Raw genomic sequence first — 55,411 nt, 5'->3', positions numbered from 1 at the left:
TCGGTTTCCGCCAGGCATTCGATACTTTGTTCGAGAAGGAGGGGTTGAGCCTCGATCCCGTCTTCGTCACCAGCTCGCTCGAAATGCTGAAGGAACTCGTGCTCAGCGGGGCTGCGGCGACGCTGCTGCCGGCGCTCACCGTCCGTCGCGAGATCGAAGCGGGTCAGCTTCTCGCCATTCCGCTTGCCGGCAAAACCGGCATCCGCACCCATGTCGATCTCTGTGTCGCGCCGGACCGGCAGCTGTCCTTTGCCGCGACGAAACTGCTCGACTTCATCGAAAGGTTCATGCGGGAGCGCACGAACCGCCGAGGCGAGACGAAAGACTGACGCTCCAAGCTTGCATTGCCCGCGAATTTCAGGTGTAGCTTTTTCGGCTACACTGAGCACACAAAATCGTCATTGTGTGTGCACTGGCATAGTGCCACTTTATCGCAAAAGGCCTTCGCCACCGAGCATGGCCAGACAGGGGACATGATGATCAAGCTTTCGTTTGCGCCTTCGCGTTTCATCAGGCGGCTTTCCCTCGGTGCTGCGCTTTCGGCCGGCCTCGTGATGACGGCGATGACGCCGGCGGAAGCGGCGAAGACCACCCTCAATCTCGGCATGAGCGTCGAGCCGACCGGCCTCGATCCGACGATCGCGGCACCCGTCGCAATCGGTCAGGTAACCTGGCAGAACGTATTCGAGGGGCTGGTGACGATCGACCAAGCCGGCAAGGTCCAGCCGCAGCTGGCGAAAAGCTGGGATATTTCTGCCGATGGCCTGACCTATACGTTCAAGCTGCAGACCGGCGTCAAATTCCATGACGGCGAGGCCTTCGATGCCGCGAGCGCCAAGTTTTCGCTCGACCGCGCCCGCGGCGCGGATTCGGTCAATCCGCAAAAGCGCTTCTTCGCTTCGATCGCCTCGATCGATACGCCCGATGCCGAAACGCTGGTGCTGCATCTCTCGGCGCCGACCGGCAGCCTGATCTACTGGCTCGGCTGGCCGGCCTCGGTAATGGTCGCCCCGAAGACGGCGGCCGACGACAAGACGACGCCGATCGGCACCGGTCCCTTCAAATTCGCAAGCTGGGCGAAGGGCGACAAGGTCGAACTCGCCAGGAATACCGATTACTGGAACAAGGATGCGGCCGCCAAGCTCGACAAGGTGACCTTCCGCTTCATCGCCGATCCGCAGGCGCAGGCGGCTGCGCTGAAATCCGGCGATCTCGACGCCTTTCCGGAATTTGCCGCGCCCGAGCTGATGAGCTCCTTCGACGGCGATGCGAGGCTCGTTACCAGGATCGGCAACACGGAACTCAAGGTCGTTGCCGGCATGAACAATGCCAAGAAGCCGTTCGACGACAAACGCGTGCGCCAGGCGCTGATGATGGCGATCGACCGCAAGACGGTGATCGACGGCGCATGGTCCGGCCTCGGCACGCCGATCGGCAGCCACTACACGCCGAACGATCCGGGCTATCAGGACATGACCAATGTGCTGCCCTATGACGTCGAGAAAGCGAAGGCGCTGCTCGCCGAAGCCGGCTATCCCAACGGTTTCACCTTCACGATCAAATCGCCGCAGATGGCCTATGCGCCGCGCAGCGCCCAGGTGATGCAGGCGATGTTTGCCGAGATCGGAGTGACGATGAATATCGAACCGACGGAATTTCCGGCGAAATGGGTCCAGGACATCATGAAGGACCGCAACTTCGACATGACGATCGTCGCCCATGCCGAACCGCTCGACATCGACATCTATGCCCGCGATCCCTATTATTTCAATTATAAGAACCCTGCCTTCAACGCGCTGATGAAGAAGGTGCAGGAGACGACCGATCCCGCCGCGCAGAATGCGATCTACGGCGAGGCGCAGAAGATCCTCGCCGAGGACGTGCCGGCGCTCTATCTCTTCGTCATGCCGAAACTCGGCGTCTGGGACAAAAAGCTGAAAGGGCTGTGGGAGAACGAGCCGATCCCCTCCAACGTACTCTCGGGCGTGTCCTGGGACGAGTGAGAGCGGTAGGTTAGGGGCGGGATGTGATGAGGTGAAGGCCTTGGAGAGATCCGACATACATTTGGTCGATATGGCGCGCAGCTCTCTCCCTCCCTCGCCAAGTGAGGTCAATCTGGGCCGGGATTGTCTGGTTTCGCTGGTGGATGGCATTTCTGACACGGGGATCTGCGCCCTGATTGGCTCCTCCCGCCAACTCCAAACTCCGTCTTGCTCGGGCTTGACCCGAGCATCCACACCACATCCATCAACAGCAGTGGCATGGATCCCAGGCTCAAGGCCTGGGATGACGAGTGGAGTTGGCGTTCTCGCCAAACTCGCCGCCGGCGCGTCGGGGGCTCCGCGTGAGGGCGGAGGGGGCGTGCCGCGTTCGATTGCCGCGGTGCTCGATCCGATATGATCACCCTCCTCGCCCGCCGCTTCGCCGGTCTCCTCGTCACGCTCGTCGTCGTCTCGCTGCTGATCTTCGCCGTCATGGACCTTCTGCCCGGCGATCCCGCCTCGATTATGCTTGGCACCTCGGCAACGCCTGAAACGCTTGCGGCACTGCGCCACGATCTCGGGCTCGACCAACCGCTGCTGCTGCGTTACGGGCAGTGGCTGACCGGCGTGATCTCCGGCAATCTCGGCAATTCCCTAACCTATGGCGTGCCGGTCGCGGGTTTGATTCTCGAGCGGCTAACGGTCACGCTGCCGCTGGCGCTGATGGCGATCGCGCTTTCGGTGGCGATTGCCTTGCCGCTCGGCGTGCTGGCCGCTTCGCGCCGCGGCGGTCTCTTCGATATCATCGCAACATTGTTTTCGCAGATCAGCATCGCCGTGCCCGCCTTCTGGGTGGCGCTGCTCCTGATCATCCTGTTTTCGACGATGCTCGGGCTGATGCCGGCCGGCGGCTTCCCCGGCTGGAGCGCCGGTATCCTACAGGCATTGCAGGCGCTCGTTATGCCCGCCGTCGCGCTGGCGATGCCACAGGCGGGCGTGCTGACGCGGGTGGCGCGCTCAGCTGTGCTCGACACCATGCATGAGGATTTTGCCCGCACCGCCGTGGCGAAAGGGCTCTCTCGTCGTGCGGTGCTGTGGCGTCATATCGTGCCGAACGCGCTGATCCCGATCCTCACCATGATCGGGCTGCAATTCACCTTTCTCGTTGCCGGCGCGGTGCTGGTGGAAAACGTCTTCAACCTGCCCGGCCTCGGTCGGCTCGCCCTGCAGGCGCTTTCCCAGCGCGACATCATCGTCATGCAGGATGTCGTGCTGTTCTTCGCAGGCCTCGTCATCGTGATGAACTTCGTCGTCGATCTCTCCTATCTGGCGATTGATCCCAGGATGAGAAAGGCGGCCTGACGATGGCACCGATCGTATCCACCGCCATCACCAGCCGCGGCCGGACCTTTAGACTTAGCCGGCGAATGAACCTGATTTCAGGGGCTGTCATCATCGGCCTGCTGGTTGCCGTGGCGCTGTTGTCGCTTGTGTGGACGCCGCTGCCGCCGGCGAAAATGCAGATCATCCACAAACTGCAGCCGCCGCTTGCCTTCGGCCTGCTCGGCACCGACCAGTTCGGCCGCGACGTGCTGTCGATGCTGATGGCAGGCTGCTGGAATTCACTGTCGATCGCCATTACCGCGGTTATGATCGGCGGGACGCTGGGTTCGATCGCCGGCGTTTCGGCGGCGGCGATCCGCGGTCCGTTCGAAGCGCTGCTGATGCGGATCTGCGACGTCATCTTTGCCCTGCCGCCGATCCTGTCGGCCATGGTGCTCGGCGCCTTTCTCGGGCCGGGACGGTTCACCGCAATCACCGCGATCGCCGTCTTCATGATCCCGGTCTTTGCCCGGGTGACGCTTGCGACCTCGCTACAGGCCTGGAGCCGCGACTATGTGACGGCGGCGCGCGCGATCGGCAATACGCGCCTGACCATTTCGCTGCGCCATGTGCTGCCGAATATCATGAGCCAGATCATCGTCCATGGCGCCATCCAGCTGGGGCTGGCGATCCTGACCGAAGCGGGTCTCAGCTTCCTCGGTCTCGGCATGGCGCCGCCGGCGCCGACCTGGGGCCGTATGCTTGCCGATGCACAAACCTATCTGGCGCTCGCCCCCTGGCTGGCGATCCTGCCCGGTCTTGCCATCGCGCTCACCGTCTTCGGCTTCAACATGCTCGGCGACGGTTTGCGTGATTTGCTCGACCCGCGCGAGGCGAGCCGCTGATGTCCTCCCAAGACGAAAAGCCCGAAAGACCATGCCATGACCGAAACCGACCTTACCATCCGCGAACTCAGGCAGCGCTTCGCCGATAAGAGCCTCTCTCCCCTCGATTATTGGCTCGCCCTGGAAGACCATATCGCCGCTTGGGAGCCTTCGATTTCGGCACTCTACCTCTACGATCCGGAATCGGCGCGCGCGCAGGCGAAAGCTTCGACCGAGCGCTGGTCGAAGGGCGAAATGCTTGGCGCCCTCGACGGCATCCCGGTGACGCTGAAAGAGTTGATCGCCACCAAGGGCCAACCGGTGCCGCTCGGCACGAAGGCGATGGAACTGATACCGGCTGACGCCGATGCGCCGGCCGCCGCCCGGCTGCGGGAAGATGGCGCAGTGATCTTCGCCAAGACCACCTGCCCGGATTACGGCATGCTGTCCTCCGGGCTTTCGAGCTTTCATCCTCTCAGCCGCAATCCCTGGGACACTACACAGAATCCCGGCGGATCGAGCGCCGGGGCCGCAGCGGCCGCAGCGGCCGGCTACGGGCCGCTGCATATCGGCACCGATATCGGCGGCTCAGTGCGCCTTCCCGCCGGCTGGACCGGCATCTTCGGCTTCAAGCCGAGCCATGGGCGCATTCCGGCCGATCCCTATTATGTCGGGCGCTGCGTCGGGCCGATGGCGCGCACGGTCGAGGATGCGGCCTTTTCGATGGCAACGCTGTCGCGGCCGGACTGGCGCGACGGCACCAGCCTGCCGCCGAACGATTTCAACTGGATGGATCTCGACATCGACATGTCGGGCATGACGATCGGGTTGATGCTCGATGCCGGCTGCGGGCTTGCGGTGGAGGACGAGATCAGGGTCTCGGTCGAAGCGGCGGCGAGATGCTTCGAGAAGGCCGGCGCGACCATTGTATCAGTCCAGCCGGTGCTGACACGCACGATGCTGGATGGGCTCGACAATTTCTGGCGGTCCCGGCTTTGGGGCGATATCGCCGATCTCGACGAAGAACGCCGCGACAGCATCCTGCCCTATATCAGGGATTGGGCGAAGGGCGGCGCCGACATCCGCGGCGTCGATGCGGTCAAGGGTTTCAACCAGACGATCGAAATGCGCAAGAGCTGCGGACGGCTGTTCACCGAGATTGACGCCCTGCTTTCGCCGACCAATCCGATCATCTCCTATCCGGCCGAATGGGCATCGCCGACCAATGATCCGGCCCTGCCCTTCGAGCATATCGCTTTCACGGTGCCGTGGAACATGTCGGAGCAGCCGGCCGCCTCGATCAATTGCGGTTTCTCTCGCTCGGGCATGCCGATCGGCCTGCAGATCGTCGGGCCGCGCTTCGACGACATGCTGGTGCTGAGACTATCGAAAGCCTTCGAGGACTGGACGGGCGGCGTGAGATCCTGGCCGCAGCCGCCGGATATCTGATCAGCTGATCGGCCGGCGATAACCGCTCGGCTGTTCGTAGAGCCAGCCGATGCGTTCGACGGCAGCCTCGAAATTCTCGCGCGCCACCGTCATGCTATGGCCGTTGGCGTGGAGGATGGTTTCCGGATCCTCGAAGAGGGCGACATGGCCCTTCCAGAATACCAGGTCGCCGCGGCGGATGTCGGAGCGGTCGATCGGCTCGCCGAGGCCCGCCGCCTGCATGTCGGTATCGCGCGGTGCGGCTCTGCCTGTCATCAGCATCGCCAGCTGGACGAGACCGGAGCAATCGATGCCGAGGCCGGACCGTCCGCCCCAGAGATAGGGCGTTTCCAGGAAACGGGCTGCGATGCCGACATAATCGGCGCCGTCGAGCGCGCCGATCGGCTGGACATGCTTGGCGAAGATCGCCGTCCCGTCCTCGAGCACGACATAGCGATTGCCGCGCGCTTCCGCCTCGCCGGCGACGTGAACGCGGCTTCCCATCGACAGGATGGCCTGGTGGGGCTTGCGCAGTTCCGGTTCCGGATAGAGGAAGCTGCGCTGCACGGTGACGATATGGGTCGGCGCCGGCCTGCCTTCCACGAGCGCGTCTGCCTCGATATAACCGACATAGCCGTCCGAGGCGGCTTTCACCCAGCACCAGCCGTCGGCGCGATCGAAAACCGTCACCTCTTCGCCGAGGAGCAGCTCGGTATCGATGCCGCGCGCAAGATCCGGTGCGGGCCGCAATGCCGCCACCGGAATGGCGACGCGCGCCGCCGCACCTTCCACGAAGCGCAAAGCCTCCACCTTGCCTTCGAGCCCCGCTTCCGCGAGATCCGGCCGGTAGGCATGCAGGCGGCGGTCGAGCATCGTCATTGGCATTCCTTTCAGAGCGGCAGCCGGCGGCCCTGATCCCGCACGAGATCGCCGAGCTTTTCCAGATAAAGCGCGCCGCCGACGGTGCGCTTGATGATCACGTTGCGCCGGTCGGCATCGTCGCGCACGCGATCGACCAGACCCATCTCGCCCATCGTATCCAAGGCGCGGGTGATGACCGGCTTGGTGACCTCAAGCGTGGCGGCAAGCCCGCGCACCGTGTGCGGCGGCGGCACCAGATAAATATGCAGCAGGATCGCCATTTGGCGCAACGTCAAATCGCGGTCGTCGTGGCGGACCTGATCGAGCGCCACGCCATGCCAGAGCCCCAGCGCCTGCGAGGCGGTCAGTTCGATCGGCACGGCCCCTCCGGAAGATCGTTACGCTAACGTTCCATTTTCCGGCAGTTGCCATACACATGCAAGGGCGGCCGGGAACTGCTGTCCGGCAAGGTGAATAAAATTTTAACGATCGGCGGCGAGGCGCAGCGCGTGAACACGCGACGCCTCGCTGCTTTTTGCGCATGGTCTCAGCGCAGGCTCTGACGAATATGGTGAAAGAGTGCGCGGATCGCCTGTGCCTCGCCACCGCCCGGCGAATGCGGCCGTTCGGACTGGGCCCAGCCGTAAATGTCGAAATGCGCCCAGCTCTTCGTCTTGCTGACGAAACGCTTGAGGAAAAGGGCCGCGGTAATTGCCCCCGCCATGCCACCGGCCGGGGCATTGGTGAGGTCGGCGAACTTGGCGCGGATATCCTTTTCGTAGCCGGAATAGAGCGGCAGTCGCCAGATCGGATCATCGGTTTCCAGGCTCGCTTCGGTCAGGTCATGCGCCAGATTGGCGTCATCGGTGAAGAAGGGCGGGAGATCCGGACCCAACGCAACGCGGGCTGCACCTGTCAGCGTCGCCATGTCGATCAGCAGCTCGGGCTCTTCCTCATCGGCATAGGCCAGCGCATCGGCAAGGATCAGACGGCCTTCGGCGTCGGTATTGTCGATCTGGACGGTCAGACCCTTGCGGCTCCGGTAGATGTCGCCGGGGCGGAAGGCATTGGACGAGATGGCATTTTCGACCACGGGCACGATGACGCGCAGGTCGACCTTCAGCTTGGCGTCCATGATCATCAGGGCAAGCCCCATCACATTCGCCGCGCCGCCCATATCCTTCTTCATCAAGAGCATGGAGGCCGCAGGCTTGATGTCGAGACCGCCGGTATCGAAGCAGACGCCTTTGCCGACCAGCGTCACCTTGCGATGACCCTTCTTGCCCCAGCGCAGCTCGAGAAGGCGCGGCGCGTCGGCACTGGCGCGGCCGACGGTATGGACCAGCGGAAAGTTCTGCGTGAGCAGGTCGTCGCCCGATATGACCGATACCTCCGCCTTGTAATGTGCGGCCAGGCCACGGAAAACGGCCTCGAGCTGGTTCGGCCCCATGTCGTTCGTCGGCGTATTGATGAGGTCGCGGGCGAGAAAGACGCCGGCAAGCTGGCGCTTGATGTCGGCGCCATCGGCATCGCGGGGGATCATCAGCGTCGCCGCTGGTGATTTTTCGGATTTGTAACGATCGAAACGGTAGCTGCCGAGCCCGAAGCCGAGAGCGAGGCGATTGGCCGTCAGCGGCGCGGTTTCGATGTGCCAGTCGCCGGCCGGCAGCGTGCGGGCGAGCCTGCCGGTGATGTAAGGCTGCTCGGAGGGATTGGTGCCGAGACCGTAAAGCGCGCCGCCGAGATGGCCTTCGGCCGTCGGGATCAACAGCAGCGACCCGCTTTCGGCCTTATAGCCCGCCCTGCGCGCCCAATCGAGCGCGATCGGATCGATCGTGCCGGTTTCGATATGGGCAGGCGTGACGGCAAAGATCGGCAGCGTCGAACCGCCCTTCGTGTTGAATGGGGTCGGTCTTTCGATGAACTGATAGGGGGCCATGATTGTCCTTCGGCGGTCGTAAGGAATCGTTCCTTAACGGTCTGTTAGGGTTAACAGACTATTGCTGGAGCGAAGATTGCGTCAAACCTTTCCCTGTTCCGCTTCGAGGTCAGGCGCCGATTTCGGAATCAGGAACGCGTCATGCCTGCCTCACTCGCCACCACATTCACGAATCGTATCCTGCAGGGTGCGGCGGCATCGCTGCTCGTCCTGGCCCTTGCCGGCTGCTCGACGACCAAGGACCGGATGACCACAGGCTCGGTGCCGAAGCTCACCAAGCCGGTTGAAGAGATGGACGCGACAGAACTGCGCTCGGCGACGGACCGGCTCGGCCAGGCCTATGAAAAAAATCCGCGCGATCCCATCACCGGCGTCAGCTATGCCAATCTGCTGCGGATGAACGGCCGCGACACGCAGGCGCTCGCCGTCATGCAGCAGGTGGCGATCGCCAACCCGGGCGACCGTACCGTGCTGGCCGCCTATGGCAAGGCACAGGCAGCGGCCGGTCAGTTCCAGCAGGCACTCGACACGATCGGCCGCGCCCAGACGCCGGACCGTCCGGACTGGAGACTGATCTCGGCCGAAGGCGCGATCCTCGATCAGATGGGCCGGGCAAGCGATGCCCGGCAGCGCTACCGCGACGCGCTCGACATCCAGCCGAACGAGCCTTCCATTCTGTCTAACCTCGGCATGTCTTACGTGCTGACCGGCGATCTGCGCACGGCCGAAACCTACCTGCGCTCCGCCGCCGGCCAACCCACGGCCGACAGCCGCGTCCGGCAGAACCTTGCCCTCGTCGTCGGCCTGCAGGGACGCTTCCCGGAAGCCGAGCAGATCGCGCGGCGCGAACTTTCGCCGCAGCAGGCCGATGCCAACGTCGCCTATCTCAGAGGGATGCTGTCGCAGCAGAATTCCTGGCAGAAACTCGCCGCCAAGGATAAGACGCCGGGTGCAGCGGAGAGCAGCAACACCAACTGACCGGACCTCCTCCAAGCTTGAGAGTGTCCGAAATTACTCGCGCGACGCCTTACCGATCACTCACGCCCGCAAGAATGAGCCGAAGGCCGAGGCCGGCCATGACGGCACCTGCCGTGCGGTCGATCCAGTGCTTGGCGGCAAGATAGAGCCGCCGTGGGTGGCGTGCCGAAAAGACAAGGGCGACGATCGAATACCAGCCCGCCTCCACGGCGAAGACACCGAGTGGCAGCGCCACAATGAGACTGAACGGAACCGTCCTCGGCAGAAGTGCGGCAAAGATGCTGGCATAGACGATGATGGTCTTCGGGTTGCTGATCTGGGTCAGCAGCGCGGTCACGAAGCTGCGCATGGGCGCGCGATTGCCGTTGGCGGCATCGGAGATCTCGAGCGGCTGACCGGCGCTCCTCCAGATATTGACGGCGATATAGACGAGATAGGCGCCGCCAGCGACCTTCAGCAGGACATAGAGCCATTCGAATTGCGACAGCAGCGCCGTCAGGCCGGCAAGCGCCAGGACCGCAAAAACGACGCCGCCGGCGCCCATGCCGAGTGCCGCCGCGAGACCATCCAGCCGTGAGCGCGAGATGGCAATCCTGGAAACGACGACGAAGCTCGGGCCGGGGCTCATCGCACCGACCACCAAGGCTGCCATGATGCTGATGAAAATGCCTGCAGAAGACATCGGAGAACCTCCCTTTGGATTGAATGAGCGCCAGGGGGCCTGCGGTTGCATCCGCGCCTGCGATAGTCTCTCATCCCGTTTACCAGCTATGCCGGCGCCGGTCACGCGCGTTGGCTGACTGCGGATCAGACCAATAGTCCATGATGCACATCGCCTTCTGCCGAAAGCGGTAGCCTGTTTCCAGCTCAACCGTCAGAACTTGTCTGCCACCTGGATGCCAGCCGGACCGAGAATGACGGCGATCAGCACCGGCAGGAAGAACAGGATCATTGGCACCGTCAGTTTCGGCGGCAGGGCGGCCGCCTTCTTTTCCGCTTCGTTCATGCGCTCATCGCGTCCTTCCTGGGCGAGAACGCGCAGCGCCTGCGCGACCGGCGTGCCGTAGCGATCGGCCTGGATCAGCGCCTGAGTTACCGAGCGTACCAGCTCGATCTGGGTGCGGGTGGCAAGATTTTCGAGCGCCACGCGGCGATCCGGCAGGAAGGAGAGCTCGGCCGTGGTCAGCACCATCTCCTCGGCGAGCGCCGGCGACTGCTCGCCGAGTTCTTCCGACACGCGCCGCATCGCGGCCTCGATCGAGATGCCGGATTCGACGCAGATCAGCATCAGGTCCAGCGCATCCGGCCAAGCGCGCTTGATCGAGTGCTGGCGCTTGCCCATGCGGTTCGAGATATAGATGTTGGGCGCGTAGAAACCGAGATAACCGATGCCGATGACGGCAAAGAGGCGGATGGGCATGCCCCGTCCGGCGAGATTGCCGAGGCCGAAGACCCAGACGGCGGCAAGCGTCGAGAAGAGGAAGGGCAGCAGGAAACGCGCCACGAGGAAGGTATTCAGCGCATTCTCCGAACGGAGACCGGCGGCGCGCAGCTTGTTGACCGTATTCTCGTCGACGAGCGCCTTACGCAGATTGAAACGCTCGACGATCTGGCGGACCGAGCGGTTGTTCTGGCTCCTGAGTGAGGCTTTGCCAGCGCCGGTTTCCATGTTCATGCGGGCGCGTTCGCGGGCGCGGATCTGCTCGCGCTCGGTCGAAACGGCCTTCATGCGCTTGTTGAGATCGCCGCGCTCGAAAAATGGAATGGCGATCGTGTAAAAGGTGGCGAAGACGGCGATCGCGACGAAGAGCGCAATCAGCATGCTCGGATTGGTCAGCGTTGCGGCAAGATCCTGCGACATGGTGCTTCCTTCCGGCTAGATGTCAAAATTGACCATGTTACGCATGACGAAGATACCGATCGACATCCAGATCGCAGAGACGCCCATGATGAAATGGCCACGCGGATCGGTGAAAAGGATCATCATGTAGTTCGGCGAGGTGAGGTAGACGAGAGTCGCGACGATGAAGGGCAGAGCGCCGATGATGACGGCAGACGCCTTGGCTTCCATCGAGAGCGCCGAGACCTTGGCTTTCATCTTCCTGCGCTCACGCAGCACCTTGGAGAGGTTGCCGATCGCTTCCGACAGATTGCCGCCAGCCTGCGACTGGATGGCGATGACGATGGCGAAGAAGTTGACTTCCTGGAGCGGCATGTGGGTCGTCATACGGGCGCAGGCGTCGGGGATGCTGAGTCCCACCTGCTGCGCCTCGATCACCCGCAGGAACTCGCTCTTGACCGGTTCTGTGCCTTCGGTTGCGATGAGACGGATCGCATCGTTGAGCGGCAGCCCCGATTTGATCGAGCGGGTGATGACGTCAAGCGCATTGGGGAGCTCGTTGAGAAACTTGTTCTGGCGGCGCTTGATCAGGAAACCGAGGATCCAGCGCGGCAGGCCGAGACCGGCGACAACGGCGATACCGACCATGACCATCAAGGAAGCACCGACGACCAGGGCCACGAGCAGCAACACGCAGGCGAAGATGGCGCTGAAGAGATAGAATTTCGCCACCGAGATCGACAGGCCGGCCTGCACCAGCCGGGATTTCAGCGACAGGGTTTTCTTGGTCTTTTCGTGCTGGCGCTTTTCCAGATCCTTCAGATTGTCCTGCACCGATTTGCGGCGCTTCGACAGCTCCTGTACCCGATCGCGGGCAGCCTTGACCTTGACCCGGTCGCTTTCGGCCGATTTGACGCGGTTGATACGGCTTGCCGATTTCTTGTCGGCCTCGATCCGGGAAAACATCAGGGTATAGGCGACCGCCGCCGCGGAGACGGCGGCGAGGACGACGATTGCCAGCACTATCGGATCGAACCCGAACATATCTCGCCTATTCCTTCGTTTTCGCTTCCATCGCGTCGAGGGCGGCGGCAAGGCGCTTTTCCTCGTTGAAGTAGCGGGCGCGATCCCAGAAATGCGGCTTACCGACGCCGGTCGACATGTGCCGGCCGATCAGGCGGCCGCCCGCATCCTCGCCTTCGATCTCGTAGCGCATAAGGTCCTGAGTGATGATGACGTCGCCTTCCATGCCGATCACCTCGGTGATCTGGGTGATGCGGCGCGAACCGTCGCGGAGGCGCGCCGCCTGGATGACGACGTCGACCGAGGTGGAGATGATCTCGCGCACCGTCTTTGCCGGCAGGGTGAAGCCGCCCATGGCGATCATCGATTCGATACGGCTCAGGCATTCGCGTGGCGTATTGGCGTGGATGGTGCCCATCGAGCCGTCGTGACCGGTGTTCATCGCCTGCAAGAGGTCGAAAACTTCAGGTCCACGCACTTCGCCGACGATGATACGCTCGGGACGCATGCGCAGGCAGTTCTTGACGAGATCGCGCATGGTGATCTCGCCCTCGCCTTCGATATTTGGCGGGCGCGTTTCGAGACGGACGACATGCGGCTGCTGCAGCTGCAGTTCAGCCGTATCCTCGCATGTGATGACGCGCTCGTCCCTGTCGATATAATTGGTGAGGCAGTTCAGAAGCGTCGTCTTGCCCGAGCCGGTGCCGCCCGAAATGACGACGTTGCAGCGCACGCGCCCGATGATCTGCAACACGGTCGCGCCTTCCGGCGTGATCGCGCCGAAACGGACGAGCTGATCGAGCGTCAGCTTGTCCTTCTTGAACTTGCGGATGGTGAGCGCCGGTCCGTCGATCGACAGCGGCGGCGCGATGACGTTGACGCGCGAACCGTCAGGCAGGCGTGCGTCGCAGATCGGGCTCGATTCGTCGACGCGCCGGCCGACCTGGCTGACAATGCGCTGGCAGATGGAGAGAAGCTGCGCATTGTCGCGGAAGCGGATTTCCGATTCGATCGTCTTGCCGCCGACTTCGATGAAGGTCTGGCCGGCGCCGTTGACCATGATATCGGCGATATCGTCGCGCGCCAGCAACGGCTCCAGCGGGCCGTAGCCGAGCACGTCGTTGCAGATATCCTCGAGCAGCTCTTCCTGCTCGGAGATCGACATCGCGAAATTCTTGATGGTGATGATGTCGTTGACGATGTCGCGGATTTCCTCGCGCGCGCTTTCGCCGTCGAGCTTGGAAAGCTGCGAGAGATCGATCGTATCGATCAGCGCGGAAAAGACCTGCGCCTTGGTGTCGTAATATTCATCGGTGCGGACGGGGCGCTTGCGCTGCGGCGTCTGCATCGGCGGCGGCGTCACCTGCTGGCGAGCGGGCTCGCGCGACGGTTCGACCAAAACGGAGGGTGAAGAGGCCGCGGGGACGGCGGCCGGAGCCGGCGGCGGGGGAGCAATCGCCCCTCCGGCCTTTCCGAAACCTTCGTTTCCGCGTTTTCCAAACATACCGCTCGATCCAATCTGCTCTATCTTTTTGTCTTCACGCAATTCCGGACGCAAAACCGCTGTTGCTGGAATTGCTCTTTGTCTACTTGCGTTTCAGGAGGCCCAGCAGGCCGCCCTTCTTCGCCTTCTTGATCGCGACACGGCCGGTGACGATGTGCGATATCTGCGAAAAGGTTTCCGCCGTCGGCGATTTCGGGTCGACTTCCGAGATCATCCGGCCGCTATTGGCGGCATTGCCGAAAAGATTGATGTCGAAGGGGATGATCGCGATCGGATCGATCTCCAGCGGTTCACAGAAATCCGACGGCGAAATCTCCGGACGTTTCGGCATGCCGACCTGATTGAGGATGAGATGCGGCGGCTTGTCGTTCGGCCGCATCTTGCGCAGCGCATCCAGCATGTTCTTGGCGTTGCGCAGGTTGGCGAGATCGGGAACCGCTGTGATGACCACCTCGTCGACGCTCGACAGCACCGACCGCGTCCATTCCGACCACGCATGCGGCACATCGAGCACGGTAACGGGCGCACTGCGCTGCAGGACATCGAGCACCGGCTGGAAGGCCTGGCCGTCAAAATCGTAGGCGCGGTCGAGCAGCGAGGGTGCAGCAAGCAGGGAAAGATGCTGGGAACACTTCGTCAGCAGGCGATCGAGGAAGACCTCGTCGAGACGATCAGGCGCGAAGACCGCTTCCGCGATGCCCTGCGCCGGATCCTGGTCGAAGTCGATGTTGGCCGTGCCATAGGGCAGATCGAGATCAGCGAGGATCGTCTCGGTGGAGAAGAGATTGGAAATGCCGAAAGCGCAATTATGCGCGATGGTCGAAGCGCCGGTGCCACCCTTCGAACCAATGAAGGCGATGCTGCGGCCGAGAGGCTCGGCTTCCGGATCGACGAAGATCGAGGCCATCGCCGCCAGGATATCAGGCATGGCGACGGGCTGGACCATGTATTCGGAAATGCCGTTGCGGATCAGCTCGCGATAAAGCCCGATATCGTTGTAATAACCGATAATGACGACTTTGGTCGTCGGATCGCAGACGGCAGCGAGCGGCGCGAGTTCGCCGAGCAGGTTTGCGGCATTGGCCTTGCTCTCGAGGATGATGAGGTTCGGGGTCGGGGCGCCGGAAAACATATTGGCGGCAGCGGCAATACCGCCGCTGGTGATGCGCATGCTGACCTTCGCCACGCGCCGATCATTGGCGCAGCGTTCCATGACCTGCTGCAGGGCCTCGCTCTCACAGAAGGCGTGGACGGAGATACGCGGCAGCGGCCGCATATTTTCCAGATCCGCCATGCGCACCGCCTCATCGGCGATGCGAAGCTCGCTGGGATTCCTGATTTCGTATTCGATCGCGCTCATCGTCCCGTTCCGCCTCAGAAGCCGCTGTTGCTGTCGGCGATATCTTCGATCGTCGACGTCGTCGTCCGGTATTCCTGGATGGCATTGTTGCGCCGCTGCGCATCGATCGGGGTCATGCCGCGGGGCGCCACCAGATCCTCCGGATTGGCGATCTGGGCGGCAAGGTTGTTCTGCGAGGCGCAGCCGAAATTATAGTAATTCTGGTTGGTCAGATCGCTCGAGATGTCCTTCGGCCACTGGCCGCATTGCGTGGTGACCGCCGTGGTGCCGGTAAAACTCAGCCGGATCGGCGCCGCATCGCCTGAACCGGCAGCGGCATAGGAGGTGTTGACGATTTTCGAGCTTGCGATCCCCCTCGAGGCCAGTTCGGCGCGGACCTGGTTGCGCAGCTGGTAGGCCGCCGCCGAATTGGGCGAACCTTGCGGCGACAGCACGTAAACCGGGCCTGAGGCGCGCATGCGGTAGTTTGCTGCAAAACCGCGGATGAGGTCGCGCTGCGCGATGGTCAGGCGGCGATCGGTCGAGGCGACGGGTATATCCACCGTCTGCTCCGCTTCCGTCACGATGATCGGGTGACGGGCGCGGTAATCGTCGGGGATGCCGCCTGTTGTCAGCTGGTCATGGGGGCCGGCGCATCCGGAAAGGATCGCCACCGAAACGCCGGCTGCCGCCAGAAGCGCCTTCGAGAGTCCGAGGCGGGGTGTCGTCGAATTCATATGGGCCATCGCCTGATCTCTGTTTTGTGCCATTGCTGCCGATCGTGCCCCGCTCATTTGTAGATGAACCCGATCGAGCCGTGGAACTGCGCGTCGGCGACGGGCGCCTCGCGGCGGCCATAGACCTTGTTGACACGGTTGAGGAAGAAGGTCGCACCGTCATTCTCAGGGCTGAAATTGTCGTCCGGCCGGTTGAGCTGATTGCGTGCCACCGGACGCACCAGATAGGGCGTTGCGATGATGACGAGCTCGGTTTCCTGACGCTCGAAACCCTTCTGGCGGAAGAGCGTCCCGAGCAGCGGGATCTTCGAGACGCCGGGCGTGCCGCCCATCGTCTGAGAAACATTGTCGCGGATCAGGCCGGCCAGCGCGATCGAGCCGCCCGACGGCAGTTCCACCGAAGTCTCCGCCGAACGGCGCTGGTAGGTGGCGTTGCCGCTGCCGGCCACCGGCTCGGAGACATTGGTCTTGATCTGCAGGCTGATTCGTCCCGAGGACAGCACGACCGGCTTGAAGGCCAGGTTGATACCGTAGTTGAACGGCGTGACGGTGACGTTGCCGTCGCTGTCGGTCGTCGAATAAAGCTGCTGGCCACCGGAATTGAAGGTCGCGGCCTGGCCCGATATCGCCGTCAGCGTCGGCTCGGCGAGCGTCTTGACGACTTTGGCCTGTTCCAGCGCGTTGAGGTAGGTCGAAATGTCGTATTTGCCGATCGAGCTCTTGAAGAGCGCCGCCAGGCCGCCTCCAACCGTCGATGTCGCGACGTCGGCGCTCGGACTGCCGAGTTGGGCGACGGTCATTCCAGAAGAACTGGAAACCAGATTGTCGAAGCCGAGTTGCTTCAGCACCTCGCGGCGAACCTCGGCGATCGTCACCTTGAGGGTGACCTGATCCTCACCCTCGATCTGCAAGAGATTGACGACCTGCGAGGTCTGACGGCCTTCGGCAAAGAGCGCCACCGAGCTGTCGCCGCCGGTGCCGGATGCCGTCTCGGTTCTGGTCGTCGCCTCGCCGCCTTTCAGGAAGACCTGCGCCAGATCAGCTGCCTGCGTGGCATCCTGCGGCGTGCGCACGGTGCCGGTCAGCACGATATTGTCGGAGACGATTTCGACGTTGATGCGGGAGTCGGGAATGAAGCGGCGGAGATTGACTTCGAGACCGGAGACATCGCGCTCGATCTCGATGTCGAGATTGACGATCTCCTGCCCGCCGGCGCCGAAGACAAAGATATTGGTTTGGCCGACCTTCTTGCCGAACAAGTAGATTCGCCGCGAGGTGCGGGTCACGGCATCGGCCATGGTCGGATCGGATACGAGGATATCGTGCGCATCCTCCGGCAGATCGACGACGACGGCCTTGTTCAGCCCGAGCTTCAGCCGACGATGGGCATCAGGGCCGGTCTGCGAGATGCGGATCAGACTTTCGGAATCGGCACGCGCCTCGCCTGCCCCGAGAACTGGAACGAACGAGGCCGGCACTATACCGGAGACGCCGATTACCAGCGAGAGGCAACCTGTCAGGAGAAGTCCGCCGCGCCGCGTTGAATTGCCCATTTGCACGTCCTTTTACTCCGCCTTCGGTGCTGCGCTGGCATCCGTGACGATGGCGCCTGATTTGATGACCTGAATGATCGCACTGCCGTTGTCGCCGCTCAGGAGATAGTCGGCTGCACTGGTATCCTGCTCCTGCGCATCGGCGACCGAGCGCAGCGCCAGCGACAGCCGGTCCGCCATCTGCTGGGCGACGGCGAGAACCTTCGTCTGGTCGGGCGTGAGCTCGAGCGTCGCGGTGGTGCCGACCACCGATTTCGAACCGTCGTCCTTTTCCTGGATCTGCTGGTCGATGGCGAGAACGCGGACATTGCTCAGCACGGTTTCGGTGATGAGCTTGTCGGCCTCAGCGCCCTTGCGGACCATGATGACGTCGACACGGTCGTTCGGCAGGATGAAACCGCCGGCGCCTGTTGCCACCGATATCTCGGTCGCGACGGCGCGCTTGCCGGCCGGCAACAGTGAGGAGAGGATGCGGCTGTTGGAATCGGCAACCTTTTCCGGCCGGATCGGTTCGCCTTCGAAGATCGGAAGACGCACGACGGCGCCCTGCAGATCCTTGATCGCATCCGGCTTGTCGGCTTCGGTGATGAGGCCCGGGACGACACCGCCTTGCGGCCAGGCCATCCAGTGTATCGACTTTTCATCCAGCCTTGCGCCGACCGGCAGATTGGCGCTCGAGACGAGGATGTTGACGGTCGGCTCCTTCTCGATGACCGACTGGACCTGGGTGACGACACCACCACGGCCTGCCATCTGCATCGCCAAGAGGCCGGCAAGGCCGGCCGCCACCACGGCGACAGCTAAGATTATAAGGCGGGCCGGTTTCATCGATCATTCCTCAGGGCACGATATGTTCGCCCTGCAGAATGCTCAGCAATTGGTATAATTATGGTTAATGGAACGCTTACATTTTAAGTTAACGAGCATTTAAAATGCCGTTATTTCAGGCTTTCCAACGCGGCGAGGAACAGCGGCGACGAAGGAAAGGCCATGAAGCCGCCGATCGCGATCGCGATGCCGTAGGGGATCTTCTTGGCGAGAAGGACCGAATTCGGAACCGGCAGGCCGATGGCCAGGATGGTGTTCGATTGCGCTCTCACCAGCAAGATCAGCAAGGTGATCAGGCCGCCGATGGCGGCGACATCAAGCATCAGGAAGGCGAGGGATTGGTTCAGGCCGAACCAGAGAGCGGTGGCGCTCAACAGTTTGGCGTCGCCGCCGCCCATCACATTGAATGCAAAAAGAGCGAAGCAGACGCAAAACACGATGGCAGCGGCCGCAAGATGCATGCCGATCGCACCCAAGGCCAGGCCAGAGAGCGGTGCAAGGAGGAAGAAGGAAACAATGAGGATCAGAGATACGCGGTTCGGGATCGTCATGGTGAACAGATCCGAGAACGCGGCCATAGCGAGGCAGAATGGCAGTATCACGAAGACTGCAGTTGCGATCATGCGTATACCCCGATCGTGACTTGATGCGAAAAGGCTCACGGCCGTTCAGCCTGTGAGCCCACTCGATAGATCGGTCAGAGTGAATCCGGCCGTATTATTGGTCGCCGCCCGACGGCCTTTGTCTTAGTTCGACGCGGTAACGCCGGTATTCATCTTGGTGCTGAGATTGTTGAACGTGGTGCTGATGCTGTTGCCCAGGCTCGTTGCGCCGGTGATGAGCGCTACGGAAATGAGAGCGGCGATCAGGCCGTATTCGATTGCGGTCGCGCCGGATTCGTCCTTCAGAAAACGGCTAAAAAGCTTGGTCATGGTAACTCCTAACTCCAGTTGATGTTCAGCACGTCCGCCAACTGTTGCCGTTGATCGGATGACTGCAACCTAGCGAATGGCCGTTTCCATCGGCTTAAGGAAAAGAGTTAACGAGATGCGAATGAGGCAACAGGCCTTTGTAGAGTCAGTATTTTCTTGCACACTTACCTCAATATTTAATGATATTCCTGGAATAACAGGTGCGTTCATCCGGAAATAGCGCAGATTCCACCTCCAACCGAGACGTGTATCACTCTAAACCCGTGCCAAATCGGATCATTGCGCTTCATCTCGGAACAGGATGCCAGGCTTAAGGCTTCGTTCACCATTTTTTTCCATTCTATGCGGATATTGCGCTGTGATCGTGAAAGAGGACCAAATGTCATCGAGCGGCAAAACCATTTTCTTTGCCGGCATGATCGCCGTTTTCGGTGTTTCGGGAGTTTCCGCGGCCGCAGACGATGACATGCTGCGTGTTTATATGGATCACGCGCGCGTATTGAAACTCGACCGCCCCGTCAGCAAGGTCATCGTCGGCAACGCCAAGGTCGCCGATGCGACCGTCGCCGACGCCAAGACCATCGTGCTGACGGGACGCAGCTTCGGCACCACCAATCTGGTCCTTCTCGATGCCGACGGCAATGCGATCCTCGACGAACGCATCCTGGTGTCGATTGACGAAGGCAATACGGTGCGCGTCTATCGGCAGACCGAGCGCTCCGTGCTGTCGTGCACGCCGAATTGCGAGCAGCACGCACAGCAAGCGACCACCGCCGCCGCCTCGCCCTGATCGGTTTACTTCAGTTCTTCGACCATTCGTTAAAATCGTCGTGTCAGGTTGAAACGGAAAATCAACGAACGGCTCCTAGTGTGGCGGACGGAGAATGTCGCTCGGATCCAGGTAATGACGGTAATTGATCAGAAAACGGATAAAGCGCGCGTCTCCGCGCCAATCCGTTTCTCATGGTTTCGCGGTCTCGCCCGTTCGCGCGATGGCGCAGCGGCGATCGAATTCGCCCTGCTCGCCATTCCCTATTTTCTGGTGATTTTCGCAATCCTCGAAACCTTCGTCGCCTTCGCCGCCGAGGAACTCGTGTCCAACGCCGTCGATACGATGAGCCGCCGGATGCGGACCGGGCAGATCACCTACAATCTCGGCCGCACGACCGATATGAACCAGGCGCAATTCCGCCAGGCTTTCTGCGATGAAATCTCGATCCTGATCAGCTGCTCGGCGAGCGAGGTCGCCACGCCGAGCAAGCTGTATCTGGATGTACAGACGTTCAGCACTTTCTCGGCCATTCCGACGACGATCCCCAAGCTTTCCACCGACAGATATGCCGACATCAACCCGGCTGCCTTCAAATACGCGCCAGGTGGCGCCGGCACCATCAACATGGTGCGCGCCTACTACCGCTGGGAAATCATCACGGATCTGGTCAGGCCCTATATCACCACGATACGTCCCTCCGACGGTTCGATGCCCAGCCAATATCTGATCGTCGCGACCGCGGCCTTCCAGAACGAGCAGTATCCATAATGGCGCTGCGCAACCCATTCACCAGACTCGTACTGACGGCGCGGCGACTCATCCGAGACCGCAAAGGTGCCGGAGCGATCGAATTTGCGATCCTCTTTCCCGTACTCGTCATGCTCTATATCGGTGCTTTCGAAATCACGATCGGCCTCAGCGTCAGCAAGCGTGTGACGCGCGCCGCGGGGTCAGTGGCCGACCTCATCACCCAGCAGCAGTCTGTTACCAAGAGCGCGCTCGCGCAGATGCCATCGGTCGCAACCGCGATCTTCGTGCCCTACAGCGCGACGACGCTGACGATGAAGATCACCGGGATTACCATCGACGCCGGCGCCAATGCGAAAGTGCTCTGGTCCTGGGCCCAGGACGGGACTGTGCCCTATGCCAAGAACGCCACAGTGAGCAACGTGCCGTCTGACATGAAGACGGCAAACAGCTTCCTGGTCCGCACCGAGGTTAGCATTCCCTATACGATGTTCCTGTTCGCGCCGAACTTCATGCCGGACGGCATGCGCACGATCACCATCAGCCGCAGCTATTACTATCGCCAGCGGCAAGGCGACTCGATCCCCTGCGGCGACTGCTGACCGCCCTTCCCTTCTTCTCTGCGAAGTGTTGAAGCGTCCTTTGCGCGTCTGAAACAGATGCGCGGCGCTGCAATTTGCCAAGCCGGCCCCAGCATTATATGGCTGGATCTCAACCGCCTTCGATATTGCGGCGATCGGCTCTTTCGGGTGTAAAATGGCGCGTGCCTTTCTTTTCGTTCTGGATTCCTTCGGCGTCGGCGGGGCGCCGGATGCGGCGGCCTATGGTGACGAGGGCGCCGATACGCTCGGCCATATCGCCGAGTTCTGCGCCGCCGGAGCCGGAGACCGCGCTGGTTTGCGCGAAGGACCGCTTTCCCTGCCCAATATGTCGGAACTCGGGCTCATGCAGATCGCGCGATCCGCCTCAGGCCGTTTTCCGGCCGGCATGCCTATCCCGGAGAAGGTCTACGGCATTTATGGCGCCGCCACCGAAATCTCCCGCGGCAAGGATACGCCGTCAGGCCATTGGGAGATCGCGGGAACACCTGTCAGTTTCGATTGGGGTTATTTCCCGATGGAGGGCGACGCCTTTCCTGCCGAATTCATCGAGGCGCTGTGCATGGCGGCCGATGTGCCCGGCATTCTCGGTAATTGCCATGCCTCGGGAACGGAGATCATCGCCCGGCTCGGCGAGGACCATATCCGCACCGGCAAGCCGATCTGCTACACGTCCTCGGATTCCGTCTTCCAGGTCGCGGCGCACGAGGAGCATTTCGGCCTCGATCGCCTGCTGGCGTTTTGCCGTTTGGCCCGGGGGCTGCTCGATTCCCACAATATCGGCCGCGTCATCGCCCGACCCTTTATCGGTCAGTCCGCCTCTACCTTCCAGCGTACCGGAAACCGGCGTGACTTCTCCGTGCTGCCGCCCGAGCCGACACTGCTCGACCGGCTGATCGAACACGGCCGGCATGTGCATGCTGTGGGAAAGATCGGTGACATCTTCGCACATCAGGGCATTTCCAGGGTCATCAAGGCAAACGGCAATGAGGCGCTGATGGATGCGTCGCTCGCGGCCATCGACGAGGCTGAGGACGGCGATCTCGTCTTCACCAATTTCGTCGATTTCGACATGATCTACGGCCATCGCCGCGATGTGCCGGGCTATGCCGCGGCACTCGAAGCTTTCGACGCGCGCTTGCCCGAAGTCCATAAGAAACTGAAGCCTGGCGATCTCGTCGTGCTCACCGCCGATCATGGCTGCGATCCGACCTGGCGTGGCACGGACCATACGCGCGAGCGCGTGCCTGTCATCGCCTACGGCCCCGGCATCCGGTCGCGCTCGATCGGCGTGCGCCGCAGCTATGCCGATATTGGCGAGAGTATCGCACGGCATCTGGGCATTCCAACCGGACCGCACGGAAGGAGTTTTCTGTGACATCGCATTTGAAGAAGGTCGAACTGCACTGCCATCTGGAGGGTGCGGCGCCGCCAGCTCTGACCGCGGCGCAGGCACGGAAATACGGCGTCGACATCAGCGCGGAGCTTCGCGACGGGGCCTATGTCTGGCATGATTTCGCAAGCTTCCTCGTATGTTATGACAAGATTTCCGAGGTCTACAGAACCGAAGAGGACTATGCGCTTCTAACCGAGACCTATCTCGACGAACTCGCCGGCATCAATACGATCTACAGCGAACTCATCGTTTCGCCCGACCACGGCAAGCGCATCGGACTGGGGGCCGACGCCTATATGTCAGGTATCTGCGAAGGCATCCGGCGGGCCAGGGAAAAGAGCGGCATCGAGGCTCGGCTGATCGTCACCGGCGAGCGGCATTTCGGCCCGGAGAGCGTGATAGGTGCTGCCGAATATGCTGTTAAGGCCGGCAATCCTCTGATAACAGGCTTCAACCTTGCCGGCGAGGAGCGCATGGGGCGCGTCGCCGACTACGCCCGTGCCTTCGATATCGCCCGGGATGCCGGCCTGGGGCTGACCATCCATGCCGGTGAGGTCTGCGGCGCGTTCAGCGTTACCGACGCGCTCGATGCGGTGCGTCCTTCGCGCATCGGCCATGGCGTGCGCGCCGTTGAGGATATCGATCTGGTGAAGCGGCTTGCCGATCTCGGCACCGTGCTCGAGGTCTGCCCGGGCTCCAATATCGCGCTCGGAGTCTTTCCCGATTTCGCCTCCCATCCGCTGCGCCGGCTGAAGGAAGCAGGCGTCAGGGTGACGATCAGCTCGGACGATCCGCCCTTCTTCCATACCTCGCTGGAGCGGGAATACGAACTTGCCGCCGGAGCCTTCGGCTTCAGCGACGCCGAGATCAACGGCATGACACAAACGGCGATCGAAGCGGCCTTCGTCGACGAGGAGACACGCAAGGCCCTGCTTGCCCGGATTTAAGGACGAGAGGCTGGGGAAGATTGGCCTCCACTCTTGCAGTCGGGCCGATTTCCGTGAAAGAAACAGTCGATAGAAAGAATGAAAGGCTTCCCCATGGACGGCGTCACGGTCATCGATCACCCGCTGGTGCAGCACAAGCTCACCATCATGCGACGCAAGGAGACATCGACGGGGAGTTTCCGGCGGTTGTTGCGCGAAATCTCGACGCTGCTCTGTTACGAGGTGACCCGCGATCTCGAACTGACGATGGAAACGATCGAAACGCCGCTGCAGACGATGGAGTCGCCGATCCTCGAGGGCAAGAAGCTGGTCTTCGCCTCGATCCTGCGCGCCGGCAACGGACTGCTCGAAGGCATGCTCGATCTCGTGCCTTCCGCCCGCGTTTCGCATATCGGCGTTTACCGCGACCACGAGACGCTGCAGCCGGTCGAATATTACTTCAAGGCGCCGGAGGACGTGGCCGAGCGCCTGATCATCGTCGTCGACCCGATGCTTGCAACCGGCAATTCCTCGATCGCGGCAATCGACAAGCTCAAGGAGCGCGGCGCCCACAATATCCGCTTCCTCTGCCTGCTTGCCGCCCCGGAAGGCATCCGCAACTTCCGCGCCGCCCATCCCGATGTTCCGGTCTTCACCGCATCGATCGACAGTCATCTCAACGAGAAGGGCTACATCGTGCCCGGCCTCGGCGATGCCGGCGACCGCATGTACGGCACCAAATAGTTTCAGCCTTTCTTTACCAAATCGAAAGACTTTACGGCCCGGCTGGTTCATTCCGGGCCTTTTCATTATCGATATTAGCAACTTGTCAGCACTTGAGGCTTAGCAAGCTTGGAGCATGAGGCCCTGCATGAAGCCGGGTTTATACAGGAAGGATTTCTGTTTCATGCTCGTGCGTACCGTCCTTTTCGCCAGCATCGCCGCGGTGCTCGCCACACAAGTGCCTTCCTTCCTCGAAGGCTCCAGCCAGCAGCCTGCTGATGCATTGTCTGCCAATTACCTATCGACCGAGAGCGACAAGCCCGCAACATCCGCGCCGGTCTCCGGCAGCAATGCGATCCGCCTGCAGGCCGATGCGCAGGGCCACTATACCGGCAGCTTCAAGATGAACGGCAAACCGGTGCAGGGCCTGATCGATACCGGTGCGACCTATGTGGCGCTCAACGAGACGCTCGCCCGCCGATTGGGCTTCACCGCCAGCCAGCTCGATTTCCGCTATGGGGTGAACACTGCGAACGGCCAGACGAAAGCCGCGCATGTGACGCTCGACCGGATCGAAATCGGCGGTATTCGTGTGCGCGATGTCGAAGCCTTCGTCCTCAAGGACGATGCGCTGACGACGACGCTGGTCGGCATGAGCTTCCTGCAGAAGCTCGCCTCCTATTCCGTCGCCGACGGTTCGCTCAGCCTCAAGCAGTAAATCGCATCAGATCAGGCCGGCAATCACCGGCGTCAACTCCGGTCTGTCCTCGGTGATGCGGTAGTGCGCGGCAAGTGCTGCAGCTGCCCTCTCCGCCGCGGCTTCGTCGGCGGCATGAACGAGAGCGATCGGTTCGCCGGCGGTCACGCGGGTTCCGAGCGGCAGGAGGTCGGAGAAGCCGACGCGATGATCGATCCGGTCAGCCGGATGGCGTCTACCACCGCCGAGATCGATGACACTGACGCCGATACCACGCGCATCGCAGGCAGCAAGCCAGCCGGACCGGGCGGCCGGGACAGGTTTTTCCACAGGCGCTTTGGCCAGGTACCGGTCGGGGTTTTCGATGAGATCGGCCGGGCCGCCAAGCATGGACACCATGCGCGCGAAGACCTCGGCCGCCTTGCCCGATGACAGGGACTGACGCGCCATCCTCTCGGCTTCATCAGACGAAGCGGCAATGCCGGATTTCACCAGCATTTCGCCGGCGAAGGCAAGAACGACGGTCGCAAGTCGTGTGTCGCTTTTTCGGCCCGCCAGGAAATCCAGGCAGTTGCGCATTTCGACCGCATTGCCGGCACTATCGGCAAGCGGCTGGTTCATATCGGTGATCAGGGCCGAGGTTTTCACGCCTGCGCCATTGGCCACCTCCACCAGCGAATGCGCCAGGATCTCCGCCTGGTCGCGCTCGACCATGAAGGCGCCGTTGCCCACCTTGACGTCGAGCACCAGCGTCTCGAGCCCGGCCGCAAGTTTCTTCGAGAGGATCGAGGCGGTGATGAGGGGAATGGAATCGACGGTGGCAGTCACGTCGCGCACGGCATAGAGCCTGCCGTCGGCCGGCGCCAAGGCGCCGGTCTGGCCTATGATGGCGCATCCCGCCTCCTTCACGACCTTGTGGAACAGGTCCGCATCGGGGGTGATCATATAGCCGGGAATGGATTCGAGCTTATCCAGCGTGCCGCCGGTATGGCCGAGGCCACGCCCGGAGATCATCGGAACAGCCAGGCCGCAGGCGGCGGCGATCGGCGCCAGCATCAGCGAAACATTGTCGCCGACGCCGCCGGTCGAATGTTTGTCGGCGATCGGGCGATCGATATCGGCCCATTGCAGCCTGTCGCCGGAGTCGGCCATCGCCAGCGTCAAAGCCACGGTTTCGGCCCGCGACATGCCCTTGAACCAGACGGCCATGGCGAATGCGCCGACCTGGCCTTCCGACAGTCGGCCGGCGGCGAGCGCCGCGATGAAGGCGCTGATATCGGCGGCGTCGAGTTCGTCGCCATTGCGCTTACGCCGGATGATTTCCTGCGGAATCATTTCAATAGCTCGACGCCGCAACAGAGGCCGACGGGATTCCGCTCAGAACCGCCAGGATATCGTCGAGCAGATCGGAAGCGCCGAAGCGGAATGTCGACTGCATCGCCCAATCCGGTGTCATGATGGTTTCGGCAAGGCTCAGATAGAGTGCGGCATCGGCCACCGAGCCGATGCCGCCGGCCGGCTTGAAGCCGACCTTGCGGCCGCTTTCGCGAATAGTGCGGATCATGATGTCGGCGGCTTCGAGCGTCGCGTTGACGGCAACCTTGCCGGTGGATGTCTTGATGAAATCGGCGCCGGCTTCGATGGCGAGTTCGGAGGCGCGGCGGATCAATGCCGCATCCTTCAGCTCGCCGGTCTCGATGATGACCTTCAGCAGAACGGGGTTGGCGCATTCGGCGCGCACGGCCTTGACCATGTCGGTCACCGCCTTCTCGTTGCCGGCGAGCAGCTTGCGGTAGGGAATGACCAGATCGATCTCATCGGCGCCATCGGCAATCGCCTCGCGTGCTTCGGCGGCGACATCGGCCACTTCCATATCGCCGAAGGGGAGGTTGACGGCGGTCGCGATACGCACGGCATGCCCGGTGCCGAGGATATTGCGGGCCTGGGCGACAAACCGCGGCCAGATACAGATTGCAGCGCTGTTGCCGTAGGGCGTCTGCGCGCGGGCGCAGAGCGCGTCGATCTGCGCCTCGGTGCAATCATCCTTCAAATTGGTGAGATCGAGGAGAGAAAGGGCGACCGCCGCCGTTTCCCGGTTGGAATGGCTATTCATCTTCGCTTCCTCTCGAGCATGATGCCGAAAAGTGTGAGCGGTTTTCTCATGACATCATGCTCTAACTCTATAATGTAGAACAGGATTCAGATTTTAGGCCGACCCGGCCTAAAATCATCCTGTTCCAGCCGCAATCATGTCTTTCAGTATGGCGGCGAGACGGGCGCCGCCAACGGGCGCCATGTCCTTGGTTTCCTCATGGCTGAGCTCATTGCCGGTCATGCCTGCCCCATAGTTGGTGATGACGGAGGCGGCGGCAACCCTCAGGCCCAGCATTCTTGCGATGATCACCTCGGGCACCGTCGACATGCCGACGGCATCGGCACCGAGGATGCGCGCCATGCGGATTTCGGCCGGCGTTTCGAAGCTGGGACCGGAGAACCACATGTAGACACCCTGCGCCAGGTCGATTTTAAGCTTTGCCGCCGCCCTTTGCATCGCCGCGGCAAGGCCGGCATCATAGGCATTGGTCATGCCGACGAAACGCTGATCGCTTTCCTCACCGATCAGCGGGTTCATGCCGGAATAGTTGATATGGTCGGTGATCTGCATCACCGAACCGGGCGGCAGGTCGTCACGCAACGATCCGGCCGAATTGGTCAGGATCAGCACTTCGACGCCGAGCGCCTTCAGCACCTCGATCGGCACGCGCATGGCGTTGGCATCGCCCTTCTCGTAATAATGTACGCGGCCGGAGAGCATGACGACAGGCACACCGCCGAGGCGGCCGGCGACGACTTCGCCTGCGTGGCCGGAGACGGCGCTGACGGGAAAGCCCGGCAGGTCACGATAGGGAACACGCACGGCGCCGTCGAGCTCACCGACGAGAGAGCCGAGACCGGAGCCGAGCACGATGCCGTGGCGCGGCTTGATCCCACCAAGCAATGCGGCGAGCAGGCTGACCGTCGCCTTCATCCGAGTTCGGTCTCGAAGCTGAAGGGAAGAAGCTCTTCCATCGTCATCGTCTTCTTCACGCCCGCCTCATCGCAGAGGTAGATCCTCGTCTCCTTCGAGGCAAATTCCGAGATCTTCTGGCGGCAGCCGCCACAGGGCGGGCAGAGCGGCAGTTTTTCGGCTATGACCGCCATTTCGACGATCTTCTTCGCGCCGCCCATGATCATGGCGCCGATCGCCGTCGGCTCGGCGCACCATCCTTGCGGAAAGGAGAGGTTTTCGATGTTGGCGCCGGTATAGACCTTGCCGTCCTCGGCGCGGATCGCCGCACCGACCGGGAATTTCGAATAGGGCGCATGGGCAAAGGCCATGGCGCCGCGGGCGGCTTCGAACAGATCGTGAGACATATCAACGCTCCTTCGTATAGGGCACGCCACCTGCCTTCGGCGGGGTCGCGACGCCGATAAAGCCGGCAAGCAGGACGCAGGTCAGGACATAGGGCAGCGCCTGGAAGACCTGAACCGGCACCTCCCCGATCAGCGGCACCTGCTTTCCCTGCATGAAATTTGCCAGCGCATCGAGGAAGCCGAAAAGCAGGCAGGCAAACATGACCGGCACCGGCTTCCACTTGGCGAAGACCAGAGCAGCGAGCGCAATGTAGCCCTTGCCGGCCGACATGTCCTTGATGAAGGCGGCGGACTGGGCGATTGCCAGATAGGTGCCGGCAAAGCCGCAGAGAATGCCGGCACACATGACGGCGCGGTACCGCAGCCAGGCGACCGAGATACCAGCCGTATCGACCGCACCCGGGTTTTCGCCGACGGCGCGGAGCCTGAGGCCGAAACGCGTGCGGTAAAGCACCCACCAGGAGAAGGGCACGGCAAGAAAGGCGAGGTAGGTGAGGATATTGTTGCCCGAAATGACATTGGCATAGATCGGACCGATGATCGGTATGTCGCGCGCGGCATCGGCGCCCGGCAGGATGATCGGCGCGAAGCGTGAATCCGGCGACAGCTGCGGCGTGCGGCCGCCCTGGCCGAACCAGGCCTGGCCGAGCACGATGGTGATGCCGGCGATGAAGAAGTTGATCGCGACACCGGAGACGATCTGGTTGCCGCGGTTGGTGATCGAGGCAAAGCCATGCACCAGGCTCAGCGCCACCGAGCAGATAACGCCGGCGCCAAGCCCAAGCCAGGCCGAATCGGTGAGATAGGCAACGCAGGCGGCGGCAAAGGCCGAGCCCAACATCTTGCCCTCGAGGCCGATATCGAAGATACCGGCGCGCTCCGAAAACAGACCGGCAAGAGCGGTGAAGATCAGTGGGATCGACAGGCGGATGGTCGAGCTCAGGACGCTGATGAAGATGTCGTAATAATCCATCGCCCGCTCCTTAACCGCGCTTGAACTGTTGGTAGAGACGCACCATCGCCGGCCGGAACATATATTCCAGCGCGCCGGCGAAAAGGATCACCAGACCCTGGATGACGAGGATCATCTCGCGGGTGATATTCGGCATTTCGAAGGAGATCCAGTCACCGCCCTGGTAGAGGATGCCGAAGAGAATCGCTGCCATGATGATGCCGAGCGGATGGTTGCGGCCCATCAGCGAGACCGCAATGCCGACGAAGCCGGCACCGCCGACGAATTCCACCTGCAGGCGGGCCGACGAGCCCATGACGGGGTTCAACGCCATCATGCCGGCGAGCGCGCCGGACAGCAGCATGGCGATGATGACCGTGCGGGCATAGGGGATACCCGCATAGGCCGCAGCCGTCGGGCTGACGCCCAGCGTGCGCATCTCGAAACCGAGCTTGGTGCGCCAGACGAGCAGCCAGACGAGATAGCTGACGACGAGCGCAATGATGAAGGAGACATTGAACGGGGCAGCCCCCAGCTTGGCGCCGAACAGCTGCATGACCCAGCCGAGCTTCGGCAACTGGCCGCCGTCGAGGAAGGTCCGGGTTTCCGGCGCCATTTTGCCCGGCACGATCAGCACATGCACCAGGAGGTACACCATCAGTGCGGCGCCGATATAGTTGAACATGATCGTCGTGATGACGATGTGGCTGCCGCGTTTTGCCTGCAGGAAGGCCGGAATGAAGGCCCAGGCTGCGCCGAACAGGCCGGCGCCGACGACCGCGATCGGCATCGTCACATACCACGGCACGTAACGATCGAGCGAAAGCGCCACCAGCGCGCAGCCGAGGCCACCGATATAGGCCTGGCCTTCGGAACCGATGTTGAAAAGGCCGGCGTGGATCGCCACCGCGACGGAGAGGCCGGTGAAGATGAAGCTCGTCGCATAATACAGCGTGAAGCCGATGCCTTCGCCATTGCCGAGCGCGCCCTGGATCAGCAGCGACAGCGCATCGAGCGGGCTCTCGCCGATCAGCCAGACGACGAAGCCGGAGATCAGGAAGGCGACGATAAGGTTCAAAAGCGGGATGAGGCCGTAGTTGATCCAGTTTGGTAGCGGAACGGAAGCTGTGCTCATAAAGGCCTCACGCGGCAATGCCGGCCATCATCAGGCCGAGGGTCTGTTCACCGGCATCGGGCGTCTTCTCGCCGACGACATGGCCGGCAAACATGACAAGGATACGGTCCGAAAGGGCGCGGATTTCATCAAGTTCGACGGAGACGAGCAGGATCGCCTTGCCCGCGTCGCGCATTTCGATGATCCGGCGGTGGATGAATTCGATGGCGCCGATATCGACGCCGCGGGTCGGCTGGCCGATGATCAGCATCTTCGGATCGCGTTCGATCTCACGGGCAACAACGATCTTCTGCTGGTTGCCGCCGGAGAAATTCGCCGTCTTCAGACGCGGGTTCGGCGGGCGGATGTCGTATTTCTCGATCTTCTCCATCGCATCCTTGCGGATCGCTTCGAGATCGAGCAGCGGACCTTTGCTGTAGCCCGGGCGGCGATGGTAGCCGAGTACGGAATTTTCGTACTCCTCGAATTTCAGCACCAGGCCCATATGGTGGCGGTCCTCGGGGATATGAGCGAGGCCGAGATCGCGCAGGCGGGCGGGATCGGCCTTGTCGATCGTCTTGCCGTCGAGAAGAATTTCGCCGGAGGTCGGCTTGCGGATGCCGGCAATCGCCTCCAGCAGTTCGGACTGGCCATTGCCGGCGACACCGGCGATGCCGACGATTTCGCCGGCGCGCACATCGAAGGAGACGTTGTCGACCATGGTGACGCCGCGATTGTCCTTGACCGTCAGGTTGCGGACGGACAGGACGGCGGCTCCCGGGTTCGCCTCGCCCTTCTGCACGCGCAGCAGCACGCGGCGGCCGACCATCAGCTCGGCGAGTTCCTCCACCGTCGTCTCCGCCGTCTTGCGGGTGGCGACCATTTCGCCGCGGCGCATGACCGAGACCGTGTCGGTGATCGCCATGATCTCGCGCAGCTTGTGGGTGATGAGGATGATCGTCTTGCCCTGGTCGCGCAGCACTTTGAGGATGCGGAAAAGATGATCGGCTTCCGCCGGCGTCAGCACGCCGGTGGGCTCGTCGAGGATCAGGATCTCGGCGCCGCGATACATGGCTTTCAGGATTTCGACACGCTGCTGCAGGCCGACCGGAAGCTCTTCGATCAGCGCATCGGGATCGACCTCCAGGCCATATTCCGTTTCCAGCCGCTTGAGCTCGGCCCGGGCCGACGCGACGCCTCTGGCCAGCAGCATGCCGCCTTCGGCGCCGAGCATGATGTTTTCGAGCACCGTAAAATTATCGACCAGCATGAAATGCTGGTGCACCATGCCGATGCCGGTGGCGATCGCCGCCTGGCTGTCGCGGATGGTGACGGGATTGCCGTTGACGCGGATCTCGCCGCTGTCGGCATGGTAGAAACCGTAGATGATCGACATCAGGGTCGATTTGCCGGCGCCGTTTTCGCCGATAATGCCGTGGATCGTCCCCTTGGCAACGGTGAGGTTGATGTCCTTGTTGGCGTGGACGGCACCGAACTTCTTGTCGATGCCGACAAGCTCGATAGCGGGCTTATCTGTCACTGCAGGCTCCAAATAAGAAAAGGGCGTATGGCGAAAATCCCCTCCGCCATACGCCCGATCTCAATCGTCGATCACATTCGGGCGCGGATCACTTCGGGCAAGCGTTGTCCGAGGTGTAATCGTGAACCTTGACGGTTCCCGCGATGATGTCGGCCTTGGCCTTGTCGACGGCAGCCTGCATTTCCGGCGTGATCAGCGACTTGTTATGCTCGTCGATCGCAGCGCCGACACCGTCTTCCTTGACGCCGAGCGCCTGAACGCCGCCGGTGAACTTGTCGTTCTTGGTGTCGTTGTAGGCATTGTAGACGGCGAGGTCGACACGCTTGACCATCGAGGTCAGGACCGAGCCCGGATGCAGGTAGTTCTGGTTGGAGTCGACGCCGATCGACAGCTTCTTGTTGTCGGCCGCAGTCTGCAGAACGCCGAGACCGGTGGCACCGGCTGCCGCATAGACGACGTCAGCGCCCTGGTCGATCTGGTTCTTGGTGAGTTCGCCGCCGCGGACCGGGTCGTTCCAGGCAGCGCCCGTCGTGCCGGTCATGTTCTGGAAGACTTCGATATCGGCCTTGACGGAGCGTGCGCCCTGCTCGTAGCCGCATTCGAACTTGCGGATCAGCGGAATATCCATGCCGCCGACGAAGCCGACCTTGCCTGACTTCGACGCCATGCCGGCGAGAACGCCGACGAGGTAGGAGCCTTCTTCTTCCTTGTAGACAACCGAGCGGACGTTCGGCTTGTCGACGACGGAGTCAACGATGATGAACTTGGTGTCCGGGAATTCGGCTGCAACCTTCTCGATGGCCGACGTCCAGGCGAAGGAAACGGCAACCACCGGATTGAAGCCGCGGCTTGCGAAGTTGCGGATGGCCTGCTCGCCCTGGGTGTCGCCCGTCGGCTCGAAATCGCGATAGGCAATGCCGGTCTCGGCCTTGAACTTCTCGGCACCGTTGTAGGCCGCCTCGTTGAAGGACTTATCGAACTTCCCGCCGGTGCCGTAAACCAGCGCCGGCTTGACATCGGCGGCAAGCGCCGTCGTCGACATGGCAGCCACGGCAAAGAGAGTGAGAAGGGATTTTTTCATTGTGCAGCCCTGTTGTTGCTATTCGTTAGGGGTCCTCCCGCAAGCCCTTTCCGGGCATGTCTGCGGAACCACCGACCTCCCCCCGGAGGCCTGGCTGCGCGCATCCTTGCATGGCTCACGGAAAAATTCACCAGAAATTTTTCAGCTGGTAAAGATTTGCAACAATTGCCGAAAATCCGCTCTTCGGGGCTGATTTTTGGACATTCTTTCCGTCAGGATGCAGATTTTCTAGCCAATCCGGTGACAAATATCGAGGCTGTAGAGGGCCGATGCCCATGCGGATTTCTCGCCGGATGGTGCGGGCGAAACCGCCTTTTCTATGCGGTGAAGCGACCGGCGATGGGCGGCTTCTTGTAGCCGATCATCCACAGAAGCAGTGCGATTACCAGGAAAACGGCAAAGGCCGGCTGGAGCATCAGCCACTGGAAGATGAAGGTATAGAAACGCGGGTGGACGTAATAGGAAAGGGCCGCTTGCAGCGAGGTCAGTGTGGTCGGGCTCACATCCTCCCAGGCATCGGAGATCGGCGTCATCACCACGGAGGAGGCCGCAACCGATTGGATCGAATCGATGGTCCCGGCAATAACGGCCGCCGCAAGCGCGACAAGACTCGCCAGACGCAACAGGAAACGCATCAATTCCTCCGACGCTCGATATGCCGGACAATTCCGGCCGGCCGCGCCATTCTCCACCTCGGAGAATTACATAGTCATCGATGAGGTGAAGCACAATGGACGGGCCGCGGCGAGTTTTATCGAAAGAAGTCAAAAAACTGTTAGATTTCGGTTGATCGGCGAAAATTCATCGGTATATATCGCGCCGTTCCGACGATTTGCTCCTATCCGGGCGCGAACGCCAAAAAAGGACAGGTGGCCGAGTGGTTTAAGGCGCACGCCTGGAACGCGTGTGTACGTGAAAGCGTACCGTGGGTTCGAATCCCACCCTGTCCGCCATATCCCCGTTTCTCAATATAGATTTCAAACCGTATCGCGAGCGGGACGCGGAAGCGTTTTTGGCGGCGCGCTTCACTGGTCGTCCGCATATTCTCAAACGCGCTGCAGCAGGGCGCGTCCAATCGGCTTCGGATTCTCGCCGCGCAACACCAGGGATGTCGTCACGGCCCCAAAACGCGCGATCGTGTCAACGATCGTTTCCAGCTCTCCAGGCGACGGAACCAGCACCTTCAAGAGAAAGCAGTCCTCTCCGGTCAGGCGCAATACTTCCATGACTTGCGGCATCTCGGCGAACTGTTTCAGACAGGGTTTGATATGCTCATGCGTCGTGCGCAGGCGAAGCACAGCCGTCATTCCAATTCCCAGAGCGGCAGGGTCGATACGAGCGGAGTAACCGGTAATGATGCCGCGGTCTTCCAGTCGTTTGACCCGTTCCGATGCCGCCGGCTGAGAGAGCCCGACCCGTCGGCCGAGTTCGGAAATCGCAATGCGGCCGTTTTCCTGCATCGCTTCAATAATGGCGATATCGGTTGGATCGAGCAAAACCCGATTGTTTTCCTGAAAAGCCATGGGATCACCTTGAAATCATCGGAGAGCGGCGCGGTTTTCCGATGATCATTCATTCCGAAGCAAATGAAAATGCATCATTTTCACCTGCACGGATGATCAGAGGAAAAGACATGAGGGACATCATTATATTGCCGGGGATTGGCGGTTCGGGCGAGGCTCATTGGCAAACGCGCTGGGAAAGGTCGAACCCCAAAATGCGGCGTTTTCAACCGGCCGATTGGGAAAAGCCCGACTTGGCGGACTGGATTTCAGCCCTGGAGCGCGCCGTCGGCGCATCGGCAACCCCTCCCCTGCTCGTCGCTCATAGCCTTGCCTGTCTGCTGGTCGCTCATTGGCAGCAGATTTCCTCACTTGCCGTTGCCGGAGCGTTTCTTGTAGCGGTCCCCGATCCGCAGTCCGTGTCATTCCCTGAGGAGGCCGCCGGATTCGCAGATCCGCCATTGCAACGAATGCGCTTTCCCACGCTGATTATCGCAAGCGCCGATGATCCCTTCGGCACGCCAGGCTATGCCCGTGCACGAGCCGATCTGTGGGGCAGCGGCCTTGTCGAGATCGGCCCTTTCGGCCATATCAACGGGCAAAGCGGCCTTGAGGATTGGGGCCCGGGAAGGGCTCTGCTGACGGCGTTCTCCGCCGGATTGGCAAAATCTGATCGGGCTTGATCTTGTTTCCGGCTTCACGGATCAAATGACTGACACAGGCCTTTGCGTGTGCGGGACGCGTGCGAGAGAGGGCAACGAAATACACCGCTCACAAGCGTGCGTTCGAGGCTTTCGAACCCGGCGCTGCGATGGTGCTGCGGGTTTCAAACGTCGAAAGATTCCTGATTTTTTACCATGCGAGTTCACCGCGTCTTTGCACGTTTGGGTTTACCGTCTGCCAAATTTAAAAAAACAGAGGTAAAACAGGTGGAAGAACTTTCGGTAAAGTCGAAGATCATCAAATCCGTCTATTTCAGCCAGGATGACGGGCGGCTCAGGATTTGTTTCAAGAATGGCGAGGAACGTCTGTTCGAAGGCGTGCCCTCCTCCGAAGCCCATGCGATGACGGCAGCGCCGTCTCCCGGCCACTACTATCTCGACCGGATCAGAACCCGGTTTCGCAGATTGGCGGCCTGAAACCCCGAGGAATGCCGCGAGCCTACGTTGCAGGATTGCGTAGGATCGGGACGAGGCCGGTGGATATTAACCTGTCGTTAGCCATTGATGTCATCTGGGTTGGATCACGCCTGCCGGAAAGCGGCAGTTTGTCGGCGCTGCCGGCTGGTTCAAGGTCGGCAAGCCGGGAGGCTCGGCGGCGGACCCCAGCCAGGAAGCCGAGCCTCCCCGTCACTAGGCGTTCATGGAGCGCAAGCCGAGCGTTGTCACGCTCGGCCAGTTCGGGCTCCGCCATCCCTGGATTAGCGCATTGGGGCTAATCCTGTGAAAAACCCAAATCATCGCATCAGGACTCGACAATGCTTTATTAGCATGATTGCATAAATGCATCGGATGAAGACCCGGGGGGTAATGATGTTCGAGAATCTGCTTGAGATGCAGGAGCGTGGCGCACGGGACCGTGCACGTGGCCGCAGCCTGGCCGACAATCCGATGTCGAAGCCGGATATCCTGCCGATCACCGATTTTCAGGAATGGTACTCGATGTTCGACGCCTGGCGCTTCGGTTGGTCGATCGAGGATGCGATGTCGGGGCATACCAATGCGCCTCGGGATGGCGGCACCTCGTCCCGGAGCTATACGAGAACGGTCTGATCGACCCTGTCTTCGGCGCCGAAGAATTTCAGGTAGCGTTCGACCTCTGCCGGTTCGCCCGTCGCCTTCTGCGGGTTGTCGGAGAGCTTCACCGCCGGACGGCCATTGGCGTCACTGACCTTGCAGACGACGGAGATCGGGTTGAGGCCGGAGATTTCGATCGGCGCGCAGCCGGAAAAATCGTTCGTCAGATTCGTGCCCCAGCCGAAGCTCATGCGCACACGGCCTTCGAAATGCCGGTAGGTATCGATGATGGCGTCGACATCGAGGCCATCGGAGAAGATCAGCAGCTTCTGGCGTGGATCACGGCCCATTTTCTTCCACCAGTCGATGATCTTCTCGCCGCCTTCGATCGGCGGAGCACTGTCCGGGCGGAAGCCGGTCCAATCGGCGACCCATTCCGGCGCGTCGCGCAGGAAGGCGGCAGTGCCGAAGGCATCCGGCAGGACGATCAGAAGATTGCCGCCATAGAGTTTGTTCCAGTCGCGCAGGATTTTGTAGGGCGCATTGCGCAGTTGCTCATCGGTTTGGGCAAGGGCGGCGGCCACCATCGGCAGCTCGTGGGCATTGGTGCCGACGGCCTCGAGATCGGAATCCATAGCCAGCAATACGTTGCTGGTGCCGGCAAAGGCCGGGCCGATGCCTTCCTTCAGCGCTTCGACGCACCAGCGCTGCCAGAGGAAACTGTGACGGCGGCGGGTGCCGAAATCGGAGATGCGTAGGCCCGGCAGTTCCTTCAACCGCTCGACCTTCGACCACATCTTCGCCTTGGCCCGGGCATAGAGCACATCGAGGGTGAAGGGGCCGAGCGCCTTCATCGCCGAGCGTGAGCGCAGCTCGTTGACGATGGCGAGCGCCGGGATCTCCCACATGGTGGTTTCCTTCCACGGCCCGTGGAAATCCAGAACATATTGCCCGTCCTTCTTCGACAGCTCGTATTCGGGAAGTTGGAAATTGGAAAGCCAGGCAAGGAATTCCGGCTCGAAGATCTGGGCGCGGCCATAGAAGCTGTTACCCGCAAGCCAGATCATCTCCTTTTTCGAGAGCCGCAACGTGCGGGCGTGATCGAGCTGTTCGCGCAATTCACCCTCGTCGATCTCCTCGGCAAGATGCACGCGCTTGGTGCGGTTAATGAGGGTGAAGGAGGCGTTCACGTCCGGATAGAGCTTCCAGATCATCTGCAGCATCAGCAGCTTATAGAAATCGGTATCGATCAGGCTGCGGATGATCGGATCAAGTTTCCAAGCGTGATTGTAAACGCGTCTTGCGATATCCGTCTTGGCCATGAAATTCCCGCCCCTGTCCACTCCGGTCAGGCGCTGCCAAATTCCCGGGTCGTGCCACGTTCCCGGCCGGCGCACGAAACCGGCTCGTGCGCCTTCTTATCGAAAAATCAGCAGACAAAGTCCAGATAAAACAATAGGCACCCCGCAGCCTGCACGGCGGCGGGATGCGAGCGCGCATCCTCACGCTTATTGGGCCGGTGCGGCGGGTTGGGCTGGCGCTGCAGGCGCGACACCAGGGGCGGCCGGCGTCGTGTTCTGAGTCTCGGTCGGAACCGCAGTGCCGTTCTGAAGGCTCGGCGCTGGCGCGGTGCCTGACTGTTGCGACTGCAACTGCTGGCCGGGCTGCTGCGGCGCCACGTCGTTTGCCTCGCGCTGGCCCCAGATCTCGACCGGTATCCAGACCACGAAAGCGAGCACCAGAGCCGCGAGCAGCACCAGCAGGATGCGATAGCCCGTGCGGCCCTGCCTGGCCTTTACAGGCGGGATCTGCTCTTCCTTGTGAAGCTTGCCATCGGACTTTTCCCAGCGTGTATCCGTCTGATGCGCCATGATCGTCTCCTTCGGCTGTCTTGACGGACCGATCCGGCCGTCAAGAACTCGAAGGAGAAAACGGGTTGCCGTCTGGAAGGTTCCGTGCGGCTCTAATAGCCGACGGCGCGGTCGACCACGAATTGCAGCGGCTCGCCGCGCTCGAAACGGGCGATCTGGGTCTCGACATGGCGAAACAGCGCATTTTCTTCGGAGACGGCCGCGTCATGCGGCGTGATGAAGACGTTCTGCAATTCCCATAAGGGGTTGTCGGCGGCGAGCGGCTCCACCTCGAAGACATCCAGCGAAGCGCCGCCGAGGGTACCGTCACGAATGGCGGAAACGATATCGGCCTCGACATGACTCTTGCCGCGGCCGGCATTGATGAAAACCGGCTGCCCGAGCGCGCCGTTGCGGCGCAGCTTGGCAAACAGCCCTGCGTTATAGAAGCCGGAGGTTTCGGGCGTCAGCGGCAGCAGACCGACGAGGATGTCCGTCCTTGCGAGAAAACTATCCAATCCGCCGGCATCGAAGGTTTCGACGCCATCGATCTGTTTGCGGCTGCGCGACCAGCCGATGACGTTGAAGCCCATCACTCTCAGCTTGGCGACCGCATCCTGCCCGAGAATGCCGAGGCCCATGACGCCGACCGTCACCTCCGCTGCCTCAGGCGCGATCAGCTTGGCCCATTCGCGCCGCCGCTGATGGCTGTCATGGGCGTATTGCCCGCGCAGATGCATCAGGCACTGCATGACCACCCATTCGCTCATGCGGGTCGTCAGGCTGCGGTCGACGAAGCGGACGATCGGGATCTCGGGCAGGCCGGCCATGCCGATAATGTGGTCAACGCCGGCGCCGCCCGAGAAGATGATCTTGAGATTCGGCGCCCGCGCAAAAAGGTCGGCATCCGGCTTCCAGAGAAGCGCGTATTCGACCGCGCGGAGATCGCGTGCCCGATTGGCCGGATCGGCGAGATTGATGCTGCCGCGATCGGCAAAGGCCGTCTTCAGCACGCGGGCGACGCCTTCGGCATTGAACTTGATATCGACGAGAACAGGAGGACTTGCGGACATGATCTTCTTTATTGCTGCACGGCGGGCGTCGGCACCGCCTCGATGTTGAAAGCGGCGGCCATCAGCGCCCGGGTATAATCGTCCTTCGGCGCGCGGAAGATTTCCGCTGACGGCCCCTGTTCCACCACCTTGCCGAAACGCATGACGATGACATCGTTGGCGAGCGCCTTCACCACCTTGAGGTCGTGGCTGATGAAGAGATAGGCGAGATCGTGTTTCTTCTGCAGGTCGCGCAGGAGATCGACCACCTGGGCCTGGACACTCATATCGAGCGCGGAGGTCGGCTCGTCGAGCATGACGAAACGGGGCTTCAGCACCATGGCCCGGGCGATGGCGATGCGCTGACGCTGGCCGCCGGAGAATTCGTGCGGATAACGCCAGCGGGTCAGGGGATCGAGACCCACCTCCTCCAGCGCCCAGCAGACACGCTGGTCGCGCTCCTCCGCGGTCAAGGAGCGCTCGTGCACCTTCAGCCCCTCGGCGACGATATCGCCAACCGACATGCGGGGGCTGAGCGAGCCATAGGGATCCTGAAAGACCACCTGCAACTGGTTGCGCAGCGGCCGCATCTCGCTGAATGAATAGCCGGCTATATCCGTGCCGACGAAGGCGATCCGTCCTTGCGAGGAAATCAGCCGGGTGAGCGCCAGGCCGAGCGTGGTCTTGCCGGAACCGGACTCGCCGACGACGCCGAGCGTCTGGCCGGCGCGCAGCGACAGATCGATGCCGTCGACCGCCTTCACATGATCGACGACGCGACGCATCAGCCCTGCTTTGATCGGGAACCAGACACGGATATCGGACCCTTCCATCACCACCGGCTTCGACGGATCGGCGAGCGGCGGCTCGCCGCGCGGTTCGGAAGCGAGAAGATGGCGGGTATATTCGTGCTTCGGGTTGGCGAAAACCTCCTCGACGGTTCCGGTTTCGACGATCCTGCCCTTGGTCATGACGCAGACGCGATCGGCGAATTTGCGGACAATGCCGAGATCATGGGTGATGAACAGCATCGACATGCCGTGTACGGCCTTCAACTGCCGGAGCAATTCGAGGATCTGCGCCTGTACGGTAACGTCGAGCGCCGTGGTCGGCTCGTCGGCGATCAGCAGTTCCGGCCGGTTGGCGAGCGCCATGGCAATCATGACGCGCTGGCGCTGGCCGCCGGAGAGCTCGTGCGGATAGGCTTTCAACCGCTTCTCCGGTTCGCGGATTCCGACCTGGTTCAGCAATTCCAGCACACGCTGGCGCGCCGGCTCACCGGTGAGTCCCTGGTGCAGGGCAAGGATCTCGGCGATCTGCTTCTCGATCGTATGAAGCGGATTGAGCGAGGTCATCGGCTCCTGGAAGATCATGGTGATGTCGTTGCCGCGCACTTCCCGCAGCGCCCGCTCCGACGCCTTCAGAAGGTCCTTGCCCTTGAACAGGATTTCGCCGGAAGGATGGCTTGCCGAGGGATAGGGCAAAAGCCGCAGGATCGAGTTGGCCGAGACCGACTTGCCGGAGCCGGATTCGCCGACCAGCGCCACGACTTCGCCTTTGGCGATATCGAAGGAGATGTGATCGACGGCCAGCGAGGTCTCGCCGCCTTGATGAAAGGCAACCGAGAGATCGCGGACGGAAAGCAGCGGTTCTTTCATGTCACTCATTGGAACGTCTTCCTCGGATCGAAGGCATCGCGCACGGCTTCGCCGATGAAGATCAGCAGGGACAGCATGATCGACATGGCGAAGAAAGCCGTCAGTCCGAGCCACGGGGCCTGAAGGTTGGTCTTGCCCTGGGCGATCATCTCGCCGAGCGAGGGGGAGCCCGGCGGCATGCCGAAGCCGAGGAAATCGAGCGAGGTCAGCGTGGTGATCGAGCCGGAGAGGATGAAGGGCAGGAAGGTCAGCGTCGCCACCATGGCGTTCGGCAGCAGGTGGCGCCACATGATGGTGCGATTGTTGACGCCGAGGGCCCGGGCGGCGCGGACATATTCGAAATTGCGGGCCCGCAGGAATTCGGCGCGCACGATGCCGACGAAGCCGACCCAGGAGAAGAGCAGCATGATGCCGAGCAGCACGAAGAAGCCGGGCGGCAGGAGGGCCGCGATGATCAGCAGGATGTAAAGCACCGGCATCGACGACCAGATCTCGATGAAGCGCTGCAGCAGCAGATCGGTCCAGCCGCCGAAATAGCCCTGCACCGCACCCGCCGCCACGCCGATGATCGCCGAGCAGATGGTCAGCATCAGGCCAAAGAGCACCGATATGCGGAAACCGTAGATGACCCGCGCCAGCACGTCGCGCGCCTGGTCGTCGGTGCCGAGCCAGTTGAGATTGCCGAAGGTGCAATCGGGATCGTTCACGCCTTGCGGATAACCGGCGCAGCGCTCCTCCTTGGTCATCAGCCAGAAGGGGGCGGTGGGTGCTGAATGGGGAATGCTGGAATTGACCGAGCGGTAGGAATAGCGGATCGGCGGCCAGATCATCCAGCCATTGGCATCGATCTCATCCGCAATCACCGAGGACCGATAGTCGGTTTCGGCCAGGAAGCCGCCGAACTTCTCCTCGGGATAGTCGACCAGCACGGGAAACAGGATCTCGCCCTTGTAGGAGGCGATGATCGGCCGGTCGTTGGCAATGAACTCGGCAAACAGGCTGAGGACGAACAGCACCAGGAACAGCCACAGCGACCAATAACCGCGGCCGTTTGCCCGGAAATTCTGCCAGCGGCGGATGTTGGTCGGCGACAGCAGGCCCTTGCGCGGCGGCTTGACAGGCGTGGTGACGGCAGGGTTTGCGGCGGCGTCCATCAGACATCCCTCCGCTCGAAATCGATGCGCGGATCGATCCAGGTGTAGATCAGGTCGGAAACCAGGCTGACGAAGAGGCCGAGCAGCGAGAAGATGTAGAGGGTGGCGAAGACGATCGGGTAATCCCGGTTGATGACCGAGAGATAGCCGAGACGGCCGAGGCCATCCAGCGAGAAGATGTTTTCGATCAGCAGCGAGCCGGTGAAGAAAGCGGAAATGAAGGCGCCGGGAAAACCGGCAATGATGATCAGCATGGCGTTGCGGAAGACATGGCCGTAGAGCACTTGGCGCTGGTTCAGGCCCTTGGCGCGGGCGGTGACGACATATTGCTTCTTGATCTCCTCGATGAAGGAATTCTTGGTCAGCAGCGTCGTCGTGGCAAAGGCGGACAGGGAAAGCGAGATCAGCGGCAGGGTCAGGTGCCAGAAATAGTCGAGCGGCTTCTGCCACCAGGCCAGCTGGTCGAAATTATCGGAGACCAGGCCGCGCAGCGGAAACCAGTCGTAGAAGGAGCCGCCGGCAAAAAGCACGATCAGGAGAATGCCGAAGAGGAAGCTCGGCACGGCGTAGCCGACGACGATGACGCCCGATGTCCAGACATCGAAGGTCGATCCATCCTTGACCGCCTTGCGGATGCCGAGCGGAATGGAGATGGCATAGGAGAAGATCAGGATCCAGATGCCGAGCGAGATCGACACCGGCAGCTTCTCCTTGATGAGCTCGAGCACCGAGGTGTTGCGGAAGAAGCTCTCGCCGAAATCGAAGCGGATGTAGTTCCACATCATCTCGCCGAAACGGGTCAGCGGCGGCTTGTCGAAGCCGAACTGTTTTTCGAGCTTGGCGATCAGTTCCGGATCAAGCCCCTGGGCACCGCGATATTTTGAGCCTTCATCGCTGCCGGTGCCGCCGAGAAGATCGCCGCCGCCGGACAGTCGCTGGTCGGCACTATCGGCCTGACCGGTCAGTTGGGCGATCACCTGCTCGACGGGACCGCCGGGGGCGAACTGAATGACGATGAAGGAAATCGCCATGATGCCGACAATGGTTGGAACCATCAAAAGCAGGCGGCGAAGGATATAGGCGCCCATCAGCCTTCAGCCTCCGGGAATGTTTTTCCTGTCTGCCCGCCGTCCAGTCTAATGCCGCTCAATCCGCCAGCCTTCCCTTGCCGGCCCTGCCGGCTTGTCGTGATTCGCTCGTGCCATTTGGAGCCGAGGGCCCCTTCATTGCAAGCCCGCTCATTTTGCCGAGGTCGACCACCAGGCATCGGGGAAGCCAAGGCTGTAGGCCGGGAATTCGGCCGGATGCGTGACCGTGTTCCAATAGGCGATGTTATAGGTATCACGGTAGAACAGCGGGATGACGTAGTGATTTGCCAGCAATACGCGGTCCATGGCTTTGATCGCAGCAACCTGTTCATCGCGGTTCGGCGCGAAGATAATCATGCGAATGAGCTCATCGACCGCCGGGTTAGCAATACCGGCGTAGTTGCGAGAGCCCTGCTGGTTGACAGAGCCGGATCCCCAATAGTCGGCTTGCTCGTTGCCCGGGTTCATGGTCTCAGCCCAGACATTCCAGATCATATCATAGTCGAAGCTGCGTTCGCGGTTGACAGCTTGCGAGGCATCGACCGTCCGAACCCGCGCATCTATGCCGATTTTCTTGAGATTGCTGGCATAAGGCACCGCCCAGCGCTCCAACATCGGGCTCGACAACAGGATCTCGAAACTCATCGGCTGGCCGGTCTTGCTGTTGACCATGCGATTGCCCTTCAGCTCCCAGCCAGCGTCTTTCAGTAGCGCGATTGCCTTGCGGAGGTTGTCACGGCTCTTCTGCGGATCGCCGCCGACCGGATTGGTATAGGGCGTGGTGAAGATTTCTGCCGGCACCTTGTCCTTCATGCCCTGCAGAATTTCCAGTTCCCTGCCCTGCGGCAGGCCGGAAGAGGCAAGCTCGGTGTTCCAGAAATAGCTGTCGATGCGTTTGTAACTGTTGAAGGCGACAGTGCGGTTCAGTTCCTCGAAGTCGAACCCGTAGTTCAAGGCTTCGCGGACTCTGATGTCCTTGAAGAGGTCACGCCGCATATTGGGCACCAGCGCTTGCAGGATGCCGGTGGAGCGCAGCGGGTTTGCAACCTCCTCCTTCTTGACCCGTCCTTCCTTCACTGCGGGAAAATCATATCCCGTCGCCCAACGGGCAGCGGTGGTTTCCTGCCAATAGTCGCTGTTGCCGGCGCGAAAAGCTTCGAACTCGACGTCCCGATCACCGAAATAGGTGTAGATGACGTTGCGGAAATTGTTCTGGCCGACATTCACATTGAGGTCCTTGCCCCAATAGTCGCCACGCAGTTCATAACGGATTGTGGCGCCGGGCGAGAAGGAAGCGATCTTGTAAGGTCCGGACCCCATCACGGGCTCCAACGTCGTCCTGGTAATGTCGCGCGGTTTGCCGTCCGGTCCGGGCGCCTCCCACCAATGTTTCGGGACGACCATCAACTGGCCGAGAATGTTCGGCAGTTCGCGATTGTTCTTCTCATCGAAGATGAAGGTGACGTCGCGCTCGCCGGTTTTTTCCGCTTTGACAACGTGCTGGTAGTAATTGCCGGCAAGCGGGTTCAAATCCTTGGTCTTGTCCAGACTAAAGATGACGTCTTCGGGCGTTACCGGCTGACCATCGGCCCATTTCGCTTCCTTCCGCAGCCGAAAGGTCGCGCTCGACACGTCATCGGGAACGGAGAGGCCTTCGGCAAGCAGGCCGTAGGAGACGAGAAGTTCGTCATCGGCCGGCTTCAGCAACGTGTCGTAAACAAGCGACAGACCTACGGCTGTCTGGCCCTTTGCAAGCAGAGGATTGAAAGTGTCGAAGGCGCCGCTTGCGGAAAGACGGAGATCTCCACCTTTCGGCGCATCGGGATTGACGTAGTCGAAGTGCGCAAAGCCCGGTTTGTACTTCATCTGGCTAACGACCGAGCTTCCGATCTGAAACGGCTGGTCCTGGGCCGTTGCCGTCAGTGGCGCCACAGCAGCAAGCGACAGAAACAGACCGATCTTCGACCATAGAGCCGTCATTCACGCTTTCCCCTGTTTTTTCATTGATTCGACAATACGAAAAATAGGGGCGAAAAACAGGAGAGAGTTTGGTTTTTGCCGGGCTCGCGAAATTTTGAGCCATCGTCTCGCCTCGATGCGTCGCCTTCGCAATATGCGGCGCAACTCTGCGGCGATCCGTCACCGCCGCTTCCCACCACCAGCCAAAACATCGATTCACCAAAATCGCTTTTCACGATAGATTTGACGCAAATCACTTCGGCAGCGGTTCAAGGAAATAGCATGGCTTTCGGCTTCGCTCAGGCTTTCAGGACATTCGGCAAACTGACGCTTGCCGGCGCAATCGGCGCAAGCCTTGCCGCCGGCGATGTCGGAGCTCAGCAGAAGACACCGAGTCCGGGCAGCGCCAAGGGGCAGTTCGGCGCCGTCAGCCTGCCGACGCAGGGACCGGCGCAGCCGATCGGCTTTTACGCAAAGGGCTGCATGACAGGTGCGGTGGCGCTGCCGGCCGACGGGCCGACCTGGGAAGCGATGCGGCTTTCGCGCAATCGCCGCTGGGGCAATCCGGCGATGATCGCGCTGCTCGAACGTCTTTCTGAGGATGGGGTCAAATATGCCGGCTGGCCGGGCCTTCTCGTGGGCGACATTGCGCAGCCGCGCGGCGGGCCGATGTTCAACGGCCATGCCTCCCATCAGATCGGCCTCGATGCCGATGTCTGGTTTACGCCGATGCCGGCGCGCCGGATGACCGCCGAGGAGCGCGAGGATCTGCCCTTCACCACCATGCTGCAGAAGGAAAAGTTCCTGACCGTCGACCCGAAGGTCTGGACGCAATCGCGGGCGCGTCTGTTGATGCTGGCGGCAAGCTACCCCGAGGTGGAGCGTATCTTCGTCAACCCGGCGATCAAGAAGAAAATGTGCGACACCTGGACGGGCGACCGCACCAATCTCGGCAAGCTCCGGCCGGAATATGGCCATGACTCGCATTTCCACATCCGCATCAAATGCCCGCCCGGTGCTGCCGGATGCACGCCGCAGGCTCCTGTTCCTGCCGGCGACGGCTGCGACAAATCGCTCGCCTGGTGGTTCACGCCGGCGCCCTGGGCGCCGCCGAAACCGCCGAAGCCCGGTGCCAAGCCGCCGAAGCCGCCGCGCGAGATGATGGTCTCCGACCTGCCGAAGGCCTGCGCCGCCGTGCTCGATGGTGCTTCCGTCGCCTCGATGCAGGCCGCCACCTATGGCGGACCGTCCGCTGCAAGCGCGCTCACTGCCGCGCCGGCCGCGGAACCCGCCGCCGGCACGGACGGCGCTTTGCCCGATGTCGGTCCGGTTCCGAACGACAAGCCGGCGATCCAATGAAACAGGCCTGGCGTGCGTTGTCTTTCAAATCGCAAACTCTTGGTATAGAAGCCATCAAATCGATTGAATTGTTCGGGCGGAGGGGTTGATGGCCGGCGGCAAATGCCTTGCATTGATTGCGCATGACCAGAAGAAGGACGACATGGCGGAATTCGCCCGCACCAACCGGGACATTCTCTCCCGCTGGAAGATCGTCGCCACCGGCACGACCGGCGGACGTGTGCTCGATGCCGCCCCCGACCTCGACGTTGTCAGGCTGAAAAGCGGGCCGCTCGGCGGAGACCAGCAGATCGGCGCACTGATTTCGACCGGCGAGGTGGATGCCCTGATCTTCTTCGTCGACCCGTTGACGCCGATGCCGCACGATGTCGACGTAAAGGCGCTGATGCGGCTTGCGATCGTCTATGATATTCCGATGGCGCTCAACCACGCGACCGCTATAAAACTTCTTCCCACACTCGAAGCCTGATCAGCACGGGACCGGCCATGCCAAAACCGAATAACAGCACCGCTCCGCTGCCTTTCCCGATCCTGATCGGCGATATCGGTGGCACCAATGCCCGCTTCTCCATCCTGACCGATGCCTATGCCGAACCGAAGCAGTTTCCGAACGTACGCACGGCTGACTTCGCCACGATCGACGAAGCGATCCAGAAAGGCGTGCTCGACAAGACAGCCGTACAGCCGCGCTCGGCGATCCTCGCCGTCGCCGGCCCGATCAACGACGACGAGATCCCGCTGACCAATTGCGACTGGGTGGTGCGGCCAAAGACGATGATCGAAGGCCTCGGCATGGAGGACGTGCTGGTCGTCAACGATTTCGAGGCGCAGGCGCTGGCGATCGCCGCCCTGTCGGATGAAAACCGCGAACGCATCGGCGACGCCACCGGCGACATGATCGCCTCGCGCGTCGTACTCGGACCTGGCACCGGCCTCGGCGTCGGCGGGCTCGTTCATGCCCAGCACAGCTGGATCCCGGTCCCCGGCGAAGGCGGCCATGTCGATCTCGGACCGCGCAGCAAGCGCGACTATGAGATCTTCCCGCATATCGAGACGATCGAGGGCCGCGTCTCGGCCGAGCAAATCCTCTGCGGCCGCGGCCTCGTCAATCTCTACAATGCCATCTGCATCGTCGATGGCATCCAGCCGACGATGAAGGATCCCGCCGATATCACCTCGCACGCGCTTGCCGGCACCGACAAGGCGGCTATCGAGACCGTCTCGCTGTTTGCCACCTATCTCGGCCGCGTGGCGGGCGACATGGCGATGGTGTTCATGGCGCGCGGTGGCGTCTATCTCTCCGGCGGCATCTCGCAGAAGATCATCCCGGCGCTGAAGAAGCCGGAATTCCGCATTGCCTTCGAGGACAAGGCGCCGCATACCGCGCTGCTTCGCACCATCCCGACTTATGTGGTGACGCATCCGCTGGCAGCACTTGCCGGGCTTTCCTCCTACGCACGGATGCCGGCGAACTTCGGCGTCTCGACGGAAGGCCGCCGCTGGCGGCGCTAGAGCGTCCTTGGCGCGTCCTCTGCGGGGACGCGCGGCGCTCTAGCCAAACCGGTCCCAACTCTTTATAGACCCCGGCAAAAGTGCGCGTCGCCTTCGCGGGGCGCTTGGTCCGAGACAGGAAACCTCATTTTTGGAAGCGGCGGAAAGCAGAGCGCAGAGCGTCAGCAGCGATACCGTAACCGGCATCCTGAAACGCATCATTGCTGAAAACGGCCGCGACCATCTCTGGGGTTATGTCTTTGCGATCGTCTGTCTCATCGTGGTGGCGCTTTCGACCGCGTTTACCGCCTGGATCATGCGGGCGATCATCGACGAGGCCTTCGCCAACCGCCGCGCCGACGTCGTCTGGATCATCTGTCTTTCGATCTTCATCGCCTTCGTGCTGCGCGGTTTTGCGAGCTACGGCCAGGCGGTGGCGCTTTCCAAGGTCGGCAACAATATCGTCGCGCGTTACCAGCGCCGGCTCTATTCGCATCTGATGACGCTTTCGGTCGGCTTCTTTAGCGAGGCGCGCTCTGCCCATATCGCCGCGCAGGTGAGCCAGAACGTCAGCGGCATCCGCGACGTGCTCAACCTGACGATCACCTCGACAGTGCGCGACCTGCTGACCTTCATCTCGCTGCTCGGCGTGATGATCCTGCAGGATCCGCTGCTCAGCCTTGCCGTGTTCATCATGGCGCCGCCGCTGCTTTATGCGCTGCGCTATGTGTCCAAGCGGCTGCGCTCGGCCACCCGCGAGGCCGTGCATTTGAACAGCCACGTTCTCGGCGCCATGCAGGAGACGATCCAGGGCATCGCCATCGTGAAGGCCTTCACGATGGAGGACGAACTGGAGCGCAAGGTCAACAAACTCATCGAGGGCGCCGAAAGCCGGGCGAACCGGATTGCCCGGCTTTCCGAACGCACGTCTCCGCTGACGGAAAGCTTCGCGGGCTTTGCCGTCGCCAGCGTGCTTGCCTACGCCGCCTACCGTTCGATCTACTTCAATGTGCCGCCCGGCGCCTTCTTCTCCTTCGTCACCGCGCTGCTGCTTGCCTATGACCCGGCCCGCCGGCTTGCGCGCCTGCAGGTGCAGATGGAGCGTGCCGTCGTCAATGCGCGGATGATCTACGAATTGCTCGACATGGAACCGCGCCAGCGCGACCTGCCGGATGCCCAGCCGCTGACGGTGACGCAGGCGAGGATCGAATTCCGCAATGTGTCCTTCGCCTACGGCAATGAGAGCGTGCTCAACGGGGTGAGCTTCATTGCCGAGGGTGGCGCGACCACAGCACTGGTCGGCCCATCGGGCGCCGGCAAATCCACCGTCATCAGCCTCATTCCGCGCTTCTACGATCCGCGCGAGGGAGAAATCCTGATCGACGGCCAGGACATCGCCCACATCACCAAGAAGTCGCTGCGTAAGCAGCTCGCCTATGTCTCGCAGCAGCCCTACCTGTTTGAAGGCACGATCCGCGACAATATCCGCTACGGTCGGCCGGAAGCGACCGATGCCGAGGTGGAAGAGGCGGCGCGGCTTGCCTATGCGCATGATTTCATTTCGGCGCAACCGCAGGGTTACGAGACGCCGGTCGGCGAAAACGGCGTGACGCTATCGGGCGGCCAGCGCCAGCGGCTGTCGATTGCGCGCGCCCTGGTGCGCAATGCGCCGATCCTGCTTCTCGACGAGGCGACCTCCGCCCTCGACACCGAATCCGAGGCGGCCGTGCAGAAGGCGCTCGACGAAGCGATGACCGGACGCACCGTCGTCGTCATCGCCCATCGGCTTTCGACCGTGGTGCGCGCCAACAAGATCGTCGTCATGCAGCAGGGCCGCGTCGTCGAGGAAGGCAATCACGAGACGCTTGCGAAGGTCAGCGACGGTCTTTACGCTCGCCTCAACAATCTGCAGAGGCCTTCGGCCTCCGATTCAAACTGACCTGGTGAGACTGAGATGAACGATGCTGCGATGAAACTGGTGGTGGTTGGCGCGGCAGGGCGCATGGGCCAGACGCTGATCCGGCTCATCCATTCGATCGAGGGCGTGAGGCTGCACGCCGCAGTCGAGCGCGTCGGCTCGCCCTTCGTCGGCAAGGATGCCGGCGAGATCGCCGGTCTCGGCCCGACAGGCGTCATCATCGGCGACGATCCGCTCAATGCCTTTCTCGATGCCGAAGGCGTGCTCGACTTCACCTCGCCTGCCGCAACAGTGGAATTCTCGGGCCTCGCCGCACAGGCGCGCATCGTTCATGTCATCGGCACGACGGGCTGTTCAGCCGACGACAATACCAGGATCGCCGCAGCCGCTCGCCATGCCCGCATCGTCAAATCGGGCAATATGAGCCTCGGGGTCAATCTGCTCAGCGTGCTCGCAGAGCAGGCAGCGCGGGCGCTCGACCCTGATGACTGGGATATTGAGATCCTGGAAATGCACCACAAGCACAAGGTGGATGCGCCCTCAGGCACCGCCCTTCTCTTCGGTGAGGCGGCGGCCAAGGGGCGCGGCATCGATCTCGCCTCGAAATCGGTCCGGGTGCGCGACGGCCATACCGGCGCCCGCGAGGCAGGCACGATCGGCTTTGCGACGCTGCGCGGCGGCTCCGTCATCGGCGAGCATTCCGTGCTTTTTGCCGGCGAAGGCGAAATCGTCACCTTGTCGCACAGTGCAGCCGACCGCTCGATCTTTGCGCGCGGCGCCATCAAGGCGGCGCTTTGGGCGCGCGACAAGAAGCCGGGTCTCTATTCCATGCTCGACGTGCTCGGGCTCTCTTCCTCATAACGATACTACGGAGGCATATTCATGAGCGGTACCCTCGTCCTCGTTCGCCATGGCCAGAGTGACTGGAACCTGAAGAATCTCTTCACCGGCTGGAAGGATCCCGATCTGACCGAGCTCGGCATCCAGGAAGCCAAAACGGGCGGTGAAGCGCTCGCAGAATACGGGATCAAATTCGACGTCGCCTACACCTCGGCGCTGGTGCGCGCGCAGCACACGCTGAAGCTCATCCTCGACAAGGTCGGCCAGCCCGATCTCCAGACGATCCGCGACCAGGCGCTGAACGAGCGCGACTATGGCGACCTCTCCGGCCTCAACAAGGACGATGCCCGCGCCAAATGGGGCGAGGAACAGGTGCATATCTGGCGCCGTTCCTATGACGTGCCGCCGCCCGGCGGCGAAAGCCTGCGCGACACCGGCGCCCGCGTCTGGCCCTATTACCTCACCGAAATCCTGCCGCGCGTGCTCAGGGGCGAAAAGGTGCTGGTCGCCGCACACGGCAATTCGCTGCGTTCGCTTGTCATGGTGCTCGACAAGCTGAGCAAGGAAGGCGTGCTCGCGCTCAACCTCGCGACCGGCGTTCCGATAGTCTACACGCTGAAGGCGGATTCCACCGTCGCCTCCAAGGAAGTGCTCGGCGACATGTCCGGCGCACACTGAATTCGGTACGGCGTGCCGCCGAAACAGGTCGGCACGCCTTTCCTCAATTTCCGGTCTCAGTTCTCGATCGTGAACTGCACCCGGTCGGCCGCAAAGCGGCTGATCGAATATTGCACCGGGACACCGTCAAGATCGGTATTCATCGCCTTGGTGATCAGCAGGATCGCGCCGGGGGTGAGTTCGAGGTCGGCCATGTCGGCGGCACCTGCATGCGCGGCCGTCACTTCGGTGGTCGCGCGGACATAATCCGACAGGCCGAGTTCGGCGAAAGCCTTGGTGATCGATTCCCCCTTCCGATAGGCCGCACCGATACCGGCGAAACGCTCGGCGGGAAACCAGCTCGTCGCCCTTGAAACCGGCCGCTTGTCCGCCTGACGCAAGGTTTCCAGGCGGATCACCTGGTCTCCCGGTTTCAGGTGCAGCCAACGGGCGATCTCGGCACTCGCTTCTTCCCTCGCCTCATCGAGCAGAAGGCCGCGCATCTCACGCGCCTGATCGCCGATACCGGCGCTGAAGCGCGTGCGCTTGGTGATCGGGAAATTCAGACGCTCCTTGCGCTCGATCAGCGTGCCGCGGCCTTGCACCGCACGCACGATTCCTTCCTGCGCCAGTGCGGCAAGCGCGCTGCGCACCGTATGCCGGTTGACGCCGAATTGCAGCGCCAGGACAGTTTCCGGCGGCACCATACCCGTTTCGTCATAAGCTCCGCTGCTGATCGCCTCGCGAATCCGATCGGCGATCTGACGCCAGAGCGCCACGCCGGTCTGTCTTTGCACCTGCTTCAATCCCGCCATTCCGCCCCGCCATTCCGCCCCGTCATTTACACCCACGATGTCACACGCTTGTCACGACATCGATTTAAGGCTAATTGTATCTTGTATGGTTGTCTATATCAATAGACATTTGAAGGGAAGCGGCGATGATCTCAGCGGACAGAAACGACGCTGCGTCACAGACGGCATCCGGGCGCAAACGCGCCGCCGATCTGCTGGCGCGGGCGGAACGCAGCGAACTTCAGGCGGTCTGGGACGCATTGCCGGAAAAGCCCGTAGCACATCAGGTGCGCGGACCTGAGACCGGGCTGGTGATGGTGCGCGGACGCATCGGCGGCGGCGGCGCTCCCTTCAATCTTGGCGAGGTGACGGTGACGCGGGCCACGGTCCGGCTCGATTCCGGCGCGGTCGGCCATGCCCAGGCGCTCGGCACCGACCGTGAAAAGGCCCGGTTGGCGGCGATCTTCGACGCGCTCTGGCAGGAAGACGCAACCAAGGATTTCGTCGAACAGGCGCTGCTTTTGCCGATCACTGAGCGGATCGCCGATGCCGAACGCCGCAAGGCGGACGAGACGGCGGCCACCCGCGTCGATTTCTTCACCATGGTGCGGGGAGACAACTGATGGGTTTGAAGACAGAAGCTCTCACCGGCGGCTTTGCCGAGCCGGTCTTCCACGCCCAGAGCGTCTTCAAGATGCTGATGGACGGCATGGCCCGCCCCGGCGCGATCCAGACCGTTCAGCCCGATGCCGCGCCGCCGACGCCACTCGGCATCGCCGCCGGCGCGATCGCGCTGACGCTTTGCGACCACGACACGCCGGTCTGGCTTTCGCAGGGACTGGCGAAATCTGCCGTGCCGGAATGGCTCGGCTTCCACACCGGCGCGCCGTTGACCACCGAAAAGGCCGAGGCGCGCTTTGCCTTCACGGAGGCCGGCATCGCCCTTTCCTCCTTCGGCCTGTTTGCCTCCGGCACGCAGGAATATCCCGACCGCTCGACGACCGTCGTCATCGAGCTCGCCGAACTCGAGGGCGGCCGCAGGCTGGCGCTGATGGGTCCGGGCATTCAGAGCGTGACGGAGATCGCCCCCGTTGGTCTGCCCGAAACCTTCCTGCGGCTCTGGACCGAGAACCGCGCGCTCTTTCCGCGCGGCATCGACATCGTGGTGACGGCGGGCAAACGTTTCCTCTGCCTGCCGCGCACCACCAAGATCACAGCAACGGAGATCTGAGCTCATGTATGTTGCCGTCAAGGGTGGCGAGGCCGCCATCGCCAATGCCCACCGGCTGCTCGCCGACCGCCGCCGCGGCGACCGTTCGCTGCCGGCGATCGGCATCGACCAGATCGTGGCGCAACTGGCGCTCGCCGTCGACCGCGTCATGGCCGAGGCCTCGCTTTTCGACCGCACGCTCGCAGCGCTCGCCGTGCGCCAATCGCGCGGCGATATGATCGAAGCGATCTTCCTGCTGCGCGCCTACCGTACGACGCTGCCGCGTTTCGGCTATTCCGAGCCGCTCGACACGGCTGATATGACGATCGAGCGCCGCATCTCGGCGACCTACAAGGATCTGCCGGGCGGCCAGCTTCTCGGACCTACCTTCGACTATACCCACCGCCTGCTCGATCCCTCGCTGTTTTCGGACGAGGCGATCGAAGAGCCCGCGCTGCGCCCAGCCGAGACCGGCCGCGTCATGCGCGTCTCCGAAATCCTCGGCGAGGAGGGCCTGATCGAGGCCGACGGCGACATGCCTGAAGATCACGAGATCGGCGACCTGACTCGCGAGCCGATGGAATTCCCGATGACCCGCGATCTGCGCCTGCAGGCGCTTGCCCGCGGCGACGAGGGCTTCCTGCTGGCGCTCGGTTATTCCACCCAGCGCGGCTATGGCCGCAACCACCCCTTCACCGGCGAAATCCGCATCGGCGATGTCGAGGTGGAATTCGACGTGCCGGAACTCGGTTTCGCCGTCTCGCTTGGCGTAATCCAGGTCACCGAATGCCAGATGGTCAACCAGTTCAAGGGGTCGGCCAAGGCGCCGCCGCAATTCACCCGCGGCTACGGCCTGGTCTTCGGCCAGAGCGAACGCAAGGCGATGGCGATGTCGCTGGTCGACCGGGCGCTGCGCGCCGAAGAGCTCGGCGAGGATATCACCGCGCCGGCCCAGGACGAGGAATTCGTCATTTCGCATTCCGACAACGTCCAGGCGACGGGCTTCGTCGAGCATCTGAAGCTTCCGCATTATGTGGACTTCCAGGCCGAGCTCGATCTCGTCCGCCGCATGCGCCGCGAATTCGAAGCCGCCCGCAACGGTGGCGAAGACATGAAGGAAGCCGCCGAATGAGCGATCTGGCCAGCTACAACTTCGCCTATCTCGACGAACAGACCAAGCGGATGATCCGCCGCGCCATCCTGAAGGCGATCGCCATTCCCGGCTATCAGGTGCCCTTCGCCTCGCGCGAAATGCCGATGCCCTATGGCTGGGGCACCGGCGGCGTGCAGGTGACGGCCTCGATCATCGGACCGGATGACGTGCTGAAGGTCATCGACCAGGGTGCCGACGACACGACCAACGCCGTGTCCATCCGCGCCTTCTTCCAGAAGGTCGCCAATGTCGCGGTGACGACCCATACCAGGGATGCGACGATCATCCAGACGCGCCACCGCATTCCGGAAGAAAAGCTCGCTGCCGGGCAGGTGCTGGTCTACCAGGTGCCGATCCCCGAGCCGCTGCGTTTCCTCGAACCGCGCGAGACCGAAACCCGCAAGATGCACGCGCTCGAAGAATACGGGCTCATGCATGTGAAACTCTATGAGGATATCGCCCATAACGGCCGCATCTCGCGCACTTACGCCTATCCGGTGAAGGTCCATGGCCGCTATGTCATGGATCCCTCGCCGACGCCGAAATTCGACAATCCGAAGATGCACATGTCGGATGCGCTGCAGCTCTTCGGCGCCGGGCGCGAGAAGCGCATCTATGCGGTTCCGCCCTATACCGACGTCGTCAGCCTGGATTTCGAGGATTATCCCTTCGATATCCAGCGCTTCGACAAGCCCTGCGCCCTTTGCGGCGCCGAGGATGTCTATCTCGACGAAGTGGTTCTCGACGACAAGGGCGGGCGCATGTTCGTCTGCTCCGACACCGATCATTGCGAAGACCGCCGGGCGCAGGGACATGCCGGCGAGATGCTGGCCCGGGAGGCTGCAGAATGAGCGATATTCCGCTTCTCAAAGTCCATG

At 61.9% G+C, this 55,411-nt stretch carries 58 protein-coding genes and 1 tRNA gene (2 of these 59 running past the window's edge); 28 read left to right on the top strand and 31 right to left on the bottom strand.

Going from position 1 to position 55,411, the window contains the following annotated elements; genetic code table 11:
* From EEQ99_RS28100 to EEQ99_RS28080, 5 genes are all read left to right on the top strand, one after another.
* Window positions 1-329 carry the end of a LysR substrate-binding domain-containing protein gene (locus EEQ99_RS28100; RefSeq protein ID WP_047617496.1) on the top strand. It extends 592 nt beyond the left edge of the window, so only the last 329 of its 921 coding nucleotides appear in the window; the start codon falls outside the window, past its left edge; its stop codon occupies window positions 327-329.
* A gap of 147 nt (window positions 330-476) precedes the next feature.
* Window positions 477-2,003, top strand: a complete 1,527-nt coding sequence (locus EEQ99_RS28095; RefSeq protein ID WP_174824511.1) for an ABC transporter substrate-binding protein — start codon at window positions 477-479, stop codon at window positions 2,001-2,003.
* 393 nt (window positions 2,004-2,396) lie between these two features.
* Window positions 2,397-3,344 (top strand): ABC transporter permease, encoded by a 948-nt coding sequence (locus EEQ99_RS28090; RefSeq protein ID WP_047617492.1) that lies wholly within the window; start codon window positions 2,397-2,399, stop codon window positions 3,342-3,344.
* Window positions 3,345-3,346: 2 nt separating this feature from the next.
* On the top strand, window positions 3,347-4,210 hold the full coding sequence (locus EEQ99_RS28085; RefSeq protein WP_097544455.1) for an ABC transporter permease: 864 nt from the start codon (window positions 3,347-3,349) through the stop codon (window positions 4,208-4,210).
* A 36-nt stretch (window positions 4,211-4,246) separates the two neighbouring features.
* Window positions 4,247-5,638 (top strand): amidase, encoded by a 1,392-nt coding sequence (locus EEQ99_RS28080; protein ID WP_047617489.1) that lies wholly within the window; start codon window positions 4,247-4,249, stop codon window positions 5,636-5,638.
* Here EEQ99_RS28080 and EEQ99_RS28075 read toward each other — a convergent pair whose 3' ends face one another.
* The 3 genes from EEQ99_RS28075 to EEQ99_RS28065 form a co-directional block, all read right to left on the bottom strand.
* Window positions 5,639-6,496: a C40 family peptidase gene (locus EEQ99_RS28075; protein ID WP_127431396.1), complete on the bottom strand. Its 858-nt coding sequence runs from the start codon at window positions 6,494-6,496 to the stop codon at window positions 5,639-5,641.
* Between the two features lie 11 nt (window positions 6,497-6,507).
* Entirely contained in the window at window positions 6,508-6,858 is a 351-nt protein-coding gene (locus EEQ99_RS28070; protein WP_047617485.1) for a MarR family transcriptional regulator, read from the bottom strand.
* Window positions 6,859-7,025: 167 nt separating this feature from the next.
* A complete protein-coding gene (locus EEQ99_RS28065; protein WP_063473509.1) occupies window positions 7,026-8,417 on the bottom strand; it encodes a leucyl aminopeptidase family protein in 1,392 nt (463 codons plus the stop codon).
* 141 nt (window positions 8,418-8,558) lie between these two features.
* On the opposite strand from EEQ99_RS28065, the gene EEQ99_RS28060 reads away from it, so the two are divergent.
* Window positions 8,559-9,395, top strand: coding sequence for a tetratricopeptide repeat protein (locus EEQ99_RS28060; protein WP_127431395.1), 837 nt, complete (start codon window positions 8,559-8,561; stop codon window positions 9,393-9,395).
* Window positions 9,396-9,444: 49 nt separating this feature from the next.
* Here the strand turns inward: EEQ99_RS28060 and EEQ99_RS28055 are convergent, their stop codons facing one another.
* The 10 genes from EEQ99_RS28055 to EEQ99_RS28010 all read right to left on the bottom strand — a co-directional run bounded on the left by EEQ99_RS28055 (window position 9,445) and on the right by EEQ99_RS28010 (window position 19,151).
* Window positions 9,445-10,077: a LysE family translocator gene (locus EEQ99_RS28055; RefSeq protein ID WP_127431394.1), complete on the bottom strand. Its 633-nt coding sequence runs from the start codon at window positions 10,075-10,077 to the stop codon at window positions 9,445-9,447.
* Window positions 10,078-10,269: 192 nt separating this feature from the next.
* Window positions 10,270-11,256, bottom strand: coding sequence for a type II secretion system F family protein (locus tag EEQ99_RS28050; protein ID WP_047617477.1), 987 nt, complete (start codon window positions 11,254-11,256; stop codon window positions 10,270-10,272).
* A 15-nt stretch (window positions 11,257-11,271) separates the two neighbouring features.
* Window positions 11,272-12,279 (bottom strand): type II secretion system F family protein, encoded by a 1,008-nt coding sequence (locus EEQ99_RS28045; RefSeq protein WP_047617475.1) that lies wholly within the window; start codon window positions 12,277-12,279, stop codon window positions 11,272-11,274.
* A 7-nt stretch (window positions 12,280-12,286) separates the two neighbouring features.
* Entirely contained in the window at window positions 12,287-13,762 is a 1,476-nt protein-coding gene (locus EEQ99_RS28040) for a TadA family conjugal transfer-associated ATPase (protein WP_028756124.1), read from the bottom strand.
* An 82-nt stretch (window positions 13,763-13,844) separates the two neighbouring features.
* Window positions 13,845-15,122: a CpaE/TadZ family protein gene (locus EEQ99_RS28035; protein ID WP_097544457.1), complete on the bottom strand. Its 1,278-nt coding sequence runs from the start codon at window positions 15,120-15,122 to the stop codon at window positions 13,845-13,847.
* 14 nt (window positions 15,123-15,136) lie between these two features.
* On the bottom strand, window positions 15,137-15,895 hold the full coding sequence (locus EEQ99_RS28030) for a CpaD family pilus assembly protein (RefSeq protein ID WP_028757052.1): 759 nt from the start codon (window positions 15,893-15,895) through the stop codon (window positions 15,137-15,139).
* On the bottom strand, window positions 15,892-17,391 hold the full coding sequence (locus tag EEQ99_RS28025; protein ID WP_028757051.1) for a type II and III secretion system protein family protein: 1,500 nt from the start codon (window positions 17,389-17,391) through the stop codon (window positions 15,892-15,894). The genes EEQ99_RS28030 and EEQ99_RS28025 overlap by 4 nt, the downstream gene beginning before the upstream one ends.
* A 12-nt stretch (window positions 17,392-17,403) precedes the next feature.
* Window positions 17,404-18,219, bottom strand: a complete 816-nt coding sequence (cpaB, locus tag EEQ99_RS28020) for a Flp pilus assembly protein CpaB (RefSeq protein WP_047617469.1) — start codon at window positions 18,217-18,219, stop codon at window positions 17,404-17,406.
* A 110-nt stretch (window positions 18,220-18,329) separates the two neighbouring features.
* A complete protein-coding gene (locus EEQ99_RS28015; protein ID WP_127431393.1) occupies window positions 18,330-18,842 on the bottom strand; it encodes an A24 family peptidase in 513 nt (170 codons plus the stop codon).
* A 123-nt stretch (window positions 18,843-18,965) separates the two neighbouring features.
* Window positions 18,966-19,151 carry a Flp family type IVb pilin gene (locus EEQ99_RS28010; RefSeq protein WP_047617466.1) on the bottom strand — a complete coding sequence of 62 codons (186 nt, stop codon included), beginning with the start codon at window positions 19,149-19,151 and terminating at the stop codon, window positions 18,966-18,968.
* Window positions 19,152-19,530: 379 nt separating this feature from the next.
* Here EEQ99_RS28010 and EEQ99_RS28005 point away from each other — a divergent pair, with 379 nt between their 5' ends.
* From EEQ99_RS28005 to EEQ99_RS27975, 7 genes are all read left to right on the top strand, one after another.
* Window positions 19,531-19,941, top strand: coding sequence for a pilus assembly protein N-terminal domain-containing protein (locus EEQ99_RS28005; RefSeq protein ID WP_028756117.1), 411 nt, complete (start codon window positions 19,531-19,533; stop codon window positions 19,939-19,941).
* A gap of 114 nt (window positions 19,942-20,055) precedes the next feature.
* On the top strand, window positions 20,056-20,691 hold the full coding sequence (locus EEQ99_RS28000; RefSeq protein ID WP_028757047.1) for a TadE/TadG family type IV pilus assembly protein: 636 nt from the start codon (window positions 20,056-20,058) through the stop codon (window positions 20,689-20,691).
* A complete protein-coding gene (locus EEQ99_RS27995) occupies window positions 20,691-21,272 on the top strand; it encodes a TadE/TadG family type IV pilus assembly protein (protein WP_028756115.1) in 582 nt (193 codons plus the stop codon). Before EEQ99_RS28000 ends, EEQ99_RS27995 begins: the two co-directional genes overlap by 1 nt.
* 154 nt (window positions 21,273-21,426) lie before the next feature.
* The gene (locus EEQ99_RS27990) at window positions 21,427-22,647 is read left to right on the top strand and encodes a phosphopentomutase (RefSeq protein WP_028757045.1); all 1,221 of its coding nucleotides are present in this window, start codon (window positions 21,427-21,429) and stop codon (window positions 22,645-22,647) included.
* Entirely contained in the window at window positions 22,644-23,612 is a 969-nt protein-coding gene (locus tag EEQ99_RS27985; RefSeq protein WP_028757044.1) for an adenosine deaminase, read from the top strand. Before EEQ99_RS27990 ends, EEQ99_RS27985 begins: the two co-directional genes overlap by 4 nt.
* A 93-nt stretch (window positions 23,613-23,705) precedes the next feature.
* Complete coding sequence (gene upp, locus EEQ99_RS27980; RefSeq protein WP_012759721.1) at window positions 23,706-24,335, top strand: uracil phosphoribosyltransferase; 630 nt, start codon at window positions 23,706-23,708, stop codon at window positions 24,333-24,335.
* Between the two features lie 127 nt (window positions 24,336-24,462).
* Window positions 24,463-25,032, top strand: a complete 570-nt coding sequence (locus tag EEQ99_RS27975; RefSeq protein ID WP_028756112.1) for a TIGR02281 family clan AA aspartic protease — start codon at window positions 24,463-24,465, stop codon at window positions 25,030-25,032.
* A 6-nt stretch (window positions 25,033-25,038) separates the two neighbouring features.
* Here EEQ99_RS27975 and deoA read toward each other — a convergent pair whose 3' ends face one another.
* The 9 genes from deoA to EEQ99_RS27930 form a co-directional block, all read right to left on the bottom strand.
* Window positions 25,039-26,346 (bottom strand): thymidine phosphorylase, encoded by a 1,308-nt coding sequence (gene deoA / locus EEQ99_RS27970; RefSeq protein ID WP_028757043.1) that lies wholly within the window; start codon window positions 26,344-26,346, stop codon window positions 25,039-25,041.
* 1 nt (window position 26,347) lies between these two features.
* Window positions 26,348-27,124, bottom strand: coding sequence for a deoxyribose-phosphate aldolase (gene deoC, locus EEQ99_RS27965; RefSeq protein ID WP_127431392.1), 777 nt, complete (start codon window positions 27,122-27,124; stop codon window positions 26,348-26,350).
* 114 nt (window positions 27,125-27,238) lie between these two features.
* Complete coding sequence (locus EEQ99_RS27960; protein ID WP_097544461.1) at window positions 27,239-28,039, bottom strand: purine-nucleoside phosphorylase; 801 nt, start codon at window positions 28,037-28,039, stop codon at window positions 27,239-27,241.
* Window positions 28,036-28,425: a cytidine deaminase gene (locus EEQ99_RS27955; protein WP_028757711.1), complete on the bottom strand. Its 390-nt coding sequence runs from the start codon at window positions 28,423-28,425 to the stop codon at window positions 28,036-28,038. Before EEQ99_RS27955 ends, EEQ99_RS27960 begins: the two co-directional genes overlap by 4 nt.
* Before the next feature lies 1 nt (window position 28,426).
* Window positions 28,427-29,398 carry an ABC transporter permease gene (locus EEQ99_RS27950; RefSeq protein WP_048338271.1) on the bottom strand — a complete coding sequence of 324 codons (972 nt, stop codon included), beginning with the start codon at window positions 29,396-29,398 and terminating at the stop codon, window positions 28,427-28,429.
* A 10-nt stretch (window positions 29,399-29,408) separates the two neighbouring features.
* Window positions 29,409-30,512 carry an ABC transporter permease gene (locus EEQ99_RS27945; RefSeq protein ID WP_047617449.1) on the bottom strand — a complete coding sequence of 368 codons (1,104 nt, stop codon included), beginning with the start codon at window positions 30,510-30,512 and terminating at the stop codon, window positions 29,409-29,411.
* A gap of 7 nt (window positions 30,513-30,519) precedes the next feature.
* Window positions 30,520-32,031, bottom strand: coding sequence for an ABC transporter ATP-binding protein (locus tag EEQ99_RS27940; RefSeq protein WP_048338302.1), 1,512 nt, complete (start codon window positions 32,029-32,031; stop codon window positions 30,520-30,522).
* An 88-nt stretch (window positions 32,032-32,119) separates the two neighbouring features.
* Complete coding sequence (locus tag EEQ99_RS27935; protein ID WP_003544460.1) at window positions 32,120-33,112, bottom strand: BMP family lipoprotein; 993 nt, start codon at window positions 33,110-33,112, stop codon at window positions 32,120-32,122.
* 317 nt (window positions 33,113-33,429) lie between these two features.
* The gene (locus EEQ99_RS27930) at window positions 33,430-33,747 is read right to left on the bottom strand and encodes a hypothetical protein (RefSeq protein WP_028759164.1); all 318 of its coding nucleotides are present in this window, start codon (window positions 33,745-33,747) and stop codon (window positions 33,430-33,432) included.
* Window positions 33,748-33,975: 228 nt separating this feature from the next.
* On the opposite strand from EEQ99_RS27930, the gene EEQ99_RS27925 reads away from it, so the two are divergent.
* Window positions 33,976-34,065: transfer RNA gene (locus tag EEQ99_RS27925), tRNA-Ser, on the top strand.
* Window positions 34,066-34,158: 93 nt separating this feature from the next.
* On the opposite strand, the gene EEQ99_RS27920 is transcribed toward EEQ99_RS27925, so the two are convergent.
* The gene (locus tag EEQ99_RS27920) at window positions 34,159-34,635 is read right to left on the bottom strand and encodes an Lrp/AsnC family transcriptional regulator (RefSeq protein WP_028758183.1); all 477 of its coding nucleotides are present in this window, start codon (window positions 34,633-34,635) and stop codon (window positions 34,159-34,161) included.
* A 41-nt stretch (window positions 34,636-34,676) separates the two neighbouring features.
* Here EEQ99_RS27920 and EEQ99_RS27915 point away from each other — a divergent pair, with 41 nt between their 5' ends.
* The 3 genes from EEQ99_RS27915 (at window position 34,677) to EEQ99_RS27905 (ending at window position 36,386) form a co-directional block, all read left to right on the top strand.
* Window positions 34,677-35,297, top strand: coding sequence for an RBBP9/YdeN family alpha/beta hydrolase (locus tag EEQ99_RS27915; RefSeq protein WP_028758182.1), 621 nt, complete (start codon window positions 34,677-34,679; stop codon window positions 35,295-35,297).
* Between the two features lie 246 nt (window positions 35,298-35,543).
* The gene (locus EEQ99_RS27910; RefSeq protein WP_028758181.1) at window positions 35,544-35,753 is read left to right on the top strand and encodes a KTSC domain-containing protein; all 210 of its coding nucleotides are present in this window, start codon (window positions 35,544-35,546) and stop codon (window positions 35,751-35,753) included.
* 393 nt (window positions 35,754-36,146) lie between these two features.
* Window positions 36,147-36,386, top strand: coding sequence for a CrpP-related protein (locus tag EEQ99_RS27905; RefSeq protein WP_028758180.1), 240 nt, complete (start codon window positions 36,147-36,149; stop codon window positions 36,384-36,386).
* Here EEQ99_RS27905 and pncB read toward each other — a convergent pair.
* The 7 genes from pncB to EEQ99_RS27870 form a co-directional block, all read right to left on the bottom strand.
* The gene (pncB, locus tag EEQ99_RS27900) at window positions 36,368-37,672 is read right to left on the bottom strand and encodes a nicotinate phosphoribosyltransferase (RefSeq protein ID WP_028758179.1); all 1,305 of its coding nucleotides are present in this window, start codon (window positions 37,670-37,672) and stop codon (window positions 36,368-36,370) included. The two genes, EEQ99_RS27905 and pncB, sit on opposite strands and share 19 nt — an antisense overlap.
* 186 nt (window positions 37,673-37,858) lie before the next feature.
* Window positions 37,859-38,221, bottom strand: coding sequence for a hypothetical protein (locus tag EEQ99_RS27895; protein ID WP_097544464.1), 363 nt, complete (start codon window positions 38,219-38,221; stop codon window positions 37,859-37,861).
* A gap of 92 nt (window positions 38,222-38,313) precedes the next feature.
* Window positions 38,314-39,273, bottom strand: coding sequence for a 2-hydroxyacid dehydrogenase (locus tag EEQ99_RS27890; RefSeq protein ID WP_127431391.1), 960 nt, complete (start codon window positions 39,271-39,273; stop codon window positions 38,314-38,316).
* An 8-nt stretch (window positions 39,274-39,281) separates the two neighbouring features.
* Window positions 39,282-40,919 (bottom strand): ABC transporter ATP-binding protein, encoded by a 1,638-nt coding sequence (locus EEQ99_RS27885; protein WP_028758176.1) that lies wholly within the window; start codon window positions 40,917-40,919, stop codon window positions 39,282-39,284.
* Entirely contained in the window at window positions 40,916-42,064 is a 1,149-nt protein-coding gene (locus EEQ99_RS27880) for an ABC transporter permease (protein ID WP_127431390.1), read from the bottom strand. Before EEQ99_RS27880 ends, EEQ99_RS27885 begins: the two co-directional genes overlap by 4 nt.
* Entirely contained in the window at window positions 42,064-43,152 is a 1,089-nt protein-coding gene (locus EEQ99_RS27875) for a microcin C ABC transporter permease YejB (RefSeq protein ID WP_047617429.1), read from the bottom strand. Before EEQ99_RS27875 ends, EEQ99_RS27880 begins: the two co-directional genes overlap by 1 nt.
* 150 nt (window positions 43,153-43,302) lie before the next feature.
* Complete coding sequence (locus EEQ99_RS27870; RefSeq protein ID WP_028756920.1) at window positions 43,303-45,132, bottom strand: extracellular solute-binding protein; 1,830 nt, start codon at window positions 45,130-45,132, stop codon at window positions 43,303-43,305.
* Window positions 45,133-45,393: 261 nt separating this feature from the next.
* On the opposite strand from EEQ99_RS27870, the gene mepA reads away from it, so the two are divergent.
* The 6 genes from mepA to EEQ99_RS27840 all read left to right on the top strand — a co-directional run bounded on the left by mepA (window position 45,394) and on the right by EEQ99_RS27840 (window position 51,397).
* Window positions 45,394-46,470, top strand: coding sequence for a penicillin-insensitive murein endopeptidase (mepA, locus tag EEQ99_RS27865; RefSeq protein ID WP_028756081.1), 1,077 nt, complete (start codon window positions 45,394-45,396; stop codon window positions 46,468-46,470).
* 88 nt (window positions 46,471-46,558) lie between these two features.
* Window positions 46,559-46,939, top strand: a complete 381-nt coding sequence (locus EEQ99_RS27860; protein ID WP_028756082.1) for a methylglyoxal synthase — start codon at window positions 46,559-46,561, stop codon at window positions 46,937-46,939.
* 17 nt (window positions 46,940-46,956) lie between these two features.
* On the top strand, window positions 46,957-47,982 hold the full coding sequence (locus EEQ99_RS27855) for a glucokinase (protein ID WP_028756083.1): 1,026 nt from the start codon (window positions 46,957-46,959) through the stop codon (window positions 47,980-47,982).
* A gap of 130 nt (window positions 47,983-48,112) precedes the next feature.
* Complete coding sequence (locus tag EEQ99_RS27850; RefSeq protein ID WP_028756084.1) at window positions 48,113-49,900, top strand: ABC transporter ATP-binding protein; 1,788 nt, start codon at window positions 48,113-48,115, stop codon at window positions 49,898-49,900.
* A 15-nt stretch (window positions 49,901-49,915) separates the two neighbouring features.
* Window positions 49,916-50,740: a 4-hydroxy-tetrahydrodipicolinate reductase gene (gene dapB / locus EEQ99_RS27845; RefSeq protein WP_063473515.1), complete on the top strand. Its 825-nt coding sequence runs from the start codon at window positions 49,916-49,918 to the stop codon at window positions 50,738-50,740.
* Window positions 50,741-50,761: 21 nt separating this feature from the next.
* Window positions 50,762-51,397 carry a 2,3-bisphosphoglycerate-dependent phosphoglycerate mutase gene (locus tag EEQ99_RS27840; RefSeq protein ID WP_028756923.1) on the top strand — a complete coding sequence of 212 codons (636 nt, stop codon included), beginning with the start codon at window positions 50,762-50,764 and terminating at the stop codon, window positions 51,395-51,397.
* Window positions 51,398-51,453: 56 nt separating this feature from the next.
* Here EEQ99_RS27840 and phnF read toward each other — a convergent pair whose 3' ends face one another.
* Window positions 51,454-52,191 carry a phosphonate metabolism transcriptional regulator PhnF gene (gene phnF / locus EEQ99_RS27835; RefSeq protein ID WP_127431389.1) on the bottom strand — a complete coding sequence of 246 codons (738 nt, stop codon included), beginning with the start codon at window positions 52,189-52,191 and terminating at the stop codon, window positions 51,454-51,456.
* Window positions 52,192-52,316: 125 nt separating this feature from the next.
* Between phnF and phnG the strand changes: the two genes are divergently transcribed.
* The 5 genes in view from phnG to phnK are tightly spaced (at most 4 nt apart) and all read left to right on the top strand, a layout consistent with a single transcriptional unit that may run on beyond the window.
* The gene (gene phnG, locus EEQ99_RS27830; protein ID WP_028756925.1) at window positions 52,317-52,793 is read left to right on the top strand and encodes a phosphonate C-P lyase system protein PhnG; all 477 of its coding nucleotides are present in this window, start codon (window positions 52,317-52,319) and stop codon (window positions 52,791-52,793) included.
* Window positions 52,793-53,401, top strand: a complete 609-nt coding sequence (phnH, locus tag EEQ99_RS27825) for a phosphonate C-P lyase system protein PhnH (protein ID WP_127431388.1) — start codon at window positions 52,793-52,795, stop codon at window positions 53,399-53,401. Before phnG ends, phnH begins: the two co-directional genes overlap by 1 nt.
* 4 nt (window positions 53,402-53,405) lie before the next feature.
* Window positions 53,406-54,512: a carbon-phosphorus lyase complex subunit gene (locus EEQ99_RS27820; protein ID WP_127431387.1), complete on the top strand. Its 1,107-nt coding sequence runs from the start codon at window positions 53,406-53,408 to the stop codon at window positions 54,510-54,512.
* A complete protein-coding gene (locus EEQ99_RS27815; RefSeq protein WP_028756928.1) occupies window positions 54,509-55,384 on the top strand; it encodes an alpha-D-ribose 1-methylphosphonate 5-phosphate C-P-lyase PhnJ in 876 nt (291 codons plus the stop codon). The genes EEQ99_RS27820 and EEQ99_RS27815 overlap by 4 nt, the downstream gene beginning before the upstream one ends.
* Window positions 55,381-55,411: the start of a phosphonate C-P lyase system protein PhnK gene (phnK, locus tag EEQ99_RS27810; RefSeq protein WP_028756929.1), read on the top strand. The gene runs 746 nt beyond the window's last position; the window shows 31 of its 777 coding nt (coding positions 1-31); it begins with the start codon at window positions 55,381-55,383; the stop codon falls past the right edge of the window. Before EEQ99_RS27815 ends, phnK begins: the two co-directional genes overlap by 4 nt.

The sequence above is a fragment of the Rhizobium anhuiense genome (assembly GCF_003985145.1).
GTDB classification, from domain to species: domain Bacteria; phylum Pseudomonadota; class Alphaproteobacteria; order Rhizobiales; family Rhizobiaceae; genus Rhizobium; species Rhizobium anhuiense.
Note: the sequence above shows the minus strand (reverse complement) of the source record. Positions and strands in the feature narration are given on the sequence as shown.

What these genes read in the sequence shown, in the direction of transcription:
- EEQ99_RS28095 (WP_174824511.1), top strand. Translation starts at nt 477, where the DNA reads ATGATCAAGCTTTCGTTTGCGCCTTCGCGTTTCATCAGGCGGCTTTCC.
- EEQ99_RS28090 (WP_047617492.1), top strand. Translation starts at nt 2,397, where the DNA reads ATGATCACCCTCCTCGCCCGCCGCTTCGCCGGTCTCCTCGTCACGCTC.
- EEQ99_RS28085 (WP_097544455.1), top strand. Translation starts at nt 3,347, where the DNA reads ATGGCACCGATCGTATCCACCGCCATCACCAGCCGCGGCCGGACCTTT.
- EEQ99_RS28080 (WP_047617489.1), top strand. Translation starts at nt 4,247, where the DNA reads ATGACCGAAACCGACCTTACCATCCGCGAACTCAGGCAGCGCTTCGCC.
- EEQ99_RS28075 (WP_127431396.1), bottom strand. Translation starts at nt 6,496, where the DNA reads ATGACGATGCTCGACCGCCGCCTGCATGCCTACCGGCCGGATCTCGCG.
- EEQ99_RS28065 (WP_063473509.1), bottom strand. Translation starts at nt 8,417, where the DNA reads ATGGCCCCCTATCAGTTCATCGAAAGACCGACCCCATTCAACACGAAG.
- EEQ99_RS28060 (WP_127431395.1), top strand. Translation starts at nt 8,559, where the DNA reads ATGCCTGCCTCACTCGCCACCACATTCACGAATCGTATCCTGCAGGGT.
- EEQ99_RS28055 (WP_127431394.1), bottom strand. Translation starts at nt 10,077, where the DNA reads ATGTCTTCTGCAGGCATTTTCATCAGCATCATGGCAGCCTTGGTGGTC.
- EEQ99_RS28050 (WP_047617477.1), bottom strand. Translation starts at nt 11,256, where the DNA reads ATGTCGCAGGATCTTGCCGCAACGCTGACCAATCCGAGCATGCTGATT.
- EEQ99_RS28045 (WP_047617475.1), bottom strand. Translation starts at nt 12,279, where the DNA reads ATGTTCGGGTTCGATCCGATAGTGCTGGCAATCGTCGTCCTCGCCGCC.
- EEQ99_RS28040 (WP_028756124.1), bottom strand. Translation starts at nt 13,762, where the DNA reads ATGTTTGGAAAACGCGGAAACGAAGGTTTCGGAAAGGCCGGAGGGGCG.
- EEQ99_RS28035 (WP_097544457.1), bottom strand. Translation starts at nt 15,122, where the DNA reads ATGAGCGCGATCGAATACGAAATCAGGAATCCCAGCGAGCTTCGCATC.
- EEQ99_RS28030 (WP_028757052.1), bottom strand. Translation starts at nt 15,895, where the DNA reads ATGAGCGGGGCACGATCGGCAGCAATGGCACAAAACAGAGATCAGGCG.
- EEQ99_RS28025 (WP_028757051.1), bottom strand. Translation starts at nt 17,391, where the DNA reads ATGGGCAATTCAACGCGGCGCGGCGGACTTCTCCTGACAGGTTGCCTC.
- cpaB (WP_047617469.1), bottom strand. Translation starts at nt 18,219, where the DNA reads ATGAAACCGGCCCGCCTTATAATCTTAGCTGTCGCCGTGGTGGCGGCC.
- EEQ99_RS28015 (WP_127431393.1), bottom strand. Translation starts at nt 18,842, where the DNA reads ATGATCGCAACTGCAGTCTTCGTGATACTGCCATTCTGCCTCGCTATG.
- EEQ99_RS28010 (WP_047617466.1), bottom strand. Translation starts at nt 19,151, where the DNA reads ATGACCAAGCTTTTTAGCCGTTTTCTGAAGGACGAATCCGGCGCGACC.
- EEQ99_RS28005 (WP_028756117.1), top strand. Translation starts at nt 19,531, where the DNA reads ATGTCATCGAGCGGCAAAACCATTTTCTTTGCCGGCATGATCGCCGTT.
- EEQ99_RS28000 (WP_028757047.1), top strand. Translation starts at nt 20,056, where the DNA reads ATGACGGTAATTGATCAGAAAACGGATAAAGCGCGCGTCTCCGCGCCA.
- EEQ99_RS27995 (WP_028756115.1), top strand. Translation starts at nt 20,691, where the DNA reads ATGGCGCTGCGCAACCCATTCACCAGACTCGTACTGACGGCGCGGCGA.
- EEQ99_RS27990 (WP_028757045.1), top strand. Translation starts at nt 21,427, where the DNA reads ATGGCGCGTGCCTTTCTTTTCGTTCTGGATTCCTTCGGCGTCGGCGGG.
- upp (WP_012759721.1), top strand. Translation starts at nt 23,706, where the DNA reads ATGGACGGCGTCACGGTCATCGATCACCCGCTGGTGCAGCACAAGCTC.
- EEQ99_RS27975 (WP_028756112.1), top strand. Translation starts at nt 24,463, where the DNA reads ATGAAGCCGGGTTTATACAGGAAGGATTTCTGTTTCATGCTCGTGCGT.
- deoA (WP_028757043.1), bottom strand. Translation starts at nt 26,346, where the DNA reads ATGATTCCGCAGGAAATCATCCGGCGTAAGCGCAATGGCGACGAACTC.
- deoC (WP_127431392.1), bottom strand. Translation starts at nt 27,124, where the DNA reads ATGAATAGCCATTCCAACCGGGAAACGGCGGCGGTCGCCCTTTCTCTC.
- EEQ99_RS27960 (WP_097544461.1), bottom strand. Translation starts at nt 28,039, where the DNA reads ATGAAGGCGACGGTCAGCCTGCTCGCCGCATTGCTTGGTGGGATCAAG.
- EEQ99_RS27955 (WP_028757711.1), bottom strand. Translation starts at nt 28,425, where the DNA reads ATGTCTCACGATCTGTTCGAAGCCGCCCGCGGCGCCATGGCCTTTGCC.
- EEQ99_RS27950 (WP_048338271.1), bottom strand. Translation starts at nt 29,398, where the DNA reads ATGGATTATTACGACATCTTCATCAGCGTCCTGAGCTCGACCATCCGC.
- EEQ99_RS27945 (WP_047617449.1), bottom strand. Translation starts at nt 30,512, where the DNA reads ATGAGCACAGCTTCCGTTCCGCTACCAAACTGGATCAACTACGGCCTC.
- EEQ99_RS27935 (WP_003544460.1), bottom strand. Translation starts at nt 33,112, where the DNA reads ATGAAAAAATCCCTTCTCACTCTCTTTGCCGTGGCTGCCATGTCGACG.
- EEQ99_RS27930 (WP_028759164.1), bottom strand. Translation starts at nt 33,747, where the DNA reads ATGCGTTTCCTGTTGCGTCTGGCGAGTCTTGTCGCGCTTGCGGCGGCC.
- EEQ99_RS27920 (WP_028758183.1), bottom strand. Translation starts at nt 34,635, where the DNA reads ATGGCTTTTCAGGAAAACAATCGGGTTTTGCTCGATCCAACCGATATC.
- EEQ99_RS27915 (WP_028758182.1), top strand. Translation starts at nt 34,677, where the DNA reads ATGATCATTCATTCCGAAGCAAATGAAAATGCATCATTTTCACCTGCA.
- EEQ99_RS27905 (WP_028758180.1), top strand. Translation starts at nt 36,147, where the DNA reads ATGTTCGAGAATCTGCTTGAGATGCAGGAGCGTGGCGCACGGGACCGT.
- pncB (WP_028758179.1), bottom strand. Translation starts at nt 37,672, where the DNA reads ATGGCCAAGACGGATATCGCAAGACGCGTTTACAATCACGCTTGGAAA.
- EEQ99_RS27895 (WP_097544464.1), bottom strand. Translation starts at nt 38,221, where the DNA reads ATGGCGCATCAGACGGATACACGCTGGGAAAAGTCCGATGGCAAGCTT.
- EEQ99_RS27890 (WP_127431391.1), bottom strand. Translation starts at nt 39,273, where the DNA reads ATGTCCGCAAGTCCTCCTGTTCTCGTCGATATCAAGTTCAATGCCGAA.
- EEQ99_RS27885 (WP_028758176.1), bottom strand. Translation starts at nt 40,919, where the DNA reads ATGAGTGACATGAAAGAACCGCTGCTTTCCGTCCGCGATCTCTCGGTT.
- EEQ99_RS27880 (WP_127431390.1), bottom strand. Translation starts at nt 42,064, where the DNA reads ATGGACGCCGCCGCAAACCCTGCCGTCACCACGCCTGTCAAGCCGCCG.
- EEQ99_RS27875 (WP_047617429.1), bottom strand. Translation starts at nt 43,152, where the DNA reads ATGGGCGCCTATATCCTTCGCCGCCTGCTTTTGATGGTTCCAACCATT.
- EEQ99_RS27870 (WP_028756920.1), bottom strand. Translation starts at nt 45,132, where the DNA reads ATGACGGCTCTATGGTCGAAGATCGGTCTGTTTCTGTCGCTTGCTGCT.
- mepA (WP_028756081.1), top strand. Translation starts at nt 45,394, where the DNA reads ATGGCTTTCGGCTTCGCTCAGGCTTTCAGGACATTCGGCAAACTGACG.
- EEQ99_RS27860 (WP_028756082.1), top strand. Translation starts at nt 46,559, where the DNA reads ATGGCCGGCGGCAAATGCCTTGCATTGATTGCGCATGACCAGAAGAAG.
- EEQ99_RS27855 (WP_028756083.1), top strand. Translation starts at nt 46,957, where the DNA reads ATGCCAAAACCGAATAACAGCACCGCTCCGCTGCCTTTCCCGATCCTG.
- dapB (WP_063473515.1), top strand. Translation starts at nt 49,916, where the DNA reads ATGAACGATGCTGCGATGAAACTGGTGGTGGTTGGCGCGGCAGGGCGC.
- EEQ99_RS27840 (WP_028756923.1), top strand. Translation starts at nt 50,762, where the DNA reads ATGAGCGGTACCCTCGTCCTCGTTCGCCATGGCCAGAGTGACTGGAAC.
- phnF (WP_127431389.1), bottom strand. Translation starts at nt 52,191, where the DNA reads ATGGCGGGATTGAAGCAGGTGCAAAGACAGACCGGCGTGGCGCTCTGG.
- phnG (WP_028756925.1), top strand. Translation starts at nt 52,317, where the DNA reads ATGATCTCAGCGGACAGAAACGACGCTGCGTCACAGACGGCATCCGGG.
- phnH (WP_127431388.1), top strand. Translation starts at nt 52,793, where the DNA reads ATGGGTTTGAAGACAGAAGCTCTCACCGGCGGCTTTGCCGAGCCGGTC.
- EEQ99_RS27820 (WP_127431387.1), top strand. Translation starts at nt 53,406, where the DNA reads ATGTATGTTGCCGTCAAGGGTGGCGAGGCCGCCATCGCCAATGCCCAC.
- EEQ99_RS27815 (WP_028756928.1), top strand. Translation starts at nt 54,509, where the DNA reads ATGAGCGATCTGGCCAGCTACAACTTCGCCTATCTCGACGAACAGACC.